Origin of the sequence: Anabaena sp. CCY 9910, from assembly GCF_963920875.1 — a bacterium.
Classification (GTDB): Bacteria; Cyanobacteriota; Cyanobacteriia; order Cyanobacteriales; family Nostocaceae; genus Trichormus; species Trichormus variabilis.
The window spans coordinates 1-57,671 of the sequence record NZ_CAWUDJ010000040.1; the positions used below are offsets into that span (position 1 = coordinate 1).

The window sequence follows — 57,671 nt, forward strand, 5'->3', positions numbered from 1 at the left end:
GTTATGACTTCATCCTCAATGCCTTATCTGTCGCAAACATTTTTTGAATTGGTATTAGATAAATGGAATCTCAAATACAAATAGAACAGGTCATTAAAACTCTGCAACAGGATTTACCGACACTGTTTGAGCAAGATATATCTTACGATATTTATACGCCAGATATTTACTTTCAAGACCCAGTAAACAAATTTAAAGGCAAATTTAACTACAGGATTATTTTTTGGACTTTACGGTTTCATGCCCAGTTATTTTTTACCGAAATATATTTTGATTTACACGAAGTAGGACAGTTGGATAAAGATACAATTTTAGCCAAGTGGACAGTGCGGGGGACGTTGCGGGTTCCCTGGCGATCGCATATTTTTTTTAATGGTTACTCAACTTACAAATTGAGGCAAAATAATTTAATTTATGAACATATAGATACTTGGGATCGCAAGCCCGGAGAGATTTTGCGGCAGTTTTGGATAAAGGGGGAAGGTAGGTAATTGGGTTTTAAATCTTGAATTTGTTAGCCTGTTTCATCTAAAGGTAAAACATCGTGAAAATATTTATAGTCGATGTAGCGATGTCCATCAGATGTATGGTGAAAAATATCAACGAAGCGACTGTTCCATAAAATATTACTAGCCGTATAAGTATGACGGGCATGAACTACTTGGGCTACTGTTTCATCAATACCACTGACTGAAATCACTAGATTTGTGTTTGTTTGCATTAGCGACTCTGCTGACATTCCATATAAAGGGCTGAACTCATCTATGGGATGCAGTGCTAGCCAGCTTAATGTAAAACTAGGTGTCTGATTTCTTAATAGTTTTAAATCGTGGAAACGCCGAATAAATCCTCCTTCTGCTGTGATTTCATCACGCATTAAGTAAACTCGCATCTGGGCTTCTAAAATTAAATTGCGTCGCTGGTTAGCAGTGCGAAACATCAGCGTTGGTACACCATTGTACGGTGTGATGACTGCAACACGGCTAAATATGACACGGGCAGAAGGGCGAGAAAAACGAGCAAACGCAAGTCCTGTCATAACAGCAATTCCCACCAAACCAATCATGGCTTCGATGGTGACAATAGTATTGGCATATAGTGTTTTGGGATACATTGCACCATAGCCAATGGATGCGAGTGTCTGCACGCTGAAGAAAAATAAATCCAAAAAAGAACCAGGTTTAGCATTGGCTATACAATCTCCTCCCAGCCAATAAGCTAGGGCAAATATGAAATTAATTGCTAGATAAGAAATACAAATTAGTAATAAAAAGCCAGTCCAAGGAATAGTTAGCAGTAAATGATAAGGATCTCGCCAGTAAGAATGCCATACACCCATGCCAATAATCTCAAATTGTCCGTTCTGAACTTTAATTTGAACTCTATCTGGTTGTTTCTTTGCAAGTCTCTTCAGTCGAAATTTCATCGGAAGTAGCCACAAGAACGGCAAATATTAGTATTATTACTAAATTACCGCTAATAGTCATGGTGAATTTTTTCTAGTCTGGACAAGTAGTAAATGGGTAATTGGGAATGGGTAATGGGTAATTGATTTTAGCAATTACACCAATTTGAAAAAAGAATCGAACAGATACATAAGGACATACCCTTATTTTGTTTGGCTTTCCTTACGGGCGAATTTTTTCGGCGCAGCCTTACCGTAGGCTAGGAGTGAATTTTGAATTGGTATTACCCATTACTCATTACCAATTCCCATTGCTACAACTTTAATCAGCAAATACACGTCCTAAAAATTCTACTATTTCCGCCCAAGCAGAGGTAGTCGCAGCAGAATCGTAGCGATAACCGTCATCGCGCATGAAGGTATGTTCTGCTTCATATAAAACTACTTTGTGAGGTACTTTAGCATCTTCAATGGCTTTAATTAAAATTTGGCGATCGCTTTCTGGTATGTGAGGATCAAGTGTACCCAGTACTAGCAATATTTCGCCAGTGATTTCCTTGACTCTGTGGATAGTATCCGCTACTCCTTTACCCAACTTACCACTGGGAATCCCTGTAGGGTAGCAGCAGGCGGAGGCTTTAACTTCGGTTTCAAAAGCTGCACGAAAGGCTAAGTGTCCACCTATACAAAAACCAAGGGTACCAATTTTATCGGCATTAACAGTGCTTTCCGCCTTGAGAAAATCAATTACAGCACGAGAATCTGCATCATATTCAGCGATCGCAGTTCGTCGCGCATTATCATTACCCCGCATTCTCCCAAGATCATCCGGTTCAATTACTAGTCCAATTGGCTCAAGACGATGAAAAATCTCTGGTGCTGCCACTACGTAACCAAATCCAGCTAAGTAGTTAGCTAGACGAATTATTGGGCTACCTAACTGATAAATATCACTATAAAATACAATACCTGGATAAACTCCTGCTGGTTTTGGAGATGCGACATAAACACGCATTAAACTGTCATCTACTCTCAACTCCACATTGCGCTTAGTGATTTGCACTGTTTTAGCTCCGTGTTATGTTTGCTTTCATTAGCTTTTACACCAGGGAATAATAAAATCTGGATTTCTGCATAACTTCCCATAACGTACTTGATGTATATATAAACAATTTGTCAATTATTTTTAATTATCAATTTAAAAGAAAATTCTGTTTGCTACTATTAATAACTAGACTTAAGGTAAAGTTAAGCACTTTGTATAAGCAATATAATATCTAAAGTCATGAAAAATATTAATTCTGTACAAAAACCACTCGGTGAAACAACAGATGTAGAAGTTTGGCTGAGTAGAGCCGGCTTAAAATTTGCAGACTTGGGTCATGATGATGCTAGTAAAGCGATTCGTAAGCAGTGGCGAGAGTATCAAGCAGCCGTACAGAAATGCTGTGTTACGCTGCATCAGCCACCAGAATGCGTTCAACTAAGTGGTGATTATGCCAAATTGAGAATACCCGGTGATAAATTAATCGCCAACGATGAAAGTATCCTCAATTCATAGATAAGCTGTGGCACATTTAACTAGCACATCTTTTTGTGTCAACTGTTAAGTAAGTTGCGTGGTGGGATAATTCGCCCTTCGTAAAACTGCTTTTCGAGTTTGCTTAATCCCCGCCATATAACTGCAAAAGTAATTGGTGTGACTGTCTCAATGAGGATAGCCGGAATTGATGACGCGTCAAAAAATAGTGTGATTAAGGGAGTGCTTACCAATGAGATAACTGTAATTACTCCACTCCATAATCGTAGTTTCTGGATTTTAGCTAAAGCATTTCTACAACTGGCACATTTTATTGTGTGTGAATAGTATCTTTCTAGGAGTTGTTCTTTGGGTATGGCTGGCGAAAAACTTTCCCCAGGAAATGGTTCAGCGTTGTAATTGTTCACCCACTGGCGCAGTTCAAACACAAAACTGTCAGCTTTCGTTGGTAGGTAAAACGCTTTTGTAAAGTTAGGACTACCCCCTTTGGCTTGGAGATATCTTTCTTGATAGTGGAGAAAAATTTGGTCGTCTTCTAAAACACCATTTTGTCCCAGATGATAGTACCAACGTGGTCTTAATTTAATAAAAATCCCTGGTAGTTTGGAAGGAAACTTAAAAGGAAACCGAGCAAATAAACGACACTCACCTTTACGAATAGGTGTAGCATAGACAACAGTTAAGATGCGTCCTCGTTCGCTGTTGATATCATGCCACATTAAAGCTGGTGCAACGAAAGTTGTAGATAATTCTGATTGTCCGGCTTTGATGCTTTGATGCCAAACACCTTTGAAACCATGTTTTCCAGATGCAACTACCTCTAGTTCTAAGGGAGCAGCATTTTTCCGATTTCCTACAGTTTTGTGATGAGTATAAGCTAAATGACTGGGGTCGAGTATGTTTTCTAAAAGTGTGAGGGCATCATAAGGCACATCTCTAAACGTATTTATGATGACCCAACCATCAGGAGATTCTTCTAATGGTTCAACTACAGGAATTTTAGTTTTGGCTGCGTTTTCTGGGTTGCCTATGTAAACAAATAACATTCCTTGGCGTTCTGTGGTCAGCCAAGATGTCACACAAGCGCGCTGGGAAGTCTCAGCTTGTCCGCCTTCAGGTTGTTGAGGTATGCGCTGACAACTACCATTTCCAGCGAAACTCCAACCGTGATAGGGACACTCTAACAGTCCTTCCTCATTAATTCTGCCTTCAGAAAGTGGCGCTAAACGGTGAGGACATTGATCTTCAAACACTTGCCAAGTCTGAGATTGCTGATCCCACCAAATGACAATATCTTTACCTAATAAGGTAAAAGCTGTGGGTTTCGATTTATCTAAATCTTCTAAGTAGTGGACTGGATACCAAGCTTCATGCCAATCAAAACTATGAGGGTCACTACCACCTGGCAATATCTGTTCTAAAGTTGGGTTAGTGTTAACCATGAGTGTTAATTTATAAATATTCAATATTATTTACAAAATAGTACATTAAACTACAAATTTACGTGAATAGTGTCTTGAGTGACACGATGTACTGTGTAGGATATGTACGCCGATATTGGCTCAATTATAAAGAAAAAATTAATATTTGTTCGTGCGTGTGAGCGATCGCCTTCGATGGCGTGAATCATTTCTAATTACTACTGGCTTCTTCCTGGGGTGAGATATTGGGATAGCTAAGTTAAACTTTCATAACCGTAGCGATCGCTTTTTTGGGAAAATTTACTGCACAATGATGACAGTGATCCGTTTTCAGTTGTCATTGGCCATTAGAGGCGACTTTTGTCCATAATTATTAGTTCTGCCTCCCTATCCGCACCCAAACCCTACAACCTGTTCCCATCTTCTAGCATTGGCAACTTCTCTCTTGAGTCCCATCTCTGCTTGACGATACTTTCATCTATTACGAGATGGACATTTATAGCAATTTTAAGCTAAAGTTGTAATGAGTTTGTTTTAGAGTAAGGTGTGACGGAACAACCTATCAAGAAGCAGAAAAATTATTACCTCAAACTGTGATTACCGCACTACACAAAAGCCACAACACAGTTAGAGGTAAGGCATTGTTATTTAATATTTTCACATATATACAACAGCAATAACCATCAAACTGGGAAAGATCCCCAATAGTAAATAGACATAAATATGCAGCAACAGGCAATATCGACAAAACCAATTCGTTCTCTAGAAGATGCTCTTGAGCGTTGTCAGCTGTTGGGTATGCGCGTCAGTCGTCAGCGCCGCTTTATTCTGGAACTGCTGTGGCAAGCAAATGAGCATCTTTCTGCTAGAGAAATTTATGATCGCCTCAACCAACAAGGCAAAGACATTGGTCATACATCTGTATATCAAAACCTAGAAGCATTATCAACTCAAGGCATTATTGAGAGTATCGAACGTTGTGACGGGCGCTTATACGGTAATATTAGTGACTCTCACAGTCATGTTAATTGCCTAGATACTAACCAAATTTTGGATGTGCATATTCAACTTCCAGAGGCATTTATCCAAGAAGTTGAACAAAGAACGGGAGTGAAGATTACAGATTACAGTATCAACTTCTATGGATATCGGCATCCTCAAGAGGAAGAGTAGGGAGGCTGGGAGAAAATTGTACAGACGCGATTAATCGCGTCTCTCATAACTCACTTTTACCAAAAACCGTCTCATCATAGGTCTCGTGGTCTAAAATTGTCGGCATAATTACTTCACCTTCCAAGCTTTCAATTAAGCCGGTATCGAGACTATTTTGATGCCAAAACTTAGTTTTCTCTTTGGTACTAGAAATACTAAGGTAAGATTGCTTGGATAATAAACTTTTCACTACTTGAAATTGTTCTAGAGAAAATAATGCGCCGTGGAATTGGGCAATTTCTCCTTCAGCCTCGGTGAGGGGAACATCACATAAACAAGCATTGGTAAGATTGACAGTTTCCAAGCTGACATCAGTGAGATTTGCGCCGGCTAAGTTAGCACCAGCTAAATTTGCGTTATTTAAGTTAGCACCAGCTAAATTTGCATTCACCAATACAGCATCGCATAAATTTGCTTGTTCAAGATTTGCGCCAGTCAGGACGACTGACGATAAAAAAGCCCCTGAGAGGTTGATTTTAGCTAAAGATTGGGAACAGATGCGCTTTATGAGAGTGTTACTTCCAGAAAAAGAGGCTTTAGCCAACAACATCATCATTGTTTGGGGGTAAAACTCAGTGACATTGGCTGGATTACCACAAGGACTAAAAGCAACTTGAATGTCTCGACAAATTGCAGCTAGCAATAAAAATACATTGATTCCCACATTTGTATTCACTTGCTCAACATTCACAAGATTTTGTAAGCTGTGAAAATAGGGTAGTGCTTTGTGGGCAATGCTTTCATCTAACCAACGTCCTTGACACCAACCACGCCAAAAAGATTCTAGTCGTCGTAATAAAATGGGTTTTTGCTGGGTTTGTAATGCGGCGATGACTAATCCCTCAATTTCTGGTGTAATAATGCCGTAGCCTAGTAAATTGTAGAGATGCTGGGCAACAATGCTAGGAGTATTCAAAATAAACGTTTCTGTTCCGTAAATATCGTCTTGGCACTGAGTTAGCATTTGCAGTTGGGTTGCTACAGCTTCAGCACAGAGATATTCACCTATTTGTGAGTGGGAAAACTCTACTTTAATTGTTAATTGTGCTTTGTCATTAGCTTGTGGCAACTGACTGCTAAGACAATAACGGAAATATAAAGCCGGGAGAGTATTTGTATTTAATTCTTCAGTTAAGGTAACTTGATGACGATCGCCATGTAAAATTTTGAGAGCGATCGCCTGCATTTGTTCCATCAGGTCTTGAGGATGGTATTCTCCTAGTAAATTGGTGATTGCTTCTGGTGTACGGTGAATATGAGCAGTTCCCGGACGTAATAGCATTGTCTTCATCCCCGCAGTCAACGGATACCCCAGGAACCATCGTTTTAGACGAGAGTAAATTTCCCAATGGAGGGAAAACTTAGCATTTTTTTGCAATATTTCATCATCTAATAGTCCGTCGCGGTGGAAAACACCCAATAAATGCAACATTAATGGTTGACGTACTAAATGAGAGAGTTCAGATAAGTGAGATTTGTTAGCAAATAATCCTGCTTGTTTTAAGAATGTAAAAAAGTTTTGGGAAATGGGTAACGACTGGAATAATGCCCATTGTTGAAACCATTGTTTTAGCTGGTTTACTTCTAAAGGTTGAATTTTAATACTCCGCCATTGGAGGGGGATTTCTGAAGTAATTTCCTCTACTGTGTGAGAGCAACTAGTCAAGAAAATTTTATGTTGTGCTTGGGACTGAAATTGGAGTAACTGTTGAATAAAAATTTGTTTATCTCTATTTCCCTGATGAGAAGAGGGAAGTTCATCTAATCCATCTATTAATAAAACACACCGATTATTTGTTTGATCTAACCAAGTGGATAAGTTGATATGATCATTGAATGTAAAACCAGAATTGAGGGTTTCCAGCAAACTTTTACCATATTTAATATCCCGCAACCGAATCAGTATGGGCATCCAATGAGGATAAAGCTTTAATGCTATTTCTGCCGCCCAAATCTGACAAAAACTAGTTTTACCATAACCAGGTTCTGATTCAATTACAGCAATAGTTTCTAAATCAATAAGTTGTTTTTCTGCCCATATTTTTAAATCAATCGACTGTCCATCATTAGGTTCTTGAGGTACACCAGATAAAGGAACATAAATATTCTTCAGGGCAAAATATTCCATCAATAATGGTGTACTGAGAGTTTGCAGCAAACTCGCGCGATACTTCTCTTTATATAAGTCAATATTTAAAACATCTTCTAAAGTTCCTATACGGAAAAATTTTTGTAGCTGAGCTAAAGGTGCAGGGTTTTGAGCAATGATTTTTATCAGGTATCCAGGGAGGGAATTATCTAAACGCTGAGTTAATAATTTAGCTTCCAACTCCTCCGCACCATTGGCCATTAACCAGGCTACAGTAGCATGATTCATTTGTTGTACTAGTAATGAATCTGCCACGGAAATCAGCGCCTGTTCCGCTTGAGTATCAGTTAATTTACCAGGAGAGAGAGTTTTTAATAATCCTTGGAGTTGAGGATCTGAGATAATTATTGTGGCTTGTGCAGGTATTTTGGCACGATTTAGCCAAGGTCTTTTTAATTGTTCTTCTTGGAGTAAAACTTGTTCTAACGCCAATAGGTAAGCAATTTGGAATGCTAACCAAGTACCTTCATTACGTTTGAGGGCTTTTTTTTGGCTGAGGTGACGGAGAAGATGTTCGCTTAAAGAAGCAAGCACAGAAATTTCTTGTTCAGCTGTGCCTAATGGTAATTGCAGTACTTCTGCTAACGTACAAATATCCAACGGCATCAGGCTTTTAAGTTCCATATCCTGAACGATACGATAGGCAATACCTGCCAGTTGCCCAGAAGCAAATGTTTTTATATCGCTGATTTCTATCTGGCGTTCTGCCAACCATTGCCGGAGACTGAGGTTCATTTAATTACATGGGTAATTGATGCTTATGGTAATTATCTTTCATTTATCAGTGGACGAAAACAGGTGACAATGAGGAGGGATTGCACTTTTTACGAGTTGTAACCAAGACAGTGCTGGTGTATTTGAGCAGACTATGAGCGATCGCCCTTTAAAGTTATTATTAGTTGATCAAGACCCCATTTTCCGCCTGGGACTACGGGTAGCGTTGGAAGCCATGCCTAACATCGAAGTGGTATCGGAAGCACCAACAGATACAGCAGCGTTACAAATACTTGCGGAACTTGCCCAAATTAACCCCAATCAAGTGGACTTGGTAATTTTAGAATTAGGGAATAGTCGCTCAATTGATAGTCAACAGCAAGGGTTACAACTTTGCCAGCAACTCAAAGCTACATACCCCACATTACCAACTTTGCTCCTGAGTGCGATTCCAGATGCAGGACTAATCATGGCAGCGAGGGCTGCTGGTGTACGCGGTTACTGCCCTAAAGGTACTCCCATTTCGCAATTAGTCACCGTTATAGAAGCCGTTGCGGCTGGTAATTCCTACTGGTTGACTGAAACAGTAAACCCAGAAATTACTCCCTCTATTGCTGCGGTTGCGCCTCGTTTACCCTTGGCTAAGTGGCGGCAAAATTTACATTTATCAAGTGTGAATTATATTGATCATGCGCTGCAAGAAGTCACAGCACAATTACAAATTCCTGGTTTACCAATATTAGATCGGGCAGTTCTAGCCGGCAAGCGAAGAGAACTTTTAGCAAGTCGCTGGTTGCTCAATCAGGTACTAATTTTACCTCAGGAAAAACAACAGCCACCCTTAACCCCCTCAGTTGCCAAATCTCTGCCTATAGTACCCCCACCAATACCTACAATTAGCGCCTCAAACTCACAACAAACATCAACATCATCCCCGCTTCTCAGTCCCAGAGCCTTACAAACCAATTTATTTGCATCCTGTATTAATAAACTGCAATTTCCTTTAAACAACGTTTCAGATTCAGTTTTAGAAATTGATATCTTTCGTGAAGATAAAAAACGAGAACTTTTATATCTAATTTTGCAAAAACTTGCTCAACAATTAGATGCTTTGCGTAATGCCCAAATTACAGTTAATCAGTTAGGGGAATTACAGCCTATAATCTTACATGATTTATGGCAAGCAGTAATTACAGAATTTTTCGGCAAGTTTTCTAGAGTGCAAGTAGGCAAGCGTAATTTAGAAATTGTCACCGTATTATTACAGAATCCCGGAGTTGTACAAACAGCAATTCTGAATAAAATTCCTTTAGGATTAGAATTATTTTCTTATCTATTATTGCAAACAGATTTAAGAATAGATCATCATACTTATCCAGCAGGTAGCTCTGAAGCCAACTCCTATGCAGAAATGTTACTAGAAAACTTGATAATTCAGGTAGCTAATGGTGTAGTCCAACCACTATTAAATTATTTAGCAGACATAGAAGAAATTAAGCAAAATTTCTATGTCAAATCCTTAATGTCTACACGAGAACTGGAACGTTTTAGAAATGATTTATCATGGAAATATCGATTAAATAACTATGTAACTGAAGCCAAAGCAATTTTTGAAAGCCGCTACGAACTACTTGTGTTTGCGCCCCGTGGTATTGCTCAGATTTCCATTTATGCTCCCCGTAACGACGAACTAGCACAATTGTCTGGAGTACCTTTAGTAGTCACGTTAGGTTTGGAATTTCGAGATGCGATCGCTCCTCGTTTACAATCACTATTATCTGTCTTAGGCAGTGGCATTGTCTTTGTGCTAACCCAAATCATTGGTCGAGGTTTAGGCTTAATTGGTCGCGGGATTTTGCAAGGTATTGGTAGTGTATCTTTGGACAAAAATTTTAAACGTGATAGCGAACGACCGAAGTAGTTAGTAATTTGTAATTACTCTTGAATTACAGCCAAATCTTCTGGTGTATTGCAGTTGAATAATATCTCTGGGGTTGGTAGGGATAAAACTTGTACAGAATGATGTTGTAACCACTGCTGAAAAGAGCGCCCACCTTGATTGATAAACTCTAATAACGGCGGTAAACAGCGACGGCGATAGAAACCGCATAAGGGTTCCCAGCCTTTGGCGTGATGGGGTAAGGTGGCGATCGCTTCCTCTGGTACACTATCAAGATTAGCAGCCCATTCTTGCAAAACCTCAACCCGTAATTTAGGTAAATCGCAAGCTAAAAGTAATACCCACTCAGATTTTACCTCTGCTAACCCTTGAGCAAAGCCAATCAAAGGCCCCTGAGTCCCCGCTTCTGGAATGAATTGACAACGCGGTAAAACTAAATGCTGATAGCGTTCCGGCCAAGGAGTGACAATATAAACAGTGTCAGCACAACTGGCGGCAATGTTACAGACAAATTGCAACAACGGCACACCTTGAACAGTTATCAAAGCTTTATCCTGTCCCATACGGGAACTTTGACCACCTGCAAGAACAATAGCAGTTAAGTTATTCATTTTGGTGAACAAGGGACTTACTACCTAAAAAATAACCGATCTGTTGTCACTGAATTGGAAACGTCAGTTTATTAACAAAGCAAATTTCCTCTACATTAAGTTACGATTATTTTGTACTAGATTTAGGAAAATTAATTCATGAGCCTTGTTTTGGAATGTGAGACACCACCTCTGCGAGAAGATGAAACCGGAGCAATTCGAGTTGGGAATTCAAGGGTTTTACTAGAGACTGTGATTCGAGCATTTCAAGATGGTGCGTCTCCTGAGTCTATTGTTCATCGCTACTCGACTTTATCTTTATCTGATGTCTATAATGCAATTGCTTACTATCTTCGACATCAGGATTCTGTAGAAGCATACTTAAATCAACGAGAGCAGTTAGCTGAATCAGTACAACAACGTCTGTCTACTATTCAATCTGATATCGGCTTAATTCGTACTCGTTTACTATCTCAGCAGAATCAATAGTCATTGTTATGTTGAGTTTGTTAAGCGACGAGAATTTCAACGGTGATATTATTCGAGGGCTATTTTTGCGTCAACCAAATATTGATTTACTTCGGGTTCAAGATGTTGGTTTGCGGGAGATAGATGATCCAGCTATTTTAGCTTGGGCAGTAATTAATCAGCGTATCCTTCTGACTCATGATCGTGCAACAATGCCGGATTTTGCTTACAACCGCTTGGTTAGAGGCGAATCGATGGCTGGGATGTTCGTTGTTAATGATCGAATGCCAATTCGACAGGCAATTGATGAGTTATTATTACTTATCGATTTTAGTGAACAAGCAGAATGGCAGGGAATTGTATTGTATTTACCTTTGTGATATGGGACTCCTATTTGATTTTTGAACGCATACGTAGTGGCGTGGCAAGCCTTAAATGTTGCAAAAGATTGTAGTAGCGCGGCAAGCTTAAAATATTGGGTTGTTCAGTGTGAAAAAACCAAAATTTCATGATAATTGATTACTTAACCCAACAAATTAGACTAGACGCGCTACTACATCTCCATCAAATTGCGTCAAATAAACCATCCGTAGAGACGCGATGAATCGCGTCTTCTTCACCCAATTTTTGACCTCTCCCCCAACCCCTCTCTCTTGAAAAGTTCTGATCGCCGGAAGCCGGCGCTCAGACTTTTCGCTCCGACGCGGAGAGGGGAGCAAAGACAATAAAAGATTAGTATTAATTATCAAAAAAATAAAATTAGTGACGAAACTCATTCTTTTAATTATCAAGAACTCAGTTTCGTGACCAAACTAATTGCATTTGCCACCACACGAATTAGTTTCGTAACCAAATCAATTGCATTTGTCACCACACAATTCAGTTTCGTGACCAAACTAATTGTATTTGTCACCACACAATTCAGTTTCGTGACCAAATCAATTGCATTTGCCACCACACAATTCAGTTTCGTGACCAAATCAATTGCATTTGCCACCACACGATTCAGTTTCGTGACCAAATCAATTGCATTTGCCACCACACGAATTGAAATCACTACCAAACAACAAAGATTTGCGCTTATCTTAGTGCCATTCTATTTACGCCCTTTCTTCCCTATCCCCTATTTTGACTTTGCTGTACTTGTTGTAATAACATTTCTACACTTGCGGCTGATGGCAGACACTTCAAGCCTTGGCAAACTAAGCCCACACTATTGTCAGGTAAATTAGACACTACGGCGAATGCAACTGTGGGTAAGTAACTGGGGATCAACGTGTGAATTTGCTCAGTTGTGCTACGAATTAAGGTAGAGTTACGATACCAATCTAAAGCCGTGAACAAACTAGGACAAGCTTGGGGAGCGCTAGACATGACAGCTTTAAAAGCTTTTAACCCAGCCTCGGCTAAATCGAGATAATGTAAATCATCGGCGAGTAATGACAGACGCACGAGATTAGCGATCGCCACGCCGTTGGCTGAGGGTGTAGCATTATCTATATAGCTACGTTCGCGTATAATCAAATCTTGACTAGCATCACTGGCTGTGTTAAAGTAACCACCAAGCTCTACACTCCAGAGAAACTCATCGAATTGGTGTTGTAGTGCGATCGCTTTTTCTAACCAAAATCTATTTTCAGGTGTGGCTGCGTGTAAATCTAGCAGCGCTTTAATAAATAAAGCATAATCTTCCGACTGAGCCAACACAGCCGCTTCCCCTCGATAGTTGAGTCTGTAGAAACGCCCATCAACAAATTGATTTTCTAAAATAAAGTTTGCCGCCTTAGCTGCTAGTTCTCCAGCCACAGGTTGCTGAAATACCGCAGCAACTCTCGCCAACCCAGAAATCATCAAGCTATTCCAAGCCACAATCATCTTGGTATCTGTCACCGAAGGGATACGTCCTGGCCAGTGAGTAGTTTTGGCTTCTTGGTTGTCCTGTGCTGGTGGAAAAGTCTCTAGGGTATTCGCAGCCCTACCATAACGAGCAGCAAACAATTTTCCTAATGCAGTTTCTATAGTTGCACTCAATTCCCCTTGGTGTCGCCGTTGCAGAACATTCTTACCTTCAAAGTTACCCTGAGGACTAACTGTAAATTGCTGTTGTAATTCTGTTAATTCTGTTGGTGTTAACAGTTGTTCTAACTCAGCATAACTCCAGACGTAAAAAGCACCTTCCTCTGGTTCTGTGTCCGTGGGAGTTGTGAAACTATCAGCATCTTGAGCCGCGTAAAAATAACCTGCCGGTGCAGTCATTTCCCTTTGCAGCCATGCAACAGTTCCAGTCACAGCCCTTGCAAAAGCTGGCTCTTGGACTCCCGCACTCCATAAATTTGCTAGATACTCGACAATTTGCCCATTGTCATAAAGCATCTTTTCAAAGTGGGGAACAGTCCAACTAGGGTCAACAGTGTAACGGTGGAATCCCCCAGCCACATGGTCATAAATCCCACCTAAAGCCAAATCTAGACCCCGTTGAGTCGAAATTTGCTCTCCCTCATATCGAGACGCAAAATTAAATCGAGTTCCCCGCAATGCTAATTCAGCATAAGGAATCATCGGAAAACTATTACCGTATTCGTTGCGAGTAATTACCCCTGTGTTAGTTTCCCAACCACGCCTGAATAATTCGCTTTCTTCAGCTTCTTGGGTAGCTTCCCCTTTTAATACCGCAGAGGTAAGGAGCGATTCCACAATCAAGGCTTTCCGTTGGCGCAAATCCTCTTTTTCCGTATCGTAATAGCGGCGTAGTGCTTCTAGTACTTGTAAAAAACCAGGACGATTATACTTTGGTTCCAAAGGAAAATAAGTACCAGCGTAAAACGGGACTAAATCTTCTGGTGAAAGAAAGACATTTAAAGGCCAGCCTCCTTGACCACTCATCATCTGCAACGCCTGCATATAAATGCTGTCGATATCTGGTCTTTCTTCCCTATCCACTTTGATAGGCAAAAAATTAGCATTCATATACTCGGCTATAGCTTGGTCAGAAAAAGCCTCACCTTCCATCACAGTACACCAGTGACAACTGGAGTAACCAATCGACAAAAAAATTGGTTTATCTTGTGTTTTAGCCGTAGCAAGAGCTTCGTCACACCAAGGCCACCAATCAATCGGGTTTTCGGCGTGTTTACGGAGGTAGAGACTCTTGGTTTGGGCAAGGCGATTAGTCATGATGCAGATGGTGGTAGTTGCCTTATTTGCCCAGTCTAGCTTGAATGAGTGATGAGTACTGAAGTTATTCGCCCTCATCCCCTCAATGTAGGGAACGGAAAAAACTCACCAGTGATGCTGGGACTTCTGGCGTGGGTGTAACTGTTCTTGTTTGGATTTTACTATTTGGGTTAATTCCTGCTATCAGGTGGAGCAAGAAAGTGATGATGGCGGCTTGCACAAGTTTTTCTAGCATGGCAGGTCTCCCTCGATAGCATTACTCGTGAAATTAGTTAGTCTAACTACACCCCGTTATCTTGGTTTAACGGATTTCCATTAAATATCCAGTATCCTGGCTGATGAAAAAGCTAAAGAAATGTTGAATATTGAGGATGCAGAACTGATTTAGGTCAAGATGGTGTTTTGTCCACCGTAGGCGATCGCCAAGCTACATAATGTGAGTAGCAAACCTGAAAATCAGGTGGGCAATTGCCAACAAAGGCTGATTTTTCTTCCTCTAACGAGAAGAGCCACCTCTCTAGACGCATCTCACTATCAAAAGTGCCAAGAGGATGATGTGCATCTGCACTAGGAGTTAGGTACAGGGAACTGGGGACTAGGAGGAGCAGGGGAAGTAGGGGAAGCAGGGGAAGCAGGGGAAGCAGAGGAAGCAGAGGAAGCAGAGGAAGCAGGGAGTAAATGTCATCCCCAATGCCCAATGCCCAATCCCCAGTACCCAATTGATAAGATGGATGTAAATTAGCTACAAGCACGCTGCATGACTATTCCTATCGTTATTGAACAATCGGGTCGAGGCGAACGCGCTTTTGATATTTACTCACGGCTATTACGTGAGCGGATTATCTTTTTGGGTCAACAAGTTGACAGCAACTTGGCTAACTTAATCGTTGCTCAGTTACTGTTTCTGGACGCAGAAGACCCAGAAAAAGATATTTACTTGTATATAAATTCTCCTGGTGGTTCTGTAACTGCTGGTATGGGAATTTTTGACACTATGAAGCACATCCGCCCTGATGTCTGTACCATCTGTACAGGATTAGCGGCAAGTATGGGTGCTTTTCTCCTAAGTGCTGGGACTAAAGGTAAGCGGATGAGTCTACCCCACTCGCGGATTATGATTCACCAACCTCTAGGGGGCGCTCAAGGTCAAGCAACTGATATTGAAATTCAGGCGCGGGAAATCCTCTACCACAAGCGGCGGTTAAATGATTACTTAGCCGAACACACTGGTCAACCCATTGAGCGCATTGCTGAAGATACCGAACGTGACTTTTTCATGTCGCCCGATGAAGCCAGAGATTACGGCTTAATTGACCAAGTAATTGACCGTCACGCTGCTGGTAGTCGTCCAGTGGCGATGGTTAATCAGTAATCATTGGTCAATAGTCAATAGTCAATAGTCAATAGTAAATTTACTTGCTAACTATGGACTATTGACTTTGGACTATTGACTAATTTAGAACCCAGCAATTGGGTCTGGTTGAGATTCTAAGTGTTTGAGGAAGCTGTGTAATTCGTCTTCCGTTAACAAAGTACGTCCCCGCTTACCGTAGGTTTTGATTAAATATTCTCTTCCTTGTTCTGGTGTCCAACCCAAACGCTGCAATTCGACATCAGTTTTAGCAATTACATCTGATAAATCTACAGGCTCGGATTTTTTCTTTTTCTTCCCAGTACCGCCTGATATGCTGGTTACGTTCTCTTGCGGACTGTAGTTTCGGGGCGTGAATGGGGTGACATTACTATTAGCTATTTCCGTGATGGTAGGAATTTCTGGCTGTTGTGCTGTCAATGGAGGTAGGTCTTCAATTGGCGGTTCCAGTTCTGGTTCGTAGTAGTTAATATCTGGTAATTTCTGGGGTAAATCGGGAATTGGGTTCTCAGTTTTACTACTTTTAGATGTTGTTGTTTTAACTGAAGTAGTATTCAGTACCTCTTTGCTTTGATCGTTATTGTTAGCAATTGACCAATTATTTTTGCCAAAATCCTCATTTTGAATCGAAGTATAAGTAGACTCATGGGAGATAGGATTGGCCTGTACTTGAGATATGAGTTTTGGGGAAGGCGTTATTGATGCCTGTGGTGTATCTGTGATACCCAAAACGGTCAGCGCTCTAGTTCTTGCTTGGTCTTCGGCGGCTTCCACAGTTTCTGCTGCTGCCATACCAGTTGCGCGAGTGATACCTTCAATTTGGACGCTTGCCCGAACGATATATTTTCCCTGAAAAATTTGGACTAATTCAGAAATTAAACTGCCGTTGGGGTACAAGCTCTGGAATTGAGCCAACATAATACTGCCACCAAATCTAAATCTATTGAATAATGGGGTTGATGCTACCTGTTTACCCCAGCCACTGGTTACACTTTGGAGATTTTTGATCCTACCGAAGTTATCAACAAACTTTTGTGGGATGAGAAATCTTGGTAAATGTGACTAACTTTTTCCTTTAAGGTTTCTCTCTGGATATATTTTAATTTACATCCACTTACCTCGTATGTGGGTAAAAATATCCGTTGTCTTGAGCAAGAGCAAAGAATGTAACCACAAATTACGAATTATTACAATAGCTGAGTGTAGAGGTAATTTTTTGTTTTTCCTGACTAACTCTAAGTGAGTTGGCTATTAATGCTATACTGTTTACCCAATTCAATGTCCAGAACTATTTTCTGGAAGTGCGCTCTAAATCTACAATAATGGAGATAAGGTTCGCCCTCATTGCTTATTAAGCTGCTACCTAATTGTTACCGATTCTACATATGGGCAAATTGGGTGATTCAGCAGTTTCTCCTAGTAAAAATCAGAGTATCATGGCGTAAAAGTACCTTCAAGCTAGACAATCAAACACCTGTATTTTCCCTTACATAACGCTTTTGGTCAGCGTGGAGAGTAAATCTTAAAACCAGCCTCTCAAAACCAGCCGCGTAATTACCTGATGGGGCAAAATGTAAATCAGGCGTAGTCTCTGAGTTTGGTTAGATGAAGGAACCTAAGCACAAGCTAACTCTGAGTTTGTCGTGCAGTGAGAAGTTCTTCAGAAGTTTACTCCTGCAAAGAAGTAACCTTACACGGAGCGACTTGTGAAGAAGCAACTTACTTTTCAATTGGGTTAGTTTCCTTTGTGGGGACTTCGGGAACCCAACTTGAGGGTAATTCGTGTCCAGCTAGTATCCGTAAGCCGTGAGGGTATACGGTAAAGAACCAAATTCAAGCAAAAATGATGTTTTGACCAAAGGTCGGTTCACTGCATGGAATTTTCAATCGCTACACTCCTTGCCAATTTCACCGATGATAAATTGGTGGCTCGCAAAGTTTTGGAAAAGAAACTGGGATGCGAGGATGAAGACAGTTTAGAAAAGCTCCACATCGCCTTGGAAGTGTTGGAGAGAATTGGGGTTTTGGCAAAAGAACGCGGGAAGTATCGCCGCATTTCCGAGGAAGGGATGATCGAAGCAAAGCTACGTTGTTCTAGTAAGGGCTTTTGCTTTGCCATTCAAGACGTGGAAGGGGCTGAGGATATTTATATTCGTGAAAGTCATCTGAGTAATGCTTGGAATGGCGATCGCGTATTGGTACGTGTTCTCAAGGAAGGCAGTCGTCGCCGTTCTCCTGAAGGAGAAGTTAAGCTGATTTTGGAACGTTCCAATCACACTTTACTGGCACGGATTAAACAAGTAGAAGGCGGTTTTCGCGCTGTCCCTCTAGATGATCGGCTGCTGTTTGAGTTGAAAATTCAAGCCAACAAACTCAAACTAGAAGAGGCCATTGATCACCTAGCTCACGTCGAAGTACTGCGTTATCCTCTAGCCCAGTATCCCCCAGTGGGTCGTGTAGTCCAAATTTTGGGCAGTGATGCGGAAGCGGCTGCGGATATAGATTTAGTTACCTGTAAACATGATTTATCACGTAATTTCCCTGAGTCAATATTAGATGCAGCTGCTAAGTTACCCAAAAGGCTACTGAAAGCAGACCTAAAAAATAAACTAGATTTACGCAATCTATTTACCTTTACTATTACTGGCATTAATAGCGACACGAAGGTAATAGAAAATGCCATTAGTTTAGAGAAAACAATAGCTGGCAATTGGCAATTAGGTTTTCATATTGCTGATGTATCTCACTACGTCCAACCAGATGAACCCTTAGACAGGGAAGCAATCAAACGGGGTCGGTCGGTGTATTTGGGAGACTTGGTATTGTCCATGCTACCCGATACTGTAGCCGATCGCGCTTCCCTGGTCACTGGAAGCGATCGCCTAGCACTGTCTTTTTTAATTACCATTTCTTCCCAATCCGGAGAAGTTTTGGAATGGGAAATTCAGCCTAGTGTCATTAACGTAGATAGCAACATCAGTAAACAGCAAGCAGAAGCGATTCTCCAAGGTACAGTCACTAAAAAAGACTCGCCACAGATTATAGAACGGCTACAAAACTTAACCACTATTGGGCAAGCCATCAAGGAATCCCGTCTAGCTCGTGGTAGCTTACAGCTAAATCTGCCCTCGAATCACAACCCCTACTATGATGAGGGTAGTTTAGGGGCTGTACTGGTGAATGACTCCCCAGTGCGATCGCTACTGATGGAATTGGTGTTACTAGTTAATGAATTAATCGCCACCCATTTGAGTGCTTTAGGTGTCCCCGCTATCTGGCGCACTCAAGGCACACCAGATTCGGAAGATGTCCAAGAAATGCTGAAACTGGCGATTAATTTAGGGGTAGAACTAGCGCTAGAACCAGATGTAGATATCGAACCCTTAGATTATCAACAGTTAACCAAGGCTTTTGCTGAGTCTCCCTCAGAGCAGGTGTTAACTTATCTTTTGCAAGATACCCTCAAGCCTGCGGTGTACAGTACTACCAAAGCCTCCCACTTTGGTTTGGCACTACCACAATACACCCACTTCACAGCCCCTCTACGCCGTTATCCAGACTTGCTGATGCAGAGGGTGTATTATCAGTTACTAGAACACGGACGCGATCGCCGTAACACCAGAGTCAAAGAACGGGTTAACCTACGCCACTCCTCCAGCCACTCCGAAATTAACTGGAACGTATTAGCCCCAGAGTTGCAGCAGGAAATGCAAAGCGACCTGACCAGGGTGATTATCCAAATCAACGACAGGGAAAAAGAAGTCCAAGAAGCCGAAGCCGATTTAGCTGGACTGCAAAAAGCCCAACTGATGAAACAGCGCATTGGTCAAGTCTTCCAAGGCGTGATTACTGGCGTACAATCCTACGGTTTCTTTGTAGAAATCGAAGTACCAGCCGCCGAAGCTGCAACTAATCCGGGTGTACCTTTGCGGGTGGAAGGGTTAGTACACGTCAGTTCTCTCAAGGATGACTGGTATGAATACCGCGCCAGACAACAGGCACTCTTTGGCAGAAAAAATCGTGCTTCTTATAGATTAGGCGATCGGGTTTCCGTACAAGTCAAGAGCGTCGATTACTATCGCCAGCAAATCGATTTAGTCACTGTTGGTAGTGATGGTTTAGTTAAAAATTTAGGTGTCGGTAATGTCAATGGTGATATTTCCGATATTTACTTACCAAACGACCTGGAATCTGATGATTTAGACTCTTATGCAGATGAAGAATAAATTTTGTTAAGTATCTGGTGTCACAACATAACAAACCTCTGATTATCGGCGTATCAGGAGCATCTGGACTGATTTACGCCGTCCGCGCCCTTAAATATCTGCTCACCGCCGACTATGAAATTGAATTAGTTGCCTCTAAATCAACTTACATGGTTTGGCAAGCAGAACAGGAAACTCGGATGCCATCAGAACCAAAACAACAAGAGCAATTCTGGCGAGAACAAGCCGGGGTTGCTCTCTCTGGCAAACTGCGTTGCCATCCTTGGAGCGATGTAGGAGCCAATATCGCCAGTGGTTCCTTCCGCACCTCAGGCATGATTGTGATTCCTTGTAGTATGAGTACAGTAGCCAAGCTAGCGGGTGGTTTGAGTTCTGACTTACTAGAACGGGCGGCTGATGTGCATCTCAAAGAAGGACGTAAATTAGTTATCGTTCCCAGAGAAACGCCCTTCAGCTTGATTCACCTACGCAACTTAACCACCTTAGCTGAAACTGGAGTCCGCATTGTCCCCGCCATCCCTGCTTGGTATCACAACCCACAAACCATTGAGGACTTAGTTGATTTTGTTGTTGCTCGTACTTTAGACCAACTTGATATCGATTGCGTACCTCTAAAACGATGGGAGGGAGGTAAAGTGTAATTTATTGCGCTTAAGTGCGGGACGCTCCGCGAACGAGAGACGCGATGAATCTCGTCTGTACAATTGTTGAAAGGATCTGGTCTAATACCCCAACCTGCACAACGGTTGGGGTATAGGGATATAATTGAAAACCGCGTAGGCGAAGCCTCACCGCAGGCTATTACGAATTATTTTTATGGCTGTAATTCGCTTAACTTTATTAGTAACAGTACTAGGTGGACTAACACTTTTGTTAGTGCAGAATTGGTCGCCAGTTTTACCTCTAGTGTTTTTGGGGATGCGAAGCCAGCCGTTACCATTGGCTCTGTGGATACTGTTTAGTACAGTTGCTGGTGCTGCCACATCTTTATTAATAACTAGCTTATTTAAATTATCCAATTATTTTGGGGGGCAACCACGTCAAGTCCCGCCTAAATCAACCACAACCTCTAGTCGTAGTACAGCGAACCGCAAAGAAGAATTTACACCTCCCCCATCTAGCCAAGCACCGCCAAATAAAACTAACTACGCGGCTCGTGATGAATTTGATGATTGGGAAAGTAACGGTGCAGATGATGACTGGGATTTTGAAGAAAAGCCAGGCAATACACCAAGTACCAATTCTCAAGCTGAGTCATTTCCAGATTCTTCAACTTATGAGCGTCCACAAAAACCTAAAAGCGCCTCTCAGTCAGGTTCTACATATTCCTACAGTTACCGAGAACCAAAAAACACCGCAGCAGGTAAGAGCGAATCTGTTTATGATGCTGATTACCGAGTTATTATTCCTCCATATCAGCCACCCAATAAAGAGGTAGCCAATGATGATGAGGATGATTGGGGTTTTGATGATGATGAATGAAAGTGCTATAAGTGCTGATTTGTATTGGCTATAGCCGGATGTACAGCCAGATGTAATTCTCCCTGACACAGGCCAGAGTGCTTCTCTACGAGACGCTATTGCGAACGAGTCAGGAAACCCCCCTACTTTTACTTAACACCACATCGTTCACGAGATTCCTGCTTTACTTTTCCGTTCATAGCAGCTTCTTGCAAACTCATGAACGCGTTTAAATCTTCCGAATCATAATGAGTAGTCAGTAAGTAACGTAGCTGGTTTTCTGCTTCAACTGTGAGATAACCTGTTGTTAAAGCTTGTTGCACAACATCACGAATTCGAGTCATGGTTGATGCCTCATTACACACCACATTAATTAATTTGAGCTAACGACCTGAGAATATGCAGTATTGTTTATACCTAAACTGTCAATTTTGGTAAAGCTGTTTGATGCTCTTTTAACAGTAGTGTCGTCATTTTTTACACCTTTGTCTTTAAAAAATATTGATTAAAGCAAGTTAAATCTAAAGGTAAAAATATGGTTCATGTGCTGTATAAAACACCGTATTATGTCCAACTGAAGTGGCTCCGTAAAGGATAAAGTAAGGCTTGTTTATATTGACTGAACTTGGTTGATTAAAGTTTCAAAAAAGTTTTATTAAATTTCCTTTAAACCTAACCATACCTAATACATTACTACGAAGCCACCCCATAAAAGTTATTAAATTAGTTATAAATTTACCTGTAATCTATTTTGGCTGTATGTAATAATTGTCAATAAATTTTCCAAGTTACATTGAATACATATCTAATAGTAATAATAACAGCTAGTATCGATAGCTAGATTAATTTATAGGGATTATAAACAGTTTAGAGTCAAAAAATTATACATATATATTAGTATCCAATAAAGGAAAGCCTCAGATATAATTAGAAAAAATTCTCAAAGAATAAGTATTCACATAATTTTATCCCAGCAGAACTTATGAATATTCTTAATCAAAGTTTTAGCAGTATTGCTATAGAACTCCTTTGTGATTCTTGAAATATATCTAGAGGAAGCACTGCACCTGTAAACTTTTCCTGTCCTCAAGGAGGTAGTGCATTGTGTTCCTTCTGTTACATAAACTACTGTCACATGATTCTAGGCATTAATCACTCTACTTAAGCCCCAAGGTGACTGAATTTTTATGTGCACGCACAGGCCAAGTCATGACGAATCCAATGGGATTGCTATGTGAGGGTTTATTTATTTAATGGGTCTGTAAAATCTGGGAAGAGATGCTGAGGCTGGAAACAAGATACTTCGATAAAAGTCAAAAATTTATATCAAGTAACTTATTTACCAGAAATCGGTAGCTTACTACTAAGCAGAACAGAGTAGATCATTAAAGTTCTGTAATGAGAACTAAAGCCCTGACTAAAAACTCAATGTTAGTTTTTGAACATTACTTAACATGGTTTGGGTTTTCAAGTCGTTCTGACTTGAAAATACTTTGATCCTTTTTCATGCGTTCTGGTGTATGTAATTTATGATGGCTACTTATAAATTGTTAATGGCTTTTTCAACCAATTAAGGTCAAGAGACTTAAAAACGACCTGATTATATTACCTGGCGATCGCTAGTTTTTGCACCTACCCTAAAGCAGATATTAGATAAACTCATACGGGGATGGGTAAGGCTGATTGTATTATGGTTTCTTGGGCATCACTCATTCTACTGGGGTTGTTTTCAATCATCACACCAGATTCTGATACACAAAAACAAGTCGTCGCAAAATGGAGAATTAAGCAAGAATGAGTAGTTTATTGCAGGGAGTTAACCTATACTTAATCGGTATGATGGGCGCTGGTAAGACTACAGTAGGACATTTACTCGCTCAGGAATTGGGTTATGGCTTTTTAGATACTGATAATGTTATTGCCCAAGCTGCTAAAAAATCTATCAACGAGATATTTGCCGAAGCAGGGGAAGCTGGATTTCGCCAGATAGAAAGCGATGTGCTAGCGCAGGTTTGTTCCTATACCAAGTTGACTGTAGCGACAGGTGGGGGTATTGTGTTGCGACGAGAAAACTGGAGTTACCTACACCACGGTTTAATTGTGTGGCTAGATGTGCCAGTAGATATACTTTATGAACGTTTAGCGGCAGATACAACAAGACCACTTTTACAGGATGATGACCCTAAAGGCAAATTGCGATCGCTTCTAGAACAACGAACACCGCTTTATTCGCAAGCAGATTTACGCATCTGTGTCAATGCAGAAGAAACACCAGAACAAATTGCCAATAAAATTATGCAGGTCATTCCCAGCGTCTTGAAACCAACTGCCGCTCATTCGTAATTCGTAATTTGTCATTCGCAATGAAAGCAACAATTACGAATTATACTGACTGCATAAATATATAAGTATCCACGGCTCCTCAATGATGGTCAACGATATTGAGTATATCAGGCAAGCTGAAGCTACTCGTGTGCAGGTACTAAGCGAAGCACTACCTTATATTCAACAATTTGCCGGTCGCACCGTTGTTGTTAAATATGGTGGTGCGGCTATGAAAGATAGCCACCTCAAAGACCAAGTTATCCGCGATATTGTCTTTTTATCCTGCGTTGGGTTGCGACCAATCTTAGTACATGGTGGCGGCCCGGAAATTAACAGTTGGTTAGATAAGTTGGGAATCGAAGCACAGTTTAAGAACGGTCTACGAGTCACCGATGCTCCCACAATGGATGTGGTGGAAATGGTGTTGGTAGGTCGAGTTAATAAAGAAATTGTCTCTCTGATTAACCAAGCTGGCGGCTTGGCAGTAGGACTTTGTGGTAAAGATGGTAACTTAATTACTGCCCGTCCCCAAGGTCAGGAAGGTATTGGCTTTGTCGGGGAAGTGAGTAACGTTAACATCAAAATTTTGGAAACTTTGGCAAGTAACGGTTATATTCCCGTCGTTTCTAGCGTTGCTGCCGACGAATCGGGACAGGCTTATAATATTAACGCCGATACTGTAGCTGGTGAAATTGCTGCTGCCTTAGGGGCAGAAAAACTGATTTTATTAACGGACACCAGAGGTATTTTAAAAGATTATAAAGACCCTGGAACATTGATTCCCAAAGTAGATATTCGGGAAGCCCGCGAATTAATTAATGGTGGTGTTGTTAGCGGTGGGATGATCCCCAAAGTTACTTGTTGTGTGCGATCGCTCGCTCAAGGAGTCAGAGCCGCACACATTATAGACGGCCGTATTCCCCACGCCTTACTACTGGAAATCTTTACTGATGTGGGTATTGGGACAATGATTCTCGGTTCTCAGTATAGTTAATTTGTAGGGGTATGGGTAATTGGTGAGTCCAGCCCTGTAGGCGGTGAATCCAGTGCTGTAGGAGGGTTTCCCTCCGTAGGGGACTGGCGTTCGCCGCAGGCGTTCTCGTAAGAGTACCCGGAGGGTAAGTTGGTAATGGGGGCTAATCTTTCCCCCTACCCCCCACTCCCTATTTTCCAGTTAGTGCTGATCGGTAGGCAAAAGTGAGTACAGAAAGTTTAGAACTGGCTAAAACTCGATATCAAGCGGGTAAATTTGCTTTTGAAAATGGGCAATATCGAGAAGCGGTAGAAAATCTCGAAAAAGCCAGCGCCTTAGTCGCGCGTAACTCCCGCCTTGGGGGTGAAGTAGAAATTTGGTTAGTTACAGCCTATGAAGCCGCAGGACGTACTGAAGATGCGATCGCCCTTTGTCAGCAACTTCGTCGTCATCCCCACTCAGAAACTAGCCAACAAGCCCGACGTTTGCTTTATATCCTGCAAGCACCAAGATTGAAAAGACCCAGCAATTGGATGACAGAGATTCCTGATTTAGGCGCACTGTCTGACAATGAAGCCAAAACTCGTGTTATGGCCAAGCCACGTAAACCTACAGAAAAAAAAGCACCTGCTGAAGTTGAATTTGTTGATCTTTCTCAGGTAAATACCAAAGATAATCGCTTTATCTGGCTTTCCTTAATTGTGATTGGTTTAACTATTGCATACCTGGTTTGGCTGGGTTTTTAGGAGCCAGGGGGCTAGAAAACTATTGGCAACTGACAACTGACACACAAAGTGCCGTAACTTTTGAGGAGGAATATAGTAATGAATTATGTTAATCTTGGCAAATTTTTTCGGAAATTAAGCAAACAGTATAAGTTTTTTCTGCCAAACTTAAGTGCTAAAAACAAACTTCGCAAACCCATTTTTTTATTAGTGCTGTTAACATCACTGCTATTAACTGGCTGTGTGCAGTACGATGTGGGTGTGGATTTTGATAATTCTAATCATGGTCAACTGGTGCAGCATATCAAATTAGCAGATAGGCTGACCAGTTTTAGTGGTGATTATGTTTACGAATGGTTAACTAGCATAGAACGCCGCGCCCGTAAACTAGAAGGCAATGCCAAACGCATTTCTCCAGAAGAAGTAATTGTGACGATTCCTTTTAGTAATGGTCAGGAATTACAAACAAAATTCAACGAATTTTTTAATTCCCGCGCCCGTCAAACCAATGATACTGAAGCAGGTACAGAAAATTCCGAATTTCCTAAAGTAGAGTCTAATTTGTTATTGACGCAAAATAACTTTATTTTGGTAGTCAGAAATCAATTAATTTATGACCTAGATTTGCGATCGCTCTCTTTAATCGCCAATAAAGGTAATGTTTTAACAGATACTGGTTCCATTCTTGATTTAAAATTCGCCTTAAAAACACCTTGGGGAGCCAAAAGCATTCAAAGAACAGAAACATCCGTCCCACCAGAAAAGCAAAGCGGACAGCTGGTATGGCAATTGCAACCCGGTGAACTCAACCATATAGAAGTAGTCTTTTGGCTACCCAGTCCTTTGGGTATTGGTGCTTTGTTAATTGTCCTGTTTGTTTGGGGTGGATTTTACCTCAGGTATACATTTATGCCAGACCCCAAACTGCAATTAGCTAGCAAATCCGCCGTAGCAGAATAGGTGATGAGTGTTGAGTAGTTAGCGCACCACCTTATATTAAGGAGATAATCGGTGAATTTCCCAACTGTCATCATTTAAAAGAGTATAAAGCAGGCGATCGTGTAGGCGGCTAGAGCGTCCTTGCCAAAACTCTATCTGTGAGGGGATCACTCGCAAACCCCCCCAGTGGGAAGGTCTAGGAATCTCCTGATTTTCATATTTATGCTGAAATTCCTGCATCCTTTGCTCTAGAACTTCTCGACTGGCGATGATTTCGCTTTGATTTGATACCCATGCACCCAGTCGGCTATTAGCAGGACGACTGTAGAAGTAGTAGTCTGATTCGCTTTCTGAAACCTTCTCTACCCTACCTGAAATTCTGACTTGGCGTTCTAATTCTGCCCACCAAAAGACCAAAGCTGCTTGGGGATTTTCAGCTAGTTCTTGACCTTTCCGACTGTTATAGTTGGTAAAAAAGACAAAACCCCGTTCATCAAAGTCTTTAAGCAGTACCATTCTCGCGGAAGGTTGACCATCTGGTGTACTTGTAGCGATAGTCATAGCATTGGGTTCTGGAAGTTGAGCTGCTAAAGCCTGCTCAAACCACCTTTTAAATTGTCTGAAAGGATTAGTATCAACTTCTACTTCACTTAAAGCCTCTAGGGTATAATCCTTGCGGAGGTCAGCTATGGTTCTATCCATAATGATTTAGTTCCTTTGCATCAATGCGCCGTTCTTCATCCCTTCAAAGTTTACTCATTTATGGTCTGAGCGGCCCGGTTATCGCTCTGAATGTCTGGCTATTGTCCGTACTTTTTCGGTATTTTCAAAGCCCTTTTACAATTCTGAGTCTGGCGGCGATTTTAGCTTTCTTACTCAATTATCCAGTAAAATTTTTTGAACGGGCGAGAATTACCCGCACTCAAGCTGTTGTTATTGTTCTGCTGGTCACCTTAACTTTATTCGGCATTCTGGCAGTTACTTTAGTGCCGATGCTGATTGACCAAACAGTCCAACTATTAAATAAGATTCCTGATTGGTTAACAGCTAGTCAAGCAAACTTAGAGCATTTTGAGAGATTTGCCAAGCAGCGACGTTTACCCCTTGATTTGCGGGTTGTGAGTAATCAAATAAACGCTAGCATTCAAAGTGTAGTGCAGCAACTGGCTTCTGGTGCGGTGGGATTAGCTGGAACATTGCTCTCAGGATTACTCAATTTTATATTAGTGGTAGTGCTGGCATTTTATATGCTGATATATGGCGATCGCGTCTGGTATGGTCTGATGAATCTACTACCATCTAAAATCAGACTCCCTTTAACCAAATCTTTGCAGCTAAACTTCCAAAACTTTTTCCTCAGCCAGTTATTGCTGGGGTTATTCATGATTGTCGCGCTTACCCCTATTTTCCTCATCCTCAAAGTACCCTTTGCTTTGTTATTTGCCATACTCATTGGAATTTCTGAACTCATTCCTTTTATTGGCGCAACTTTAGGTATTGGGTCAGTAACAATTTTGGTGCTTTTGCAAAACTGGTGGTTAGCAGTGCAAGTGGCGATCGCCGCAATTATCATGCAGCAGATCAAAGACAATCTCTTAGGCCCCAAGTTACTGGGTAACTTTATTGGACTTAATCCTATTTGGATTTTTGTAGCAATTTTGATGGGATATGAAATAGCAGGTTTATTAGGAACACTAGTTGCTGTTCCTATTGCCGGCACAATTAAAGGAACTTTCGATGCTCTTAAGGGTGGCAAGTCAGATGACTTTATGTCAACAGTCACTATTGACCATGACTCACCTCATGATGAATAGTTAATAGTCAATATTAGTATTCTGTACGCCCTGATCTTCTCCCTATCGGATTATTTCGCTGCATCACAAAACCTAAAGATACTCGTTTCATTATTAAGTACAAAACTAAAAGAATCACAAAACTAGCAGTAATAATAATCAAAGGCTGCTTTCCTAAAAGTTCTTCTATACCCCTGGTCAATACAGCATCTGGTTGAGTAATAAAATCCCAACTATTAAATCGCAGAAATCTACCCCAATAAATGCCGATCGCACACAACGCATGAGTGATTAATTCAACCTTTAAAATCCATTCACTTTTCTCAATGCGGTGTAAATAATAACCTAAATTTATTAAAGAGATAACATAAGCTTCAAATCCTGCTAAGGTCACCAACAAATAAACAGGAATTAGTACTAAGGTAATCATCCATACCGATTCAATGGTGCGAATATCGTGTATTAAATGAATTACATCAGTTAATAAATAAGGTGCGTTAGGTAAAAAAGCATAGAAAACTAAAAATCCTAGCCACCATAGCCAAGAACGTCCGCTTCTGGTGCGGAACAGCCAAACACTCAAAAGCAAAGGTATAAAAGCCAAAAATAAATTCCAAGTCATCCAACGCATATTTATACTCAAGACTTGCAATACTCTGGCTAATAATTCTTCTTTCATAGCTGTTCGCTCTCAAAAGGTATAATTAGTCTGAATTTTATTTACTAGATAATTGTGTATTTTTATACACTTAAAAACACATAACAGTTCCCAGATGAATGAGAATATAAACTAATCACAAAATCGTGATCCAACGAAATTTTCCACCCTATAGTCTCTTTTCATAACTAATGCTTTAAATTGGTTTCAATTTCTTAGTTTATATTTGTTTTTGTGTGAGCAACATAGATGAATCCTGACAAGCCACAGTATAGCGATAAAATTATTAGTGGTAAAGCTCTTCTCGTAAAATAGTTGTCAAGAGTTGTAGTACAAAATACTAAAAACTACGTAAAAATAACGTCTAACAACCTCTCTTTATTTTGCTTCCAGGTTAATTACAATCTGCTAGTTTAAAATTCCTGAATTATCTGTGAAAAATTTATGATTCACCGTAATTAAGAGGGAAATTGAACAAAAGTAAGTGGTTTTATCAGTCACCTACTCAGGCTGATTGCAGTATTTATTTAATTCTTTAACTAAGGTATCTGCTTCTTTGCCAGTAGTATTTGCTACTTTTGTGAGAGCCGTATCAATTTCTGTTCTAGCCTTTTTGAGTTTTTCCTTACCTGTGGGTGATTCTTCCGCTAATTTAGCTGCACCAAGCGCCTTACCTGCTGTGGCGATCGCCTGACTAATATTTTGGAATACTTTGATGAAACCAGTTTGAAATTCCTTCAGATTTGGGTCTGTGAAATTAAGTTCTGCTAAAGAGGTTGTAATTGCTTCTAAATCCTTCGATAGTTGTAAGCTTGTAATGACTTGTTGTCCTTTGTTTTGCTCAATCAGGGAATTTCCCGCATTCACCACCTGAATCAGTCGCTGACATTGGGTGGTTTTATCTTCAAAACAACCAGTAAGCAATACAGAGATAGTTATACCAATAGGAATAATAAGATTATATTTGCGCCAAGCCGACATACATTCTCCAAATGACAATCGAATCTCGACAATCATAGCTAATAAAAAAACCCAGTTGTTGGCTCATCTGGGTTTTTCTAATTATCAAAATTATGAAGTAGTAGTAATTTCTGGCACAAGTTCGGTCACTAACTAACTTTAACCTGTGCCGAAATATCTATGAACCTGATGTTTTGAGCCAGTTTTGTTTGCGTTGCGACAATAAACCAAGACCAGCTATTAAACCAAGTCCTAGTACAGTAGAGGACTCAGGTACTGTTTTTGCTTCCTCGTATTCGTAGGTGACTGTGACACTAGCTTTGGCTAAAGTTTCTATACCACTGCTGATGTTACCAGAGCCGGTAACAATTGAATTAGCAAAGGCTGAGAATAAAAAGTCTATATTACCAGTACCAGTAAATGCTTGCAAAAACTGGGTATCAGTAAAGACTGAGGTTGTAGATTTTGTCGCAGCTAGAGTATTAATCTTCCTACCTGAAGCCCCAGCCTTATCGTCCGTACCGTCATAGGCTGCAACTTGGTAAGTATAAAGATTTTCTGGATCAAGCAACAACGGAGTTTGTGGTACAAGATCCGGTTGTGATAAAGAGAGGTTAGCATTTAGCTTTACTGTTATTGTAGAAGCGTTTCTGCTTTTGTTTTCAAACTCTGCATTTCCAGTTAAGTCGCCGACAAAATTTAGAGTTACTTTTTGGAGAGTACCAAGAGAAGAGTTAAACTTTTGTACCCCAAGAATAGAATTCTCGATATCTGTAGTCTCGAAAGCTGTAGAACTTGTGTAGCTGAGTGAGGCTGCACTAGCAGATCCAGCAGTAGCAATAATTCCAGCGAGGGTTGTAGCAGCACCTAGTGTTTTAAACAGTGTTGTTGTCATGGGTAAATTAAGTTAGCTAAAAAAGAATTGCAATGATGACTAACTTATTTTTAACGCTGGAATCTTGTTTACCGGGTTGATAAATATACTTAAGTTTTTGTGAAGCTTTATCAACCTGTCAAATTGTTAGAATACATCCGGGTGATTCTTGCCTGGTAAACATTTCGCTTCTATCTTCACTAAGAATGTCTGCTAGTAAATTCTCGTAATCTGGCTATTTTATCAGTGTATTTGTATTTACTTATTGATCAATTTATAAGATATACGTAGTATCACGGTTTTGCTGGGAAATGCCTATTCCAGCACATCCAATTTTTTATTTAATAATTGATTCACGCGAAATTGTAATCGTTGTTGGAATTGTTTAGTACGTTGATAAACTAACTTACGTTCCTGACTGGAAACACAATCAAATACTTTGTCATTTAATTTTTCCACAGGCTCAACAAAGTAATGTAAGCGAGTTCTCATAGCCCAAACACCCATTGAAGGGAAAACAATTAAAGCGAATATTAAAGGTGATATCGGTAAAAATGGTAGTTTAAACAGTTTGCGTAATTTTTTTAAATTAATCGTCCAAGGATGTAAAGATTCGCTACCGATACAGACCACAGGGAGAATGGGGATATGATAGCGATCGCTTAACTGTACAAAACTCAAATCAAACTTCTGTAGTTGGTAACGTTGTCGCCAGCCTTTACAAGGCCCCCGTATTCCTTCGGGCGCATATAACAGAATTTTACCCTGTGCTACGGCTGCTTCAAAATCACTCAAATCAGCCCGGACTGCACCCAAAACCTGCGACCATTTGGGAGGTAGCCACCACACCATCCAAGGATGTTCAAATAATGACCCCTCTGCTATTGGTTGGGCTATCCAACCTCTTGTTTGACCTAATAAATAACCCAAACTAATAAAATCCCAAGGGAAACACATCCCTGCATGATTCATCGCCACAATCATCGGGCCTGTTGATGGTAAATTTTCAACTTGATGCAATTCCCCACGGAAATAATGCTGCACAATTGGGGCTAAAATCTCTTCCCGAAAAGCCTGTTGATAATTGGGGTTAAATTCCTCAGCCTCTGTTCTGGGAGAACGACAACCCAGACGCAACCATCTACTGAACAATGCTACATAAAATCCGCAAGGAATTAAAAACAGCAGATATTCTAACCAATTCCATCCATCTGGGTCTTGATGATAATGTTGCCAGTGACGGTTAAATAAAATCAACCAGCCAGGAGGATACCACAAACAGAGCCGATCAAACCAGCTAAATTTATACCCCCGGTTGATATTCTGATCTAAGTGAGTATTTATCAAACTTTCAGATGGTTGATTAATCACAAATACTTAATATTCAAAGGTAAAAGTTTTATCAGGAAAACATACTAGCCTGAAAAATTTATCATTTGTATCCGACCATAGACGTAAAATTTACTACATTTTCTATGAAATCAGAGGTGATGATTTAGGAAATACTCCAATCATCCATTACCCAACTTATACTTCTTCTTCCCAAGTACGCAATTGCAAATACACAAGAACCAAAGCCATAGCTAACAGTACTGTTGCGGCGGCGGCGGCGTAACCAAAATCGAATTGTCCGAAAGCTTCTTGGTAAATGTAGTAAACCAGTAAGTTGGTTGTATTTAAGGGGCCTCCACCAGTCATTACGTAAACTTGCTCAAAACTCCGCAATGTGAAAATAGCTGTGGTGACAGTGGCAAATATTAAAGTGGGTCTTAATCCTGGTAGGGTGATATGCCAAAATTGTCGCCAACCATTGGCACCATCTAATTCTGCGGCTTCGTAGCGACTGGGGGGAATGGCTTGCAACCCTGCCAAGAACACCACCATATTAAACCCTAGTTGTTTCCAAATACTTAAAATAATTAGTACAGGCATTGCCCAAAATGTATCGCCTAACCAAGAAATTGCTGGGATGCCAAATATATTTAAAAATGCGTTTATTGGGCCAGAGGTTTGAAACAACCAACGAAAGCCTAAACCAGCAGCAACCAAAGAAATGATTGATGGTAGAAAATAGGCGCTACGCAGTACCCCTCGCAAGGCCATAGAACGGTTCAATAAAACTGCCAGTCCCAAAGGAATCACTAAACTGGGGATTACAGAAGCTACGGTAAAGTAGACGGTGTTGCCAATAACTTGCCAAAAATCAGGGTTAAGTAACAATCGCCAGTAGTTCTTGAAACCTACCCAATATGTACCTGTGGAAGTGAAACTACCGGCAGTAAAGCTTAGATAAAACAAATAGGCAATAGGCCACAGGACAAATAAACCCAACAAAATTACAGCCGGGGCAAGAAAAGTCCAAGCGGCGAATGTATCATTGTCTAACCATGACTTAGTGGATATTTTTGGCATTATAATTTTCCTCTCAGCTGTCTTGAAAATGGGTGTAAGGGTCTAGGTAAAAGAAATTTAGGACTTACGCGTAGTCAGTAGTCAGTAGTCAGTAGTCAATGGTCAATTTTCTTCCTCCTACCTCCCTAGTCCCTAGTCCCCAATCCCCAGTCCCCAATCCCCAGTCCCTAATTTTGAATTGTTTATGACCCTCCGCCCTGATTCTACCTTTAGCCTTGTTTCTCCCAGCATTAATACACACCAATTGTCTCATGGCGCTCCTGTGAAACTGGGGGTAATGGCTTCTGGTAGTGGTAGCAATTTTGAGGCAGTTGCTCAAGCTATTGAAGACCAGCAACTCAATGCCCAAATCCAAGTTTTAATTTACAATAATCCCACGGCTAAAGCAGCAACTAGAGCAGCTAATAGAGGAATAGAAACGGTTTTGTTAAATCACCGTGAATACAAAAATCGGGAAGTTCTTGATCAAAAAATTGTTGAAACTCTACGTCAATATGATGTGGAATGGATAGTTTTAGCTGGTTGGATGCGTGTGGTGACATCGGTTTTAATTGATGCCTTTCCCCGACGCATTATTAATATTCACCCTAGTTTGTTACCTAGTTTTAAAGGCATTCATGCTGTGGAACAAGCTTTAGAGGCTCAGGTAAAAATTACAGGTTGCACAGTGCATTTAGTTTCTCTAGAAGTGGATAGCGGGCCGATTTTGATGCAGGCGGCCGTGCCAATATTAACCGATGACACAGCAGAAACACTCCACGCCAGAATTCAGATTCAGGAACACCGTATATTACCACAGGCGATCGCTCTGGCGACTCAGACTAATAGGACTTACGCATGAAAACGAAAGATCAAGGGTTTGGAGAAGGAAGGGTATAGGGGTATAGGGGTATAGGGGTATAAATATTTGAAACCCTTACACTCTTACACCCTTACACCCGGTCTCAACAGACAATCTGTGTGCGTAAGTCCTAGCTAATTTAACGGAAGTGTTGTGTTCTACGACTGGCGCAGTTTCCACAAACAACTAGAAACCAAATTGGTCATGATATGAGCCACAATTGGCACTAGCAAGTTACCACTCCACAAGGCACTGTACCCCAGTATTACCCCAACAATGCTTGCCCAAATTACGTAAGGCCATTGTTGGGAACCACTCAGGTGCAGAATACCAAAGCATAAACTAGAACCAATAACGGCGAAATGATCTAAGCCTAAAGCGGGTAACATAACACCGCGAAATAATAATTCTTCACTTAATCCTGGTAGTAACCCCAACCAAATTAAGTCTGGCCAGGCTAAAGGTTTCAGCACTAATTCTAAGTAATAGTCGGCGCTTCTGCGGTATGCCTTCCAAAAACTATAAGCTAGCCCACTTAAAACAGTAATAATTAACCCTACACCAAGCCCCAGCAAAAAATCTCTTGGGTACCAATGCCATTCAAATAACAAAAAGTTCCCAAAGCGTAACCATAGTTTAGCAACTGTCCACAACAAGACGGCAGTTACACCCATCGCCACTAGCACTTGGGTACGTGTTAAGTATGGAATTTCTGGTTCTTGTTTTTGTTGTTCAACCACAGGTGTTTTAGGGGATTGGGGATTGGGGGAAGAAAATGGACTATGGACTATGGACTATTGACTATGGACTATTGACTATTGACTATTGACAAAGAGACTTTGGATTAATGCCTGCTTTGTGGGCTACTATGAAGCCGACTGCTTCTAAATAAGATTTTACTTGTGTGGATTTAATTCCTAAGGCTTGGGCAGGGACTTGAATTTGGGTTTGATTTTCCTCTACAGTGATAATCTGGCATTGCTTTTGGCTTAGGCTGAGTAAGGCGCTGCTACCGCAGGCTGTTGCTGGCATGATAATAGCATCCACTTGCTCTGCCCAAATGTCTTCTAGGTGAGATTGGCTTAACTCTTTCTTTAATATAAATTGTGGTGCGCGGCTTAAACCTACGAGTACGCTCGGTAAGAAAGTATAACCTAATTCTTCTGCCGCAGAACGGGGGGATAAGCCTGGATATGGCGGTTCTGGTGCTAAAGCGGGGGAATGGGCGCAAGGAATGTGAAAGTTTCTGACTACTAAATGGCTAATGACTGCTTCTGCACCAGCTATGGGGTCTACACCTTTACCGTGGCGATAGTTTTGTGCTGCTTCCTCATTCATATCATCCGGGAAACGGGCGACAACTGCGATCGCTTCTGCCCCGTTTTTGTTAATTAATATTTCCGCAGCTCGTAATAAACTATCGGGGTTGCCAATTGTCCCCCAACTTGCGCCTGATGGTGCAGTTCGTAATTCTACATTCAAGGGCGCATCTGTAATTACATGATCTGTGATGGTTAAGCCTAAAGTTGCGCGCGCTGCATCGGCTGCTTGTAGGTGTCGTAGTCTTAAATCTGGCTCAATACCTTGGTCTAAAAGTAACCCAACTTTATTATTGCGTACGGGGCGCAAACCCCAGCATCCGGCAGCAAATTTGTCAAGTCCATAACCTTCCACATAGAAAGAGTTAGGGATATTCCAGTATAAACTAGCACCGTTAAGAACATTGGGGTGAGTGATCAGGCGATCGCAAACCTGTGCTATTAATCTAGCAACAGGTAAAGCATCCCCCGCATATCCCCCAATCGCTGCACCAATACCAGTAGGTACAATCAAGATAGCAGTGTAAGGACGATTCATATTCAGTGCTGAGTTAATGTAGCTTAAAAATTATTGCGGATGGATGGGTTAATTTCCAATTGGAGACACTTTAACCCCCAATATTTATCAATACTCAGCACTTAGGGACTTCCGGATAAAAAAATGTCCAAAATGTAGGGTGCGTCAGTGCGAAAAAACTTAGCTGTGACAAGAAATTATTCATGCTGACGCACCCTACTAACCGTCAATTTGGAATAATTTGTTTTTTGGTGTTCCCTGAAAACTCCCTACTCAGCACTAGCAGTAGTAACCACAGCTTCTACTGTCGCCTTTTGCTGTTCATCATCTACAGCAGTAATCGCCCAACGCAGAGGTTCACCTTGCTTTTGCAACTCAGCCTCAATGGCTTGTTGCAACTCTGTGGGTGTTTCTTGGATGTCGATTTCTACACTGATAAAATGAGTTGTCATCGCTGTCAATCCAGTTGATTTGTAGCTTCTAGAATAACCGATTTCAGCCCTATGCAAATACTGAGTTGATTTTATAGTTGGTGTAAATGGTAATGGGTAATAGCGAATAGGTAATTGTTTTTTACTATTACCTATTACCAAAATTATCTTACTTACCGAATTGCTTTTGATAAACAGTGTCTTCTTTTTCGGTTTCAATTTTCAAATCGGAACGAGGATAGGCTACACAAAGTAATGCGTAACCTTGTTGTTGTAGTTCTGGGCTAACCCCCATACCATCAGTTTGATCTACAGTTCCGGTAATAATTTGACCAGCACAAGTTGTACAAACACCAGCATGGCAAGAACTAGGTAAATCTAACCCTTGTTCATCTGCAACTGATAAAATGGTTTTATCTTCAGGAACTTGTAAAGTGTGGGTTTTGCCTTGGTGATGAATTTCAACGGTGTATGTTTTAGACATATACAAAATCAGAGTGAAGCAAATGACAAATGAAATATCTTATCTTATAAATAGGTAGCCAATCAAATAGTGCAAGGGCAACAGAGGAATTATTTGCAAATAGCTTTAACTGCGAAAGTAGCTATACAGTAATAATTATAAGTCCTTGCCAGACAAAAAAATAAAGTAAGGAATTTCACTTTTTCTTAGTTCTGCCGGGAAAGACTGATAAGGTGATATTCTCCTGCGACCTAGAGAGTGATTATAAAATTTGCCGAAAGTTAAACCAAACATCTTGGAGTAAACAATGCTGGAATCATACCGTCAACACGTTGCCGAAAGAGCAGCACTAGGCATTCCTCCCTTACCGTTGGATGCAAAACAAACTTCAGAATTATGTGAATTGCTGAAGAATCCACCAAAGGGTGAAGAAGATACATTATTACATTTATTGCGCGATCGCGTTTCCCCTGGTGTTGATCCGGCGGCTTACGTCAAAGCTGGATTTCTCACGGCCATTGCCAAACAAGAAGTTAAAAGTCCCATCATTTCGTCCATAGACGCGGTGCAGTTGTTGGGAACAATGGTAGGCGGCTACAATGTCCAATCCTTAATCGAGTTGCTGCAATTTGCCACCGTCTCCGTCTCCGACTCTTCCGAAACACCCTTAGTTATGGGTGGAGAAGGCAAAGAACCCATAGCAGCCTACGCCGCTGCCGCCCTCAGCAAAACCTTGCTAGTGTATGATGCTTTTCACGATATTTTGGAATTAGCAAAAACTAACCCCTATGCTAAACGGGTAGTTGATTCCTGGGCAGCAGCCGAGTGGTTTACATCTCGCCCCCAACTGCCAGAATATATCAACGTCACCGTCTTTAAAGTACCAGGGGAAACCAACACTGACGACTTATCCCCCGCCACCCACGCCACTACCCGCCCAGATATTCCCTTACACGCTTTAGCAATGCTAGAGTCAAGGCAACCAGGAAGCTTAGAAACTATTACTGAGTTGAAGAAAAAAGGACATCCCGTTGCTTACGTCGGTGATGTAGTCGGTACTGGTTCTTCTCGTAAATCGGCAATCAACTCAGTTTTGTGGCACACAGGCGAAGATATTCCTTATGTACCCAACAAACGCGCTGGGGGGTATATTTTAGGTGGTGCGATCGCTCCCATCTTTTTCAACACAGCTGAAGATGCCGGTGCTTTGCCTATACAATGCGATGTCACCAAATTAGAAACTGGTATGGTGATTACCATCTATCCCTACAAAGGCGAAATCACCAACGAAGACGGCGAAGTTATTTCTACCTTCACCCTCAAACCAGACACCATCCTCGATGAAGTCCGCGCCGGTGGACGCATCCCCCTACTCATCGGCCGTACCCTCACCGACAAAACACGCCAAGCCCTTGGTTTAGAACCCAGCACCTTATTTATCCGTCCCCAACTACCAGCAGACACAGGCAAAGGCTACACTCTTGCACAGAAAATGGTAGGTAAAGCCTGCGGTTTACCTGGTGTGCGTCCGGGGACATCCTGCGAACCCATCATGACTACCGTTGGTTCCCAGGATACCACCGGCCCTATGACCCGCGACGAATTAAAAGAACTGGCTTGTTTAGGTTTCAGTGCTGATTTAGTCCTGCAAACCTTCTGTCATACCGCCGCCTATCCCAAACCCGTAGACATCAAAACCCACCACGAACTACCAGATTTCTTCTCCTCCCGCGCTGGTGTAGCCTTGCGTCCCGGTGATGGTATCATTCACTCTTGGCTCAACCGGATGCTATTACCCGACACCGTAGGTACAGGTGGCGACTCTCATACTCGCTTCCCCTTGGGTATTTCCTTCCCCGCAGGTTCCGGTTTAGTCGCCTTTGCTGGCGCGTTGGGTGTGATGCCATTGGATATGCCAGAATCAGTTTTAGTCAGATTCAAAGGCGAATTGCAACCAGGAATTACCCTGCGAGATATTGTCAACGCCATTCCTTACGTCGCCATTCAACAAGGTTTGCTGACAGTCGAGAAGGAGAACAAGAAAAACATCTTCTCTGGGCGCATCATGGAAATTGAAGGCTTACCAGATTTGAAAGTCGAACAAGCCTTTGAACTTACCGATGCTACCGCCGAACGCTCTTGTGCAGGTTCCACCATTAAATTGAGTGTGGAGACAGTCGCTGAATATCTGCGTTCCAATGTAGCCCTACTGAAGAACATGATCGCACGGGGTTATCAAGATTCCCGCACCCTCCTACGCCGTATCGCCAAAATGGAAGAATGGTTAGCCAACCCCGTGTTATTAGAAGGCGATGCAGATGCGGAGTATGCAGCCATCATTGAAATTGATTTAAACGACATCAAAGAACCAATTGTCGCTGCTCCCAATGACCCCGATAATGTTAAGTTATTATCGGAAGTTGCTAATGATCCAGTACAAGAAGTTTTCCTTGGTTCTTGTATGACAAACATCGGTCATTATCGTGCAACAGCGAAAGTTTTAGAAGGTGCAGGAGAAGTCAAAACTCGCCTGTGGATAGCACCACCAACCCGCATGGATGAACACCAATTAAAAGAAGAAGGTGTATACAGTATTTTTGGTGCGGCTGGTGCAAGAACTGAAATGCCTGGTTGCAGTTTGTGTATGGGAAATCAGGCGCGAGTTGCTGACGGAACTACAGTATTTTCCACCTCCACCCGCAACTTTAATAACCGTATGGGTAAAGGTGCGCGAGTGTATTTAGGTTCTGCTGAATTAGCCGCCGTTTGCGCGTTGTTAGGACGCATTCCCACAGTACAGGAATATCTTGATATTGTGGCGAATAAGATTCATCCTTTTGCTGATAATTTATATCGGTATTTGAACTTTGATCAAATCGCCGGTTTTGAGGATGAAGGGCGCGTGATTCCGTTGGAAGATATGCCCAAGCTTGAGGATATTTTGGGTATGCCTACAGCAGCGAGGTAGATAATAGTAGGGTGGGTAATCTCCGCCCTACTCCCAAGATCATACTTTTACGTTAAAAATTAGGTTCAATTTCTGAACTCCAAACATATATTCCTCCAGATTCTAGTCCCCAAACTCGTTTAGCAACCTGAGTAAGTATTTCTTGGCGTTTTTCTATTGACTCTGAGTTCCAATCTTCAAATTGTTGAATATCCAATAGTTGAATTGCACGATTCAATTGAGTATTGTTGCCAACATTAGGCTTTTCTACTAACGAGCGAGTGGTAAAAATTTGTGATTCTCTATAACCTGACTTTTTTTGCGTATATGGTTTATCAGAAACCGAAGTATTTATGGTTTTTTCTAATAAAGTGAGATTTCCAAGCTTTTGAGCATAAGATTTGTATTCATTAGGCTTATCAAAAACATTGATTACATCCGTACTAATTGATTGTGGTAGTATGTGTTCAATATGATTAGCCTTGTTTAAATACCATTCTAAAGGTTTAGAATTACTATAGACCATATCATCTATATACTGGTTTATTTTGGCAAGTATATAACGTAATCTAAATTTGGCAATTTTTGAATCAGTTAGTTCACGAAATGTCAGTTCAAAATCATCACGCATAGACACAAACTCTGGAACAAAATGTTCTTTTATAAAGTGTACAAATTGTTCTTCATTGCAAATTTCGCGTAACTTTTTACTCCACTGTGAAAAACTACGTATGACATTAATATCTCTACGTCGGCTTGAACGAGTAATTGTGTAAAAGAAGAGTAGATTTTCTACGTAAAGACATAGGTTTATGAATAATTCTTTGCTGAGATGTCTACCGGAAAGTAACAAAATGAAATGCTGTCTATATCGCTGTTGTAGTATTTGTATATTTTTGAGATATTGATTATCTGAACCATCAGTGTTTTTGGCTTGACTAAAATAACAGTAATGTTCACTAGCATTAATCAATTGTTCAACAAACTTTAAAGGGTTTTCAAAAATACCGTATTTTTTACCTTCTTCAATAAACCAATTATAAATATCCTCTTCAGGAAAATTGTTTTGAAGATTTACGTCATAATGAGACATTACATAATATCGTAAAAATCTTAATGGATCTTCTTTATGCTTATATAAAGTTTTCATTAATTTATCCCATTTTATTTTAAGTTTATGCCAATGTGAATTATCCTCTTTATCTCTAGAAGTACTAATAAAAAGGTAGTTTTTTAATAAATCTATAGATGTTAATCCAACACCTCGATCATTTATTGTTTCAAAAACTTTTAAAGCATTTTTTAAATTTGGTGTTTCAATTCTAATCAATTTAATCTTATTGCTTAAACCTGATGAAAACTGTTTTAGAGCCTGTGGATTATTAATAAATCTATCTTCAACAAATTCCTTGATTAAATCGTAAGTATCAAGAATTTTTTCTGCTGAACTAGAAGCATATCCACTTCTTTCATTCCATTTTATTGTATTATTGGCAATTGCTTCTAATAAAGCAGCAGCATCACTATCATATTGGAGAGACAATCGATATTTATTAATATCATCTCCAGTTATTAAATCTTGAGAAACTCCAGAGAGAAGACTTTCTAAAGCTTTGGATTGTTGACTGTATTCTGCTAGACAATCGCGAATAATACAAAATATCAAATATATCGTTGTTAATCTTTGCTGTCCATCGATTAACTGATAAGTTCTATCACTATCCCTGAAAACAACTATTGATCCTAAAAAATATTCTGTATCTTCTTTTAAATCTTCTTCATCGTATAAATCATATACTATATCTTGAAGCAGTTTTTCTACATTGGATTTTTGCCATACATATTCTCTTTGGAATGCTGGTACGGAATAGAACTCTTTGAATAAATCAGCGATACTTAAATTACTTGCTTCAATTTTCGGTGCAACTGACATAAATCTGGAATCTAACCTTGTATACAGGATAACTACGGTTATAGCCTATAATCATCGATTTGTTATATAGAAAAACAAAGGTTGGTTATACTACAGGAAGCTTAATCGCACCATATTACACACATACCTAACCCCCCAGCCCCCTTCCCTACAAGGGAAGGGGGAGAAATTTAGCTCCCCTCTCCGCGTCGGAGAGGGGTTGGGGGAGAGGTCAGCCATAATGTATGAATCAACACCAACTTCCATAATTCATACATGAATTATCCAACACCAAAAAAAGACCAAATTACCAATATAGTTATCGGGCAAATAATAAACCCAAATAAAATGCAGCTTGCTAAAGAATTTCGTCGCCAAATGACACCAGCAGAAAAAATTCTTTGGCAACATCTTCGGGGTAATCGTCTCAATGGTTTACACTTTCGTCGTCAGCAAATTATTGATGGTTTTATTGCAGATTTTTACTGTCACGCGGCTAGGTTAGTGATAGAGGTGGATGGAAAAATTCATGAATTACAAGCTGAATATGACGCAGAACGTGACAAGGTTTTGTTAGCTAGAGGGCTGCGTTTGTTAAGGATTAAAAATGAGGAAGTGGTGCAGGAAATTGATCGGGTTTTGACGCTGATTTCTCAGGTTTGTAGTGAAGAGACCTAACCCCCTAACCCCCTTCCCTTGAAGGGAAGGGGGAAAAAATGCTGTCTTTTTCATGTTGAAGATTTAGGCGATCGCGCTAAATTATAGATACAACCTGTAAACTTAAATCGATGAAGTCCCTACAAGAGTACACTACAGTGATCCGCCCCGATAATAACGGTACATTCGTTGCTTATGTACCCGCAATTCCTGGTTGTCATGCTTGGGGACAAACACCGGATGAAGCCCGTAGTGAACTTGTCTATGTTTTTGAAATGATTCAAGAAGAGTTTAATCAGCTACGATAATTAATGCGATCGCACCCCCTCACCCCAAACTAATTTAACTTAACTGTGCTACCAGTTGATTTTCTAGCAAAGTATCATTAGTCAATAAATCTTCAACGGTGATACGTAAAAAGCGCTGTTCATCAACTTGAAATAGTATTTTAATCCGATCGCTCCCCGGAAATCCTGGTGGTGTGAGTTGGGCTATGGTTCTTGCACCTTCTTTATCGTTGAGGGGTTTAACACTGGTGACACCATTATCTAGGCGGCGGGTAATTAAGCGATCGCCATCAAAATATACTTCTGTTCCACCGGTCTCTGTACCTAACTCACCCAAGATTAATTCAATACTTGGTTGATTTTCCAAAGAAGCGCCTAAGACTAATTCTACTGGCTGAGTCATGGGGTAGCCTTGTCCAGCCTTAATGATGGAATGCCAACTGTGGCGCTGATTGCGACGATCCCAATAGCGCACACCATAACTGTGGTAGAGAAAGTCTTTGATTTCTACTCCTTGGGATAGTTGCAATGCACCTTGAGCGATCGCCTCAAATGGTTTTTCACAACGGATTTTTTCTGGCTGAAAATATTGCTTTACCCATGTCTGCACTGCGGGGAGTTGTACTGTACCACCAACTAATAACACTGCGTTAATATCTGCTAATTCTATTCCTTGGCGGCGTGCTTGCTGTAATAAATTAGTCATCGCATCATCTAACTGCTCAAAAAACCCATGTTCTTTGAGGATGCTTTCTAGAGTATCCCGATTTAATTCTAATTCGTAACTTTCAAAGTTTTCATCATCAAAATAAACTTCGCTGGCTTGGTTTTGGGTTGATAGTTGAATCTTCACCCTTTCTGCTAGTCGCGTTGTTAAAGGGCTTACCGCCAATCCTTGAGTTTTGGCAAAGTAATCTACTAACCAATTATCAATATCTGTACCGCCTAAATTTTGCCCTGCTTTCGCCAATACACGGGCAGTTTTAGTTTTTTGTTTAGATTCTTCTGCTAGGGATTTATTACCCCATTTAAGTAAGAATCCTACAGGTTTTGTATTTGTTTGGGCGCTTTTATTTAACTGGACGAGGGATAAATCTAATGTCCCGCCACCAAAGTCAACTACTAAGAGAATTTCTTGGTCTGCTAAACCATAACCCAAAGCGGCGGCTGTGGGTTCATCTAACATCCGCACTTGTTCTACAGGTAGGGCTTGGCAGACTTGACCTAACCAATAACGATAAGCTTCAAAGCTATCAACGGGGACAGTTAATACTAGGGAATCTAAGCCGCCTTCTAGGGGTGCAAGTTGTTGAATAACTTCGGTAAGGAACCATTGTCCGACTTGTTCAAAGGTGACAATTTGTCCGTCTAGTTCTGGTAAGAAGCCTTGGATATCTGCCCCAATTCCTCGTTTGAAGCTGCGAAAGAATCGGGTATCACCTTTGAGGTCAAGACCGCGATCGCGTACTTGTTGCCCTATTAAGATTTTAGCTTGGTTGGCATCTTCTACGTAAACCAAGCTGGGAATTAATGGGGGATTAAGGCTTTGTTGGATGGATAAGCCGGGTAAGGTAATGGTTTGGGGTTGTTGGGTGACGGGGTTCCAACGAGCAATTACGGTGTTACTTGTACCAAAGTCAATCGCGATCGCCATATTCTTTTATTATGTTCGCGCAAAAGCGCAAAGTCACAAAGTGCTTTTATATCAAAGAACTATTGTCCCACAAGCCACCATGACCGCAAATGGTTGATCGCTACTTCTTTGTGTTTGGCTTCGACTTCTATCCACGGGGCTTGTTTATAGATTTTGGGCATATTGGTGATGAGATTGCTGTGTTTGCGATCGTTGAAAGCTTGTTCGCCGTTAGAAATATGGACTAGTTGCCATTCTGGGTTTGTCCAGGTTTCTCTGGCGGCGGACAACATGGCGGCGACGCTGGGGTGGTCGTAGCTATCTAGGTTTTCGTGGCAAATATGATGATGGGCATCGAAGACCATTGGTATTTGAGCTTGTTGGCACACGTTGAAGATTTCTTCGGCGCTGTAAGCGTATTCGTCGTTTTCTAATGTCAATCGGTTTTTGATGTTTTCTGGCAGGTTGGCGATGACTTTGACTAGTTGTTCACTACGTTGAGATTTACCGCCGTGAATGTTCATCAATGACCAAGGAGAACGAGGTAAGCCTAGTAAGTCGAAAGTCCGGGCGTGTCGTTCTAAAATTTTGATACTAGTTTGGACGATTTCGGGAGAGTCGGAACTGAGGACTACATACTGATCTGGGTGTAGTACCATTCTGATATTGAGAGCTTGCGATCGCTCACCAATTTTACCCAAGTCAGTGCTGATTGCTTCTAATATATTTGCCCCAATTTGGTCTTCCATATCGCTGAGGGGAAATAAAGCCGAGGAAATGCGATACAGGCGAAGATTGTTTTCCTGACAAAATGTGAGGGCATCATGTAAGCACTGTAAGTTATGCAGATATATTTCTCTTAAGCTGCTTTCACGTTGAGCGAGAGAAAGTTGTAAATAACGAGTACGCGTCATTGTCCGAAAGCGCACTTTTTTATCAAATGTAATGCAAACCAGTCCTAACTCTGGTTGAGTGTTTTTTCTTAACTTTGCCGTTTGAGGCAGGTTGTTTAACTGGGTTGCAGTCATTAAATTATCTATGGTTACCACTGTTTTATTAAACTTATTTTTTTCAATGCGTGGATAGTATCTAAAGCCTCAGCTTGGAGAAGCTATGAGATATAAATTTTGTATTCCCACAGTAAAAACATCTAGCTGTTGGTAGAAAGCGTTTACAGCATTTCCTAATCTACTGAGGTACTGAGTAAACCGTTAATAAAATTTAGGTGTATTTTTTAGTAATGCTGTCAAGCTCGTGAAATATTTATTAATATAAGTGTATCACCTAAAAGAACCTCTACACAGCAGCATTTTTGTCAACAGTCACAAACTGTACCAGCAAAATAATAGGGGAATATGAAAGACCAACAACAGTCCGACTCTAAAGAATTTGTAGGTAACCTCAAGAATGGAATCTGGCTGTTTGGCCTTTCCTCTTGGGTATTTGGCATTACTGACCGCAGTATTGCTTCCTTTGCCGATGGTTATCTATCTGCATTGGATTTAACGCAACTGTTTACTGCTGCTACATTCTTCGTCGCCTGGCTATTTTTGAAGCCAACTTCTAAGGTTTAATCATCTGGGAGTGCTTCACGGGTAGAACTTGTATGAAAAAATTTGCTTATAAAAAAGGTAACTCTGAAAACTCAGAGTTACCTTTTTTTGGCTTTGAATCAACAACAAAAATTAGGCAAACGCGGCGGTTTTTACGTCATTATTTGCCAAAATTTCTTGTAACTCATCGGCATCTACTGTTTCTTTATCAACTAGCATTTGCGCGATTTGGTCGAGGATGTGGCGGTTATTTACCAACACATCTTTAGCACGGGTGTAGGCTGTTTCTACTAGTTTGTGAACTTCTTCATCAATAGCAGCAGCCGTCTCTTCCGAGAAGTCGCGCTCAGACATGATGTCACGACCGAGGAACATATTGCCTTGCTGACGACCGAGGGCGACAGGGCCGAGTTTATCGCTCATGCCAAATCGGGTAATCATCTGACGGGCAACACGGGCTACTTGTTGTAAGTCGTTGGAAGCACCTGTGGTAACTTCTTCATCACCAAAGATGATTTCTTCAGCAATACGACCACCCAAAGCTACAGCCATCTGATTTTCCAGATAAGCGCGGCTGTATAAACCTGTATCCATGCGGTCTTCGCTGGGGGTGAACCAAGTCAAACCACCGGCACGTCCACGAGGAATGATGCTGATTTTTTGTACTGGGTCATAGTCGGGCATCAATGCACCAACTAAAGCGTGACCAGCTTCGTGATAAGCTACCAAAACTTTGCGTTTTTCGCTCATTACCCGGTCTTTCTTCTCTGGCCCAGCCAACACGCGGTCAATTGCGTCGTTGATTTCGTCCATCGAAATTTCGGTCAGGTTGCGCCGTGCTGCTAAGATTGCGGCTTCGTTTAGCAGGTTGGATAAATCTGCACCGGTAAATCCGGGGGTACGACGAGCGATTTTATCCAAGTCCACATCCTTAGCCAAGGTTTTACCACGGGCGTGGACTTTGAGAATTTCACTACGTCCGCCGTAGTCGGGACGGTCAACAACGACTTGACGGTCAAAGCGACCAGGACGCAACAAGGCGGCATCAAGAACATCGGGACGGTTGGTAGCAGCGATAATAATGATGCCAGTGTTACCTTCAAAACCATCCATTTCGGTGAGTAACTGGTTGAGGGTTTGTTCCCGTTCATCGTTACCACCGCCTAAACCAGCACCCCGTTGACGACCGACAGCGTCAATTTCATCGATGAAGACGATACAGGGAGCGTTAGACTTAGCTTGTTCAAATAAATCGCGGACGCGGGATGCACCCACACCAACGAACATTTCCACAAACTCAGAACCAGAGATAGAGAAGAAAGGTACGCCAGCTTCCCCGGCGACTGCACGAGCTAGGAGGGTTTTACCTGTACCTGGAGGCCCTACTAACAAAACACCTTTAGGAATTTTCGCACCGACAGCAGTAAAGCGATCGGCGTTTTTAAGAAAGTCTACGACTTCGTTTAGTTCTAATTTTGCTTGGTCAATCCCCGCAACATCACCAAAGGTAACTTGGGTTTGTGGTTCCATCTGCACTCTGGCTTTGGATTTACCAAAGTTCATGGCTTGGCTACCAGGGCCACTTTGTGCGCGACGGAGTAAGAAGAATAAGCCCACCAGAAGTAATACAGGGAAAAATAAGCTGCTTAATGCTTTAAACCAAAATCCTTCATCGGTTTGTGGCAAAACAGTAATATCAACGCCTCTTGCAGTCAGAGTATTAATTAATTCTGGATCGTTGACTAAAGTAACAAGTTTTTTACTAGGGTCATATTTGGGTGTGACTAGTGCCGTGGAACGGTCTGCACTCAAACTAACTCTTTCTACTCTGCCTTTTTCAACTTCTTGAATAAACTGGCTATAGCGCCATGATTCCCGACTTTGGGGTTGTTTTTCAAAAAAAGCTGTGCCAAGCGCAATTACAACAATAAATAGCAGCGCGTACAGCCCCGCATTTCTCCATCTTTTATTCACCGAGGTTTATCCTCCCGTATTTTTGTGCGTAGGGCATTATTAGAATTATGTTAACTTATCTTAACGTATACCAAAATGATACATCTGTCATGCTAAGAATAGTTCCCTAAGTTTTTGCAGGCGTGGATGGTAGGGATCATATTGTAACGATTCTGTGGGTTGGTAAACGGTATGTATGGGAATAACTTCCACCACACTATTAGTGTAGGCGATCGCTTCAAAACCGTTGACTAGCTCAGATGTCCAAGGTTCCTCCTGCACCGTTTGTTGATGAGTTTGTAGCCAGTGGATTAGCTGCTGTCGTCCAATTCCTGGCAAAATTCCCTCTGTTAAAGGTGGTGTCCACCAACTCCCATTTTGCCATCCCCAAAGGTTGCCTGTGGTAGTTTCTAGCCAATTTCCGGCGGTATTCACTAAAATTGCTTCTTGGGAGTTTAACTTTGCCGCATAAGTTTTAGCCATCCACGCACTCAGATAGTTACCAGTTTTATGAGAAGGCAAACTACGATATATTTCTGTTTCGGCAATAGTGCAAGATACGCCATATTTTTGGATTTCTAATAAATTTTGGGGTAAATACCTGCCAATTATCCATTCCCTACCATCAGGAAAGATGGTGATTCTGAGAACGGGGAAATGAGTTAAAAGTATTTCTGCACCTTGGCGGATACGGTTCCAGTCTGGTTGTTCCCAAGCAAAAGATTGAATGGAAGTGTGCAGGCGATCGCAGTGTGCCTGCCAATTAGTTAAAGTATGATCGAGAGAATGCCCATAAACTCTCAGCGTGGTAAAAATAGTTGCCCCATAAAGTAACCCAGGATCATAAATATCTAACTCCAAGGTTTGGGAATTAATTAGCTTACCGTTGTACCAGAACATCTTGGGGATTGGGGATTAGGAATTGGGGACTGGGTGAGCAGGGGGAGCAAAGAAGAATAACTATAGACTAATGACTAATGACAACTGACAACTGACAACTGTACAGACGCGATTAATCGCGTCTCTGACTAATCTTTTGGTGGAAACATAATCCTAGCAACCCCTTCAGGGGTAGTGATGAATTTTCCTCCTAACTTTTCAATTTCACTAATCGCTCTTTTGCGTGTTGTGTCATCTACTTGATTATTTAATATCATTGCCCAAGTAGAAATTTGTGCATACTTACTGTTAGGATTTTGTTTAAGAAAATTAGCTGTCCTCAAAGATGTGAGGGCTATATGTTTGCTGTCTTCATCTGTATAGTTACTAGCCCAGCTTGCGGCGGTGGCAAAAGAATGTTGAGCAGCTTGAGCGTTTCCTAGAAAAAGTAACTCATCAATTCCTTTAAAGCGCCATACGTGATATGACTTTTCAGGAAGCAGAGGTTTTAGAGATTTTAAGCCTTTTTCCATGAGTGCAATGGAGCGTTCTGGCATAGCAGCATAAAGAGAAATACTAGTGGAAAGGCTAATATAAACGTCTAAAAATCTTGGGTCACGTTCTATAATCACTTCAAAATATTCTGGACTGAGGCTGTAACCTGTTTTAGCTCTGATTTCTTCATCGCCAAAATATTGTAAAAAATTTAAATATACCCAATTAGCCATTAAGTTATCGTAGCCAAAACTGGGTGTTTTTTTGAGTAAATTGAGTCTCAGTTTCTCTGCTTGCATATCTTTTTCCAGCGTTGCTAGAGAAATGTCTTGTTGATTTTTCAATAACTTTTGTAATCGCGGAGATTGTATCCAGCTAATGGTCAATGCACATAAGCAGACTACACAAGGAGCAAGAATAGATTGACGAGACAGTATCATGATATTTCTAGTTTTCTTTCCTACAAGTAGTTTGCCCGTAAAAATATTTAACTTTACACCCCTACACCCAGTCTCAACAGACAACCTATGTGCGTAAGTCCTACAATATATTTATTAGGGACGGTCGTAAGCCTCTACAATCATCTGGATGTTACAAAAATTAGGGAAAATTAGTATTATTTTTAGCTTGCTGTACGCTTAGTTCAGCAGGTGCTAATGCTTGGCTACGCTAATGGCACTCACCACGAGCTTGATCCCAAGATACCAATCCAAGATAGGATGGACGTTGATTTACGTATTCTTTTACATAATGCTTATGAAGCGCTATTGGTCACGTCTGCTTGCCCTTGTCCTAGTTGTAGCTATTGGTTTAGTAGGCTGCGGTAGTCCAGATAGTTTGACAGGTGATTATCGCCAAGATACTTTGGCTGTCGTCAATACGTTGAGACAAGCTCTAGAGATAACAGAAGATTCACCAGACAAAGCTGCACTCCAAGCAGAGGCTCGGCAAAAAATAAATGATTTTTCTGCTCGCTATCAAAGGGTTAACTCTGTTTCTGGTCTAAATTCCTTTACAACTATGCGAACAGCTCTCAATTCCCTAGCTGGACACTACAGTTCCTATCCGAATCGACCTGTACCACAAAAGCTTAAGAGTCGTTTAGAGCAAGAGTTCAAGCAGGTAGAATCAGCACTAAAACGGGGTGCTTAACTATCTACTATCTTAGTTTGCACAGTCAAGAGTCAAAACTAGCGGCTCTTGACTAGAGTAATTAAAAATTCCAAATTTTAAAAATATTTACAATATTTATATGACTTACGCACCCAAATTGTGTGTTGAGACCGGGTGTAGGGGTATAAGGGTTTAGGGGTGTGAGAGTTTAAAAGATTGATTTTGAATTTTGTAGCTTTAGCTTCCCGTAGGGTTTTATAAAAAAAAGATCCAACTGGGTAGGGTGCGTCAGTGCGAGAAAACTTAGCTGTACCAAGAAATTCTTCATACTGACGCACCCTACTAACCGTCAATTTGGAATAATTTATTTTTTGGTATTCCCCTAATTTATTGCTGATTAAGCCAACAAATATCCCGTAAGTAGGATGTTATTGGTTGCATAGTTTTAATAGTTTTACAGAATACAACATTTGATTACATAAACATAGGTTTTAGTATTCAAGCGGCAAAAGTTTTTTTTGGCGCATAAAATTTGATACATATTCATCCCAGTTACGTAAATTGGGATGAAGTTTGATTTGTCCTTTTGATGTCCAATATGTCTAACCGTCCCTTGAATCATGTAAGAATAAGATTACTGTGCCGACAGCTAGTAACAGCAATTTTCAGTAGTAGCCTTTTGCTTCCCTATTTGGGGATAGAACCAGTCCAGGCACAGGTAACAGAATTTTGCCAGATATCATCAACAGCAGCACAAACAAAAGAAAAGCTACGTTTATCGGCGCTCAAAGGCAATCAAGATGCGCGAAAACGCTATCAAGGACTAATCAAACAACAGGCTCAGGAATTACAAAAATGTCGTAGTCGCACATGGCCGAACGTCCAAGCCGTATGGTTACGTTTATATCCTTGCGATATGAAACCAGGGGCTATAGACCAAATTATGGATCGGATGGTTAATCGTGGCTATAACGAAGTTTATCTAGAGGTATTCTACGATGGGCGAGTGTTGTTACCCGCATCTGCTAACCCGACAGTTTGGCCGTCTGTGATTCGCACAAAGGGCGCAGAAAAAGTTGATTTACTAGCTACAGCAATTCAAAAAGGACGACAACGGGGCTTAAAAGTCTACGGTTGGTTGTATACGAATAATTTTGGTTATAATTATGCACTGCGGCGAGATAGGGAAGGTGCGATCGCTCGCAATGGTAAAGGTCAAACTAGTCTATACGTTGTCGATAATGGGTCTCAAGTCTTCATTGACCCATACAACGAACAAGCCAAACGCGACTACTATCGCATGGTTCAAGAAATAGTCCGCCGTCGTCCAGATGGTTTGTTATTTGATTATGTGCGTTACCCACGCCAAGCAGGTAGTAATTCTATTGCTACTAAAGTTGCAGATTTGTGGTTGTATACGGAGGCTACCCAAGCAGCTTTATTTCGCCGCGCGCAGAATCAAAAGGGGTTGGAGTTAATCCGCCGCTTTTTGAGCCAAGGTTATGTCACCCCAGCAGATATCAACGATGTTGATCGACTTTATCCTCAAGAAGGTGAACCTATGTGGCAAGGTCGCATTATACCGCCACAGCAGAAGTCATTAATGACACCCACAGCTAGACAACCAATTTTACAAATGGATTTGTGGCTATTGGCGATCGCTCATTCCATGCAGGGTATTATAGATTTTGTCTCGTTAGCTACCCACCCAGCCAAACAAATCAATATTCCTACTGGTGTGGTCTTCTTTCCTGATGGCAATCAAACTGTAGGACAAGGTTATGATTCTCGCTTGCAACCTTGGGATAAATTCCCTAATTCCTTACAATGGCATCCCATGTCTTACGCTACCTGCGGCAATGTCAATTGTATTGTAGAGCAAGTAGAGCGAGTCTTAAGCATGGCTCAACCAGGAACAAAGATTATTCCAGCGTTAGCGGGGAACTGGGGAGAATCAGTCAGTAATCGTCCTCCCCTAGAAGTACAAATGCAGGCGCTACGACCATTTGCATCTAAACTCAAGGGTGTAAGCCATTTTGCTTATTCTTGGCAGTATCCAGAACATGATAGCGATCGCAAATCTTGCCGTAATTAATTATTCGTAATTGCGATAGATTTAACCACGCCAATCACCTAATTGGGTAGCTAAGAAATAGCGTACATGATCGACAAAGGAAACTCCTGATTGTCTGGTTCCATGTCCCATACCAGGGACAACATAACAATCACCATCGGGGAATTTTTGCGCGCAAGCACGAGCATCTTTTATATTGACGATGGAATCGTTAGCACCAACTAAAAAGCGGACTCGACGGTGTGACTCGACTTGTTGAATATAGTTCATGGGGTTGCAATCCCAAGCATATTCATCTTGATGTTTGAGATTTTTGGTTAATCGTAAAAGCTGGAATAAAGGTGTTAAATCTGGCTGTAATCGTTGCAATAGTGATTCTGCTAATCCACCCAAGGGAGAGGCTGCTAAGTCTGGTAAAAATGGACGACCCCAACTTTTAGCAAAGGATGGGAGGTCTGCATGACCAATGGTTCCGAGTAATCTATCCCCTAAACTATTAGCGGTGAAAGCGTATGCAGACAGCAGTACACCCATGCTCACCCCAAATAATGCCAGTCGTGAGTCAGTGAGTCCGTAGCGATCGCCACAAAAGTCTCTGATTTTGCCAATATCACGGGCGGTTGTGCGAAAAATAGACAAAAATAGCGCCGTATCAAAGGGAATACCCCTGTCTATCAATGGCTTAATTTCGTTCTGTACTAAGGTTGTCGAGGTGCGTACTAAGCTACGTTCCCCCGATAATGGTGGATCAAATAAAGCTACAGCAATCCCCATTTCTGTGAGGGTAGGGACAATAAAAGCATTCCAACCATAGGGCGCACACATCCCTTGCAAGCCGATAACTAGGGGTGTTTCTTGTCGCGGTCGGTGATGGGGAAGAAACACCGCCACAGGGAAGCCACTCAAGCGCTCATCAATATCGGCTACTCCAGTATAAGGAAAATGTTCATCGAACCAATAGCGATCGCCATTCACACCATTAAAATTAATTGTATCCGGGCTATAAATGGTCATAAGTAAATAACAGTAGTAATAACTAAAACTACTTAACTAAGGAAATACCAAAAAATAAATTATCCAAAATTGATGGTTTGGTAGGGTGCGTCAGTATGAATAATTTCTAAGTATAGTTAGGTTCTATCGCACTGACGCACCCTACACTCTAAAACCAATTACCAATTACCAATTACCCATCACTTCGTTTCCATCCAGTTTTCCCCTGCGCGTACATCAACCACCAACGGCACACTTAACTTAACTGCATTTTCCATCACTGATTTAATTTGTGGTTGTAATTCTGCCCATTCTTGGGGAGGAACTTCAAAGACTAATTCATCGTGGACTTGTAACAGTAACCGTGCTTGATATTTCTTGAGAACTTCATGAATCTGCACCATTGCAATTTTGATAATATCAGCACTAGAACCTTGAATAGGGGCATTAGCAGCAGACCGCAATAACCCAGCATCGTAAGCACCGAGATTTTTCAATTTGCTTAAATCAATATCTTCGGGGTTACTACCTTTTAAGTTACGCAAACTGTTGTTAGTAAAGTCAAAATATCGCCGCCGACCAAGTATCGTCTCAACATAACCAAGAGATATGGCTTGTTTTTTCACCCCTTCCAAATAAGCAAATATTTTGGCGTAGCGTTCGTTAAATCTTTTAATAAATTCGTTCGCTACATTTTTATCTATTCCTGTTGAACGAGAAAATTTTAAAGAACCCATACCATAAATCACACCAAAGTTAATAGTTTTGGCGATTCTACGTTCATCTGAGTTGATATCTTCTTTTTCAAAAACTAATTTGGCGGTGACTGTATGAATATCTTCATTCTGCTGATACGCCTGCACTAATAATGGTTCTTGACTCAAATGAGCCAAAATTCTTAACTCAATTTGTGAGTAATCAGCAGCTGCCATCAACCAACCTGATTCTGGTAAAAATGCCTTGCGAATCTGCCGACTAAAAGCCGTCCGAATGGGGATGTTTTGTAAATTAGGATTAGATGAGGATAGCCTACCAGTTGATGTTGCTGTTTGATTAAAATCTGTATGTACTCGTTGAGTGTCTGGACGTACCAATGCTGGCAAAGCATCTACATAAGTAGATTTTAATTTAGATAAAGTACGATACTCAGTAATGGCATTAACAAAGCCTGTTTCATCAACTTCTTGGAGTTTCTCTAAAGTTGCTGCATCTGTAGAGTAACCAGTCTGAATCTTCCGTGAATATTTAGTACTTAATCCCAATTTTTCAAACAATATATAACTCAATTGTTTGGGAGAACCTAAATTAAATTTTTCCCCAGCTAGTTCAGTTGCTTGTTCCTGTAATTTAGCTAAATCTATTTCTAATTGTTGGGATAATTCATGTAGATAAGCTGAATCAATCCGGACACCAGTATATTCTACTGTTGCTAAAACGGATTCTAACGGCTGTTCTACTTCCCTGAGCAATTTATCCAAATTGGGAGTTTTGGCTAGTTCTTCCCGCAATTTAGCTACAAGTTGGAATGTAGCATAAACTTGCAAACAACAATAATTTGCTACAGCAGAGATATTTATATCCGCGATAGTTTTACCTTTAGGAACTAAATCTACATAATTTTGAGTTGTTAACCCCAAATAACGCTGAGTTAGGTCGGTTAAATTATGGCTAGTATCTGGATTTAAAACATAACTAGCCAACATCGGATCAAATACAATACCAGTTAAATTAATTCCTTGAACTAGAAAAACTAAACGGTCAAATTTGGCATTTTGAAAAGTCTTCGGATAATCAGCACTTTCTAAAATCGGACGCAGCGCCGTAAGGACAATATCCTGACTTAAATTTTCCCCTTTTGTGTGAGCCAGGGGAATATAAGCACTAGCATCGGCTTCAGTTCCCCAGCAGCAGCCAATCCCTACCAAAGCCGCGTCCCGTGGTTCCAAGCCGCTAGTTTCCGTGTCCCAAGCAACGGGAGTTTCTGGGTTGGTGAATTGTTGTAATATCTGCACCAACTCTATGAGTTTGGCTTCAGTATTAATAATCCGTGGTTGAATTAGTGAAACTGGTTGATTTTGTTGAATTGCTTGTGTTTCTTCAGCAGTGTAAAAAGCTATATCATCATCTTCAAATTTGGTGGTTTCTATCGCCGCTATTTCAGTTTTTGGTGTTTCTACAACTGTGCCACCAAAACGTCGTTGTAGGTCGTTGATTTGGGATAAGAAACGAGTAAATTCTAGTTTTTCTAATATGGGAATAAGAAGGCTTTCATCAAAGCCTACTAACTTACAATCTTCTAAATTAACTTCTAAAGGTACATCTACAACTATCTTTGCCAAGAATTGCGACTTAGCCGCATCTTCTTTTCCTTCTGCTAGTTTTTTCTGAGTCGCGCCTTTAATTTCATTTAATGCTTTGTAAACCCCATCAAGAGAACCATAGGTACTTAGTAGCTGGACTGCGGTTTTTTCCCCGATACCTCTCACACCGGGAATATTATCTGATTTATCGCCACAGAGGGCTTTAAAATCAACAACCTGATTAGGTAAGACACCTAATCTTTCTTTCACTTGTTCGGTGCTAACTTCCGTAATGCTGTTGGTAGAACGTTTGAGTGCATCGGGACTGAAGTTTAAGACAGTGATTTCTTTTTGGGGATCTACTAATTGAAATAAATCACGATCGCCTGTCAAAATCTTCACCTTATACCCCTCGGCGGTGGCTTTTTGCGCCAAGGTTCCTAAGACATCATCAGCCTCATAACCAGGGGCTGTATAAATTGGTAAGTTGAAGCCTTCCAGTAATTCGTGGAGATTTTTTAAATCGGGGACAAAATCCTCTGGTGTTCCGGGGCGATCGGCTTTATAGGTATCGTCGGCTTCGTGGCGGAAAGTTGGTAAACCCAAATCAAAAGCGATCGCCATTGCTTGTGGCTGTTGTGTAGCCATGACTTCCAGTAAAGACTTCAAAAAGCCAAAGCAAACACTAGTAGGAATACCTGTCTTAGTACGCAGCCCACCATCCCGTCCTTTAGCAAAGGCAAAATATGAACGGAAAGCCAGGGAGTGTCCATCTACAAGGATGAACGTGGGGCGTGTAGTAGTTGTAGTTAGAGAAGCAGAGTTTTCAGACATAGCCTTATTTTAGCCAAAAGCTTTACGCAAAAAGCAGTACAAAAACTTGGATTAATATTTATCAAAGCTTCTCAACGCAAGATATAGCGCTTCTCGTTTGTATGGGATGCACTCTAACCTCTCTCCTCGCGTTGCTAAGGTGTACACACAAACACTATCTTTAATGGTTTCAAGGGTTATATACCCCTTAACCTTCAGTAAATCCGACTAATTTAAGTAAAAATACAGAGGTTGAGCATAATTATAAAGCATAAATTATTAAGAGTAATAACACTTGCAAGCTAATACAAGAATGTAACTGAGTTATTTAAACATACTGAGTCAAATCTCATATATGTGCATTTTAGTGTTTCTTTAACTACCGTAATTTATACATTTTTTAAATACATAACAGAGTCTCCCCTGACTAACAAAGTTATCTTTAACAAGGTTAGATCAGGGTGGATTACTTGCGTATTTATACATAATTAAGGTTGGGTAAACAATATTAAAGTTACAAGCATATCGAGATTGATCACTGTATTAGCTTAATTTTTCTCATTACCAGGCATCTAACACCAAAAGTTATGAACCTAAAATTAGATACTCAAACTAGGTCAACTCCAGCATCAATCACCTCAAGCATTGTCTTTATTGATACAGCAGTTACAGACTACGAAAGTTTAATTGCTGGTGTTAAACCAGGTAATCAAGTCTTTATTCTTGACCCCAACATTGATGGGGTAGAACAAATCACCAGAGCTTTGCAAGGTTGGGAATATAACTCAGTTCACATTGTCTCCCACGGTAGCCAAGCCAGCTTACAACTAGGGTCAACTTGGCTGAATGCAGCTAACTTGGATACTTACACCACCCAATTACAACAGTGGCGAGAAAGTTTATCCACAAATGCCGAAATTTTGCTTTACGGTTGCCAAGTGGCATCTGGCGAACAGGGGATGGAGTTTGTCAGACAACTGCATCTACTGACAGGTGCAAATATTGCGGCTTCTCAAAACCTCACGGGTAGTGCAGCTTTGGGTGGAGACTGGCAGTTACAAGCCTCAATTGGTGTAAGCCAACCCCAACCTGCATTCTCCACAGCAGCAATGACAAGCTACGCTGGTGTTTTAAATCTGCCTAACGACACCTTTGATGGTGCAATTTCTCTGCGTTTAGATGTTCCTGTTAGTGGCGCTA

52 protein-coding genes (1 of these 52 running past the window's edge) are annotated in these 57,671 nt (G+C 41.0%); 23 read left to right on the forward strand and 29 right to left on the reverse strand.

Going from position 1 to position 57,671, the window contains the following annotated elements; all coding sequences use genetic code 11:
• Window positions 1–62: 62 nt before the first annotated feature.
• Entirely contained in the window at window positions 63–491 is a 429-nt protein-coding gene (locus ACM5QX_RS22985; RefSeq protein WP_414755672.1) for a DUF2358 domain-containing protein, read from the forward strand.
• A gap of 23 nt (window positions 492–514) precedes the next feature.
• Here the strand turns inward: ACM5QX_RS22985 and ACM5QX_RS22990 are convergent, their stop codons facing one another.
• Both ACM5QX_RS22990 and ACM5QX_RS22995 read right to left on the reverse strand, forming a co-directional pair.
• Window positions 515–1,426: an ion channel gene (locus tag ACM5QX_RS22990; protein ID WP_414755673.1), complete on the reverse strand. Its 912-nt coding sequence runs from the start codon at window positions 1,424–1,426 to the stop codon at window positions 515–517.
• A gap of 301 nt (window positions 1,427–1,727) precedes the next feature.
• The gene (locus ACM5QX_RS22995) at window positions 1,728–2,468 is read right to left on the reverse strand and encodes a dienelactone hydrolase family protein (RefSeq protein WP_011317407.1); all 741 of its coding nucleotides are present in this window, start codon (window positions 2,466–2,468) and stop codon (window positions 1,728–1,730) included.
• Window positions 2,469–2,690: 222 nt separating this feature from the next.
• On the opposite strand from ACM5QX_RS22995, the gene ACM5QX_RS23000 reads away from it, so the two are divergent.
• The gene (locus tag ACM5QX_RS23000; protein WP_414755674.1) at window positions 2,691–2,966 is read left to right on the forward strand and encodes a hypothetical protein; all 276 of its coding nucleotides are present in this window, start codon (window positions 2,691–2,693) and stop codon (window positions 2,964–2,966) included.
• Between the two features lie 38 nt (window positions 2,967–3,004).
• Here ACM5QX_RS23000 and ACM5QX_RS23005 read toward each other — a convergent pair whose 3' ends face one another.
• Both ACM5QX_RS23005 and ACM5QX_RS23010 read right to left on the reverse strand, forming a co-directional pair.
• Window positions 3,005–4,387 carry a Rieske 2Fe-2S domain-containing protein gene (locus tag ACM5QX_RS23005; RefSeq protein WP_414755675.1) on the reverse strand — a complete coding sequence of 461 codons (1,383 nt, stop codon included), beginning with the start codon at window positions 4,385–4,387 and terminating at the stop codon, window positions 3,005–3,007.
• A 50-nt stretch (window positions 4,388–4,437) separates the two neighbouring features.
• Window positions 4,438–4,575: a hypothetical protein gene (locus ACM5QX_RS23010; RefSeq protein WP_414755676.1), complete on the reverse strand. Its 138-nt coding sequence runs from the start codon at window positions 4,573–4,575 to the stop codon at window positions 4,438–4,440.
• A gap of 514 nt (window positions 4,576–5,089) precedes the next feature.
• Between ACM5QX_RS23010 and ACM5QX_RS23015 the strand changes: the two genes are divergently transcribed.
• The gene (locus ACM5QX_RS23015; protein ID WP_011317410.1) at window positions 5,090–5,539 is read left to right on the forward strand and encodes a Fur family transcriptional regulator; all 450 of its coding nucleotides are present in this window, start codon (window positions 5,090–5,092) and stop codon (window positions 5,537–5,539) included.
• Window positions 5,540–5,582: 43 nt separating this feature from the next.
• Here ACM5QX_RS23015 and ACM5QX_RS23020 read toward each other — a convergent pair whose 3' ends face one another.
• Window positions 5,583–8,462, reverse strand: coding sequence for a pentapeptide repeat-containing protein (locus ACM5QX_RS23020; protein ID WP_414755677.1), 2,880 nt, complete (start codon window positions 8,460–8,462; stop codon window positions 5,583–5,585).
• Between the two features lie 133 nt (window positions 8,463–8,595).
• On the opposite strand from ACM5QX_RS23020, the gene ACM5QX_RS23025 reads away from it, so the two are divergent.
• Window positions 8,596–10,362 (forward strand): DUF3685 domain-containing protein, encoded by a 1,767-nt coding sequence (locus ACM5QX_RS23025; protein WP_414755678.1) that lies wholly within the window; start codon window positions 8,596–8,598, stop codon window positions 10,360–10,362.
• A gap of 14 nt (window positions 10,363–10,376) precedes the next feature.
• On the opposite strand, the gene ACM5QX_RS23030 is transcribed toward ACM5QX_RS23025, so the two are convergent.
• Complete coding sequence (locus tag ACM5QX_RS23030) at window positions 10,377–10,952, reverse strand: molybdenum cofactor guanylyltransferase (RefSeq protein WP_414755679.1); 576 nt, start codon at window positions 10,950–10,952, stop codon at window positions 10,377–10,379.
• A 138-nt stretch (window positions 10,953–11,090) separates the two neighbouring features.
• Between ACM5QX_RS23030 and ACM5QX_RS23035 the strand changes: the two genes are divergently transcribed.
• Together ACM5QX_RS23035 and ACM5QX_RS23040 are read left to right on the forward strand one after the other, a co-directional pair.
• The gene (locus ACM5QX_RS23035; protein WP_414755680.1) at window positions 11,091–11,420 is read left to right on the forward strand and encodes a DUF433 domain-containing protein; all 330 of its coding nucleotides are present in this window, start codon (window positions 11,091–11,093) and stop codon (window positions 11,418–11,420) included.
• A gap of 8 nt (window positions 11,421–11,428) precedes the next feature.
• Window positions 11,429–11,779, forward strand: a complete 351-nt coding sequence (locus ACM5QX_RS23040) for a DUF5615 family PIN-like protein (protein ID WP_414755681.1) — start codon at window positions 11,429–11,431, stop codon at window positions 11,777–11,779.
• Between the two features lie 736 nt (window positions 11,780–12,515).
• Here the strand turns inward: ACM5QX_RS23040 and ACM5QX_RS23045 are convergent.
• The 3 genes from ACM5QX_RS23045 to ACM5QX_RS23055 all read right to left on the reverse strand — a co-directional run bounded on the left by ACM5QX_RS23045 (window position 12,516) and on the right by ACM5QX_RS23055 (window position 15,325).
• Window positions 12,516–14,573, reverse strand: coding sequence for a thioredoxin domain-containing protein (locus ACM5QX_RS23045; protein WP_414755682.1), 2,058 nt, complete (start codon window positions 14,571–14,573; stop codon window positions 12,516–12,518).
• Between the two features lie 82 nt (window positions 14,574–14,655).
• Window positions 14,656–14,808, reverse strand: a complete 153-nt coding sequence (locus tag ACM5QX_RS23050; RefSeq protein ID WP_185478864.1) for a hypothetical protein — start codon at window positions 14,806–14,808, stop codon at window positions 14,656–14,658.
• A gap of 154 nt (window positions 14,809–14,962) precedes the next feature.
• On the reverse strand, window positions 14,963–15,325 hold the full coding sequence (locus ACM5QX_RS23055; RefSeq protein ID WP_414755683.1) for a hypothetical protein: 363 nt from the start codon (window positions 15,323–15,325) through the stop codon (window positions 14,963–14,965).
• Window positions 15,326–15,330: 5 nt separating this feature from the next.
• Here ACM5QX_RS23055 and clpP point away from each other — a divergent pair, with 5 nt between their 5' ends.
• Complete coding sequence (gene clpP, locus ACM5QX_RS23060) at window positions 15,331–15,945, forward strand: ATP-dependent Clp endopeptidase proteolytic subunit ClpP (RefSeq protein ID WP_011317421.1); 615 nt, start codon at window positions 15,331–15,333, stop codon at window positions 15,943–15,945.
• An 84-nt stretch (window positions 15,946–16,029) separates the two neighbouring features.
• Here clpP and ACM5QX_RS23065 read toward each other — a convergent pair whose 3' ends face one another.
• Entirely contained in the window at window positions 16,030–16,863 is an 834-nt protein-coding gene (locus ACM5QX_RS23065; protein WP_414755684.1) for a hypothetical protein, read from the reverse strand.
• Window positions 16,864–17,819: 956 nt separating this feature from the next.
• Between ACM5QX_RS23065 and ACM5QX_RS23070 the strand changes: the two genes are divergently transcribed.
• From ACM5QX_RS23070 to ACM5QX_RS23080, 3 genes are all read left to right on the forward strand, one after another.
• Complete coding sequence (locus tag ACM5QX_RS23070) at window positions 17,820–20,171, forward strand: ribonuclease R family protein (protein WP_414755685.1); 2,352 nt, start codon at window positions 17,820–17,822, stop codon at window positions 20,169–20,171.
• Window positions 20,172–20,188: 17 nt separating this feature from the next.
• Window positions 20,189–20,812 (forward strand): flavin prenyltransferase UbiX, encoded by a 624-nt coding sequence (locus ACM5QX_RS23075; protein ID WP_011317424.1) that lies wholly within the window; start codon window positions 20,189–20,191, stop codon window positions 20,810–20,812.
• A 175-nt stretch (window positions 20,813–20,987) separates the two neighbouring features.
• Window positions 20,988–21,653, forward strand: coding sequence for a LapA family protein (locus tag ACM5QX_RS23080; RefSeq protein ID WP_414755686.1), 666 nt, complete (start codon window positions 20,988–20,990; stop codon window positions 21,651–21,653).
• 128 nt (window positions 21,654–21,781) lie between these two features.
• Here ACM5QX_RS23080 and ACM5QX_RS23085 read toward each other — a convergent pair whose 3' ends face one another.
• Complete coding sequence (locus ACM5QX_RS23085; RefSeq protein ID WP_011317426.1) at window positions 21,782–21,976, reverse strand: hypothetical protein; 195 nt, start codon at window positions 21,974–21,976, stop codon at window positions 21,782–21,784.
• Window positions 21,977–23,426: 1,450 nt separating this feature from the next.
• Between ACM5QX_RS23085 and ACM5QX_RS23090 the strand changes: the two genes are divergently transcribed.
• The 4 genes from ACM5QX_RS23090 (at window position 23,427) to ACM5QX_RS23105 (ending at window position 26,615) form a co-directional block, all read left to right on the forward strand.
• Window positions 23,427–23,975, forward strand: coding sequence for a shikimate kinase (locus ACM5QX_RS23090; RefSeq protein WP_414755687.1), 549 nt, complete (start codon window positions 23,427–23,429; stop codon window positions 23,973–23,975).
• A gap of 82 nt (window positions 23,976–24,057) precedes the next feature.
• Window positions 24,058–24,951 (forward strand): acetylglutamate kinase, encoded by an 894-nt coding sequence (argB, locus tag ACM5QX_RS23095; RefSeq protein ID WP_414755688.1) that lies wholly within the window; start codon window positions 24,058–24,060, stop codon window positions 24,949–24,951.
• A gap of 203 nt (window positions 24,952–25,154) precedes the next feature.
• The gene (locus ACM5QX_RS23100) at window positions 25,155–25,676 is read left to right on the forward strand and encodes a tetratricopeptide repeat protein (RefSeq protein WP_414755689.1); all 522 of its coding nucleotides are present in this window, start codon (window positions 25,155–25,157) and stop codon (window positions 25,674–25,676) included.
• A 78-nt stretch (window positions 25,677–25,754) separates the two neighbouring features.
• Window positions 25,755–26,615: a DUF3153 domain-containing protein gene (locus tag ACM5QX_RS23105; protein ID WP_414755690.1), complete on the forward strand. Its 861-nt coding sequence runs from the start codon at window positions 25,755–25,757 to the stop codon at window positions 26,613–26,615.
• Between the two features lie 36 nt (window positions 26,616–26,651).
• Here the strand turns inward: ACM5QX_RS23105 and pdxH are convergent, their stop codons facing one another.
• Window positions 26,652–27,296: a pyridoxamine 5'-phosphate oxidase gene (pdxH, locus tag ACM5QX_RS23110; RefSeq protein WP_011317431.1), complete on the reverse strand. Its 645-nt coding sequence runs from the start codon at window positions 27,294–27,296 to the stop codon at window positions 26,652–26,654.
• A gap of 23 nt (window positions 27,297–27,319) precedes the next feature.
• Here pdxH and ACM5QX_RS23115 point away from each other — a divergent pair, with 23 nt between their 5' ends.
• Complete coding sequence (locus tag ACM5QX_RS23115; protein ID WP_414755691.1) at window positions 27,320–28,408, forward strand: AI-2E family transporter; 1,089 nt, start codon at window positions 27,320–27,322, stop codon at window positions 28,406–28,408.
• Between the two features lie 13 nt (window positions 28,409–28,421).
• Here the strand turns inward: ACM5QX_RS23115 and ACM5QX_RS23120 are convergent, their stop codons facing one another.
• From ACM5QX_RS23120 to ACM5QX_RS23140, 5 genes are all read right to left on the reverse strand, one after another.
• The gene (locus tag ACM5QX_RS23120; protein WP_414755692.1) at window positions 28,422–29,066 is read right to left on the reverse strand and encodes a DUF1361 domain-containing protein; all 645 of its coding nucleotides are present in this window, start codon (window positions 29,064–29,066) and stop codon (window positions 28,422–28,424) included.
• Between the two features lie 480 nt (window positions 29,067–29,546).
• The gene (locus ACM5QX_RS23125; RefSeq protein WP_414755693.1) at window positions 29,547–30,026 is read right to left on the reverse strand and encodes a hypothetical protein; all 480 of its coding nucleotides are present in this window, start codon (window positions 30,024–30,026) and stop codon (window positions 29,547–29,549) included.
• A 157-nt stretch (window positions 30,027–30,183) separates the two neighbouring features.
• A complete protein-coding gene (locus ACM5QX_RS23130; protein WP_414755694.1) occupies window positions 30,184–30,900 on the reverse strand; it encodes a choice-of-anchor E domain-containing protein in 717 nt (238 codons plus the stop codon).
• A 294-nt stretch (window positions 30,901–31,194) separates the two neighbouring features.
• Complete coding sequence (locus tag ACM5QX_RS23135; protein WP_414755695.1) at window positions 31,195–32,250, reverse strand: lysophospholipid acyltransferase family protein; 1,056 nt, start codon at window positions 32,248–32,250, stop codon at window positions 31,195–31,197.
• Between the two features lie 156 nt (window positions 32,251–32,406).
• Window positions 32,407–33,291, reverse strand: a complete 885-nt coding sequence (locus ACM5QX_RS23140) for a carbohydrate ABC transporter permease (protein WP_414755696.1) — start codon at window positions 33,289–33,291, stop codon at window positions 32,407–32,409.
• A 184-nt stretch (window positions 33,292–33,475) separates the two neighbouring features.
• Here ACM5QX_RS23140 and purN point away from each other — a divergent pair, with 184 nt between their 5' ends.
• Entirely contained in the window at window positions 33,476–34,132 is a 657-nt protein-coding gene (gene purN / locus ACM5QX_RS23145) for a phosphoribosylglycinamide formyltransferase (protein WP_414755697.1), read from the forward strand.
• Window positions 34,133–34,290: 158 nt separating this feature from the next.
• Here purN and ACM5QX_RS23150 read toward each other — a convergent pair whose 3' ends face one another.
• The 4 genes from ACM5QX_RS23150 to ACM5QX_RS23165 form a co-directional block, all read right to left on the reverse strand.
• Window positions 34,291–34,872, reverse strand: coding sequence for a lysostaphin resistance A-like protein (locus ACM5QX_RS23150; protein WP_414755698.1), 582 nt, complete (start codon window positions 34,870–34,872; stop codon window positions 34,291–34,293).
• A gap of 82 nt (window positions 34,873–34,954) precedes the next feature.
• Window positions 34,955–35,989, reverse strand: coding sequence for a DUF3326 domain-containing protein (locus tag ACM5QX_RS23155; protein WP_414755699.1), 1,035 nt, complete (start codon window positions 35,987–35,989; stop codon window positions 34,955–34,957).
• Between the two features lie 248 nt (window positions 35,990–36,237).
• Entirely contained in the window at window positions 36,238–36,420 is a 183-nt protein-coding gene (locus ACM5QX_RS23160) for a hypothetical protein (RefSeq protein WP_414755700.1), read from the reverse strand.
• Window positions 36,421–36,568: 148 nt separating this feature from the next.
• Window positions 36,569–36,883, reverse strand: coding sequence for a 2Fe-2S iron-sulfur cluster-binding protein (locus ACM5QX_RS23165; RefSeq protein WP_414755701.1), 315 nt, complete (start codon window positions 36,881–36,883; stop codon window positions 36,569–36,571).
• Between the two features lie 286 nt (window positions 36,884–37,169).
• Between ACM5QX_RS23165 and acnB the strand changes: the two genes are divergently transcribed.
• On the forward strand, window positions 37,170–39,830 hold the full coding sequence (acnB, locus tag ACM5QX_RS23170) for a bifunctional aconitate hydratase 2/2-methylisocitrate dehydratase (protein WP_414755702.1): 2,661 nt from the start codon (window positions 37,170–37,172) through the stop codon (window positions 39,828–39,830).
• A 52-nt stretch (window positions 39,831–39,882) separates the two neighbouring features.
• Here the strand turns inward: acnB and ACM5QX_RS23175 are convergent, their stop codons facing one another.
• A complete protein-coding gene (locus ACM5QX_RS23175) occupies window positions 39,883–41,742 on the reverse strand; it encodes a DUF262 domain-containing protein (protein WP_414755703.1) in 1,860 nt (619 codons plus the stop codon).
• Between the two features lie 255 nt (window positions 41,743–41,997).
• Between ACM5QX_RS23175 and ACM5QX_RS23180 the strand changes: the two genes are divergently transcribed.
• A complete protein-coding gene (locus ACM5QX_RS23180) occupies window positions 41,998–42,399 on the forward strand; it encodes an endonuclease domain-containing protein (RefSeq protein ID WP_414755704.1) in 402 nt (133 codons plus the stop codon).
• 110 nt (window positions 42,400–42,509) lie between these two features.
• A complete protein-coding gene (locus ACM5QX_RS23185; RefSeq protein ID WP_414755705.1) occupies window positions 42,510–42,686 on the forward strand; it encodes a type II toxin-antitoxin system HicB family antitoxin in 177 nt (58 codons plus the stop codon).
• A 34-nt stretch (window positions 42,687–42,720) separates the two neighbouring features.
• Here the strand turns inward: ACM5QX_RS23185 and ACM5QX_RS23190 are convergent, their stop codons facing one another.
• Window positions 42,721–44,319, reverse strand: coding sequence for an Hsp70 family protein (locus ACM5QX_RS23190; RefSeq protein WP_414755706.1), 1,599 nt, complete (start codon window positions 44,317–44,319; stop codon window positions 42,721–42,723).
• 59 nt (window positions 44,320–44,378) lie between these two features.
• A complete protein-coding gene (gene uvsE / locus ACM5QX_RS23195; RefSeq protein ID WP_414755707.1) occupies window positions 44,379–45,326 on the reverse strand; it encodes a UV DNA damage repair endonuclease UvsE in 948 nt (315 codons plus the stop codon).
• Between the two features lie 327 nt (window positions 45,327–45,653).
• Between uvsE and ACM5QX_RS23200 the strand changes: the two genes are divergently transcribed.
• Window positions 45,654–45,872, forward strand: coding sequence for a hypothetical protein (locus ACM5QX_RS23200; RefSeq protein WP_010995434.1), 219 nt, complete (start codon window positions 45,654–45,656; stop codon window positions 45,870–45,872).
• Between the two features lie 111 nt (window positions 45,873–45,983).
• On the opposite strand, the gene ftsH3 is transcribed toward ACM5QX_RS23200, so the two are convergent.
• From ftsH3 to ACM5QX_RS23215, 3 genes are all read right to left on the reverse strand, one after another.
• Window positions 45,984–47,825: an ATP-dependent zinc metalloprotease FtsH3 gene (gene ftsH3 / locus ACM5QX_RS23205; protein WP_011317448.1), complete on the reverse strand. Its 1,842-nt coding sequence runs from the start codon at window positions 47,823–47,825 to the stop codon at window positions 45,984–45,986.
• 87 nt (window positions 47,826–47,912) lie between these two features.
• Window positions 47,913–48,704 carry an aminotransferase class IV gene (locus ACM5QX_RS23210; protein WP_414755708.1) on the reverse strand — a complete coding sequence of 264 codons (792 nt, stop codon included), beginning with the start codon at window positions 48,702–48,704 and terminating at the stop codon, window positions 47,913–47,915.
• A 128-nt stretch (window positions 48,705–48,832) separates the two neighbouring features.
• The gene (locus tag ACM5QX_RS23215) at window positions 48,833–49,618 is read right to left on the reverse strand and encodes a hypothetical protein (RefSeq protein ID WP_414755709.1); all 786 of its coding nucleotides are present in this window, start codon (window positions 49,616–49,618) and stop codon (window positions 48,833–48,835) included.
• A gap of 310 nt (window positions 49,619–49,928) precedes the next feature.
• Here ACM5QX_RS23215 and psb27 point away from each other — a divergent pair, with 310 nt between their 5' ends.
• Window positions 49,929–50,330: a photosystem II protein Psb27 gene (psb27, locus tag ACM5QX_RS23220; RefSeq protein WP_185479042.1), complete on the forward strand. Its 402-nt coding sequence runs from the start codon at window positions 49,929–49,931 to the stop codon at window positions 50,328–50,330.
• A gap of 559 nt (window positions 50,331–50,889) precedes the next feature.
• Window positions 50,890–52,386, forward strand: coding sequence for a family 10 glycosylhydrolase (locus tag ACM5QX_RS23225; RefSeq protein WP_414755710.1), 1,497 nt, complete (start codon window positions 50,890–50,892; stop codon window positions 52,384–52,386).
• Window positions 52,387–52,407: 21 nt separating this feature from the next.
• Here ACM5QX_RS23225 and ACM5QX_RS23230 read toward each other — a convergent pair whose 3' ends face one another.
• Together ACM5QX_RS23230 and polA are read right to left on the reverse strand one after the other, a co-directional pair.
• Window positions 52,408–53,379 carry an alpha/beta hydrolase gene (locus tag ACM5QX_RS23230; RefSeq protein WP_414755711.1) on the reverse strand — a complete coding sequence of 324 codons (972 nt, stop codon included), beginning with the start codon at window positions 53,377–53,379 and terminating at the stop codon, window positions 52,408–52,410.
• Between the two features lie 179 nt (window positions 53,380–53,558).
• Entirely contained in the window at window positions 53,559–56,492 is a 2,934-nt protein-coding gene (gene polA, locus ACM5QX_RS23235; RefSeq protein ID WP_414755712.1) for a DNA polymerase I, read from the reverse strand.
• Between the two features lie 566 nt (window positions 56,493–57,058).
• Here polA and ACM5QX_RS23240 point away from each other — a divergent pair.
• Window positions 57,059–57,671: part of a DUF4347 domain-containing protein coding region (locus ACM5QX_RS23240; protein ID WP_414755713.1), annotated on the forward strand (this coding region is incomplete at its 3' end). The annotated region continues 2,104 nt past the right edge of the window; the window shows 613 of its 2,717 annotated nt.

Coding starts and splice junctions, on each gene's coding strand:
- ACM5QX_RS23035 (WP_414755680.1), top strand. CDS start 11,091: ATGAGCCTTGTTTTGGAATGTGAGACACCACCTCTGCGAGAAGATGAA.
- uvsE (WP_414755707.1), bottom strand. CDS start 45,326: ATGACTGCAACCCAGTTAAACAACCTGCCTCAAACGGCAAAGTTAAGA.
- argB (WP_414755688.1), top strand. CDS start 24,058: ATGATGGTCAACGATATTGAGTATATCAGGCAAGCTGAAGCTACTCGT.
- acnB (WP_414755702.1), top strand. CDS start 37,170: ATGCTGGAATCATACCGTCAACACGTTGCCGAAAGAGCAGCACTAGGC.
- psb27 (WP_185479042.1), top strand. CDS start 49,929: ATGCTTATGAAGCGCTATTGGTCACGTCTGCTTGCCCTTGTCCTAGTT.
- ACM5QX_RS23200 (WP_010995434.1), top strand. CDS start 45,654: ATGAAAGACCAACAACAGTCCGACTCTAAAGAATTTGTAGGTAACCTC.
- ACM5QX_RS23225 (WP_414755710.1), top strand. CDS start 50,890: ATGTCTAACCGTCCCTTGAATCATGTAAGAATAAGATTACTGTGCCGA.
- pdxH (WP_011317431.1), bottom strand. CDS start 27,296: ATGGATAGAACCATAGCTGACCTCCGCAAGGATTATACCCTAGAGGCT.
- ACM5QX_RS23230 (WP_414755711.1), bottom strand. CDS start 53,379: ATGACCATTTATAGCCCGGATACAATTAATTTTAATGGTGTGAATGGC.
- ACM5QX_RS23010 (WP_414755676.1), bottom strand. CDS start 4,575: ATGATTCACGCCATCGAAGGCGATCGCTCACACGCACGAACAAATATT.
- ACM5QX_RS23120 (WP_414755692.1), bottom strand. CDS start 29,066: ATGAAAGAAGAATTATTAGCCAGAGTATTGCAAGTCTTGAGTATAAAT.
- ACM5QX_RS23105 (WP_414755690.1), top strand. CDS start 25,755: ATGAATTATGTTAATCTTGGCAAATTTTTTCGGAAATTAAGCAAACAG.
- polA (WP_414755712.1), bottom strand. CDS start 56,492: ATGTCTGAAAACTCTGCTTCTCTAACTACAACTACTACACGCCCCACG.
- ACM5QX_RS23165 (WP_414755701.1), bottom strand. CDS start 36,883: ATGTCTAAAACATACACCGTTGAAATTCATCACCAAGGCAAAACCCAC.
- ACM5QX_RS23210 (WP_414755708.1), bottom strand. CDS start 48,704: ATGTTCTGGTACAACGGTAAGCTAATTAATTCCCAAACCTTGGAGTTA.
- ACM5QX_RS23085 (WP_011317426.1), bottom strand. CDS start 21,976: ATGACTCGAATTCGTGATGTTGTGCAACAAGCTTTAACAACAGGTTAT.
- ACM5QX_RS23005 (WP_414755675.1), bottom strand. CDS start 4,387: ATGGTTAACACTAACCCAACTTTAGAACAGATATTGCCAGGTGGTAGT.
- ACM5QX_RS23030 (WP_414755679.1), bottom strand. CDS start 10,952: ATGAATAACTTAACTGCTATTGTTCTTGCAGGTGGTCAAAGTTCCCGT.
- ACM5QX_RS23080 (WP_414755686.1), top strand. CDS start 20,988: ATGGCTGTAATTCGCTTAACTTTATTAGTAACAGTACTAGGTGGACTA.
- ACM5QX_RS23040 (WP_414755681.1), top strand. CDS start 11,429: ATGTTGAGTTTGTTAAGCGACGAGAATTTCAACGGTGATATTATTCGA.
- purN (WP_414755697.1), top strand. CDS start 33,476: ATGACCCTCCGCCCTGATTCTACCTTTAGCCTTGTTTCTCCCAGCATT.
- ACM5QX_RS23190 (WP_414755706.1), bottom strand. CDS start 44,319: ATGGCGATCGCGATTGACTTTGGTACAAGTAACACCGTAATTGCTCGT.
- ACM5QX_RS23140 (WP_414755696.1), bottom strand. CDS start 33,291: ATGCCAAAAATATCCACTAAGTCATGGTTAGACAATGATACATTCGCC.
- ACM5QX_RS23050 (WP_185478864.1), bottom strand. CDS start 14,808: ATGCTAGAAAAACTTGTGCAAGCCGCCATCATCACTTTCTTGCTCCAC.
- ACM5QX_RS23025 (WP_414755678.1), top strand. CDS start 8,596: ATGAGCGATCGCCCTTTAAAGTTATTATTAGTTGATCAAGACCCCATT.
- ACM5QX_RS23160 (WP_414755700.1), bottom strand. CDS start 36,420: ATGACAACTCATTTTATCAGTGTAGAAATCGACATCCAAGAAACACCC.
- ACM5QX_RS23070 (WP_414755685.1), top strand. CDS start 17,820: ATGGAATTTTCAATCGCTACACTCCTTGCCAATTTCACCGATGATAAA.
- ACM5QX_RS23115 (WP_414755691.1), top strand. CDS start 27,320: ATGCGCCGTTCTTCATCCCTTCAAAGTTTACTCATTTATGGTCTGAGC.
- ACM5QX_RS23065 (WP_414755684.1), bottom strand. CDS start 16,863: ATGTTGGCTCAATTCCAGAGCTTGTACCCCAACGGCAGTTTAATTTCT.
- ACM5QX_RS23000 (WP_414755674.1), top strand. CDS start 2,691: ATGAAAAATATTAATTCTGTACAAAAACCACTCGGTGAAACAACAGAT.
- ACM5QX_RS23180 (WP_414755704.1), top strand. CDS start 41,998: ATGAATTATCCAACACCAAAAAAAGACCAAATTACCAATATAGTTATC.
- ACM5QX_RS23020 (WP_414755677.1), bottom strand. CDS start 8,462: ATGAACCTCAGTCTCCGGCAATGGTTGGCAGAACGCCAGATAGAAATC.
- ACM5QX_RS23090 (WP_414755687.1), top strand. CDS start 23,427: ATGAGTAGTTTATTGCAGGGAGTTAACCTATACTTAATCGGTATGATG.
- ACM5QX_RS23185 (WP_414755705.1), top strand. CDS start 42,510: ATGAAGTCCCTACAAGAGTACACTACAGTGATCCGCCCCGATAATAAC.
- ACM5QX_RS23125 (WP_414755693.1), bottom strand. CDS start 30,026: ATGTCGGCTTGGCGCAAATATAATCTTATTATTCCTATTGGTATAACT.
- ACM5QX_RS22990 (WP_414755673.1), bottom strand. CDS start 1,426: ATGAAATTTCGACTGAAGAGACTTGCAAAGAAACAACCAGATAGAGTT.
- ACM5QX_RS22985 (WP_414755672.1), top strand. CDS start 63: ATGGAATCTCAAATACAAATAGAACAGGTCATTAAAACTCTGCAACAG.
- ACM5QX_RS23175 (WP_414755703.1), bottom strand. CDS start 41,742: ATGTCAGTTGCACCGAAAATTGAAGCAAGTAATTTAAGTATCGCTGAT.
- ACM5QX_RS23045 (WP_414755682.1), bottom strand. CDS start 14,573: ATGACTAATCGCCTTGCCCAAACCAAGAGTCTCTACCTCCGTAAACAC.
- ACM5QX_RS23215 (WP_414755709.1), bottom strand. CDS start 49,618: ATGATACTGTCTCGTCAATCTATTCTTGCTCCTTGTGTAGTCTGCTTA.
- ACM5QX_RS23155 (WP_414755699.1), bottom strand. CDS start 35,989: ATGAATCGTCCTTACACTGCTATCTTGATTGTACCTACTGGTATTGGT.
- ACM5QX_RS23015 (WP_011317410.1), top strand. CDS start 5,090: ATGCAGCAACAGGCAATATCGACAAAACCAATTCGTTCTCTAGAAGAT.
- clpP (WP_011317421.1), top strand. CDS start 15,331: ATGACTATTCCTATCGTTATTGAACAATCGGGTCGAGGCGAACGCGCT.
- ACM5QX_RS23130 (WP_414755694.1), bottom strand. CDS start 30,900: ATGACAACAACACTGTTTAAAACACTAGGTGCTGCTACAACCCTCGCT.